This window comes from Micromonospora sp. WMMD987 (genome assembly GCF_029581435.1).
Classification (GTDB): domain Bacteria; phylum Actinomycetota; class Actinomycetes; order Mycobacteriales; family Micromonosporaceae; genus Micromonospora; species Micromonospora rifamycinica.
The window spans coordinates 6,837,485-6,895,155 of record NZ_CP120861.1; the positions used below are offsets into that span (position 1 = coordinate 6,837,485).

The window sequence follows — 57,671 nt, forward strand, 5'->3', positions numbered from 1 at the left end:
GCCTACGTGATCGGCCCGTCGCCCCAGGGCAGCTTCCCGACCTACTGCCAGTTCGAGGTCACCCGGGTGGTCTACGTCCAGCGCATCAACGCTGACGGCTCCTCGCAGCGCCAGGTCTCGATGTGGTTCAAGAACCTCAGCACGCTCTCCTGTGGAGGAACCGCCTACCTGCAGGCCGTCGCCGCCTGATCCGGCACCCGTCCCCGCGGCCATCGCGCGACAACCAGCGTTGTCGCGCGATGGCCGCGCCCTTTCCGTCGCGACCCTTCCGCCGGCCCGGGTCAGTTGCCGACGCCGAGGCTCGCCATGAAGGCCGTGGGATAGCGGTCACCGCGCGCGGCGCCCTTCGGCACGGCCGCCTCGATCGCGTCGAGATCGGCGGCCGACAGCTCCACGTCCAGCGCCGGCAACGCCTCGGCCAGCCGCTGCCGGGTACGCGCACCGACCAGCGCGACGATGGACGGGTCCTGCGCCGCCACCCAGGCGATCGCCAGCTGCGCCACCGTGCACCCCTTCGCGTCGGCGACCCGACGCAACGCCTCCACCAGGGCGAGGTTGTGCGACGCGTTCTCGGCGGAGAAGCGGGGAGCGTGGTTACGCGGGTCGTCCGCCCGCCCCGGCACCCAGTTCCCCGAGAGCAGCCCACGGCCCAGCACCCCGTACGCGGTCAGCCCGATGCCCAACTCCCGCAGCGTGGGCAGCACCTCGGCCTCGACCGCCCGCGACAGCAGCGAGTACTCGATCTGAAGATCAGCGATCGGGTGTACGGCGTGCGCCCGCCGGACGGTCTCCGCGTCGACCTCGGAGAGCCCGATATACCGGACGTAACCGGCGTCGATCATCTCCTTGATCGCGCCGATCGTGTCCTCGACCGGCACCGACCGGTCGAGCCGGGCCGGCCGGTAGATGTCCACGTGGTCGACGCCGAGCCGGGTCAGCGAGTAGTTCAGGAAGTTGCGCACCGAGTCCGGGCGGGAGTCCTGACCGGCGAAGCGCATGCCCGGCCCCACCTGCTGCCCGAACTTCACACTCAGCAGGTAGCTGTCCCGGTCGCGTCCGCGCAACGCCTCCGACAACAGCAGCTCGTTGTGCCCCATGCCGTAGAAGTCGCCGGTGTCGACCAGGGTGACCCCCGCGTCCAGCGCGGCCCGTACGGTGGCGACGCTCTCCCCGCGATCGGCCGGGCCGTACGTGCCCGACATGCTCATCGCCCCCAGCCCCACCGCGGAAACCGTGGGACCTGTACTGCCCAGTGTGCGTGTCTGCATCGAAACTCTCCCTCGTCGGTCGATTCCGGCTCCACCCTGCGCCGCTGTCCGGCCCGCCGGTAGCGGAGCGCTTGTCGTGGGAGCGCCACTCCCTGGCTCGGTGCCCGGCCCTGGGGCAGCATGGAGGCATGCAGCGTGAGCAGCTCGCCGACTTCCTGCGTCGCCGGCGCGGGGCCATCCGACCCGCCGAGGTCGGCATCGCCGACGGCCCCCGCCGCCGCACCGCCGGCCTGCGCCGCGAGGAGGTCGCCATGCTCGCCGGCATGTCCGTCGACTACGTCGTCCGCCTCGAGCAGGGGCGCAGCAGTCAGCCCTCCACCCAGTTGCTCGCCGCCCTGGCCCGGGCCCTGCGCCTGACCGACGACGAGCGGAACCACCTGTTCCACCTGGCCGGTCACCAGCCGCCGCCCGCCGCCGGCATCGCCCGCCTGGCCCGGGCCGGTCTGGTCCGCCTGCTCGACCTGGTGGGCGACACCCCCGCCATGGTCCTGTCCGATCTCGGCGAGGTCCTGGCGCAGAACCGCATGTCGATCCTGCTCACCGGCGACCACACCGGGCTGACCGGTGACCGCCGCTACGTCGCCTACCGCTACTTCACCGACCCGAGCGTCCGCGACCTCCACGGCCCCGGGGAATGGCGGCGGCACGCCCGCCAGCAGGTCGCCGACCTGCGCGCGGTGGCCGGCCGCCGGGCCGACGACCCGGTCGTGACCGGCCTGATCGACCGGTTGCTGGCGGCGAGCGACGACTTCCGACGGCTGTGGGCCGAGCACGAGGTGGCGGTACGCCGCGCCGACCGCAAGACGTTCCTGCACCCGCGCGTGGGCCGCGTCACGATGGACTGCGAGACCCTGGTCACCCCCGACCTCGGCCAGCAACTGCTGGTGCTGACCCCGGCCGACGCCGAGGCCCGGGAGAGACTCGAGCTGCTACGCGTACTGGGGGTCGAGGAGTTCCCGGCCAGCGTGCCGCACTGACCGGGCCGGTCGGTGGTCAGCGCACACCGGCCCCCCGCGGGATCCGCAGGGACCGGACCAGCTGCCGGTAGAGGGTGTCGGTGGCGAGGAGCTGCCGGTGCGTTCCGGTGGCCCGGATCGCGCCGGCCTCCATGACGACGATCAGGTCGGCGTCGATGACGGTGGAGAGCCGGTGGGCGATGGTGAGCACCACACCGGTCTGCACCTTCACGCGGACGGCGTGGTGGACCGCCGCTTCGGTGATGCCGTCGAGCTGGGCGGTCGCCTCGTCGAGCAGCAGCACCTCGGGGGTGTGCAGCAGGGCACGGGCCAGCGCGACGCGCTGGCGCTCGCCACCGGACAGCGTGGTGTTCGTCACGACCGTGTCCAGCCCGTCGACGAGGGTGCCGACCTTGTCATCCAGACGGACCTCCGCCAGGACGCGGTGCAGGTCGTCGTCGGTGGCGCCGGGCAGGGCCAGGGTGAGGTTGTCGCGGAGGGTGCCGGGCACCAGGGCGGGTTCCTGCTCGACGTACGCGAGTCTCTTGCGGATCTCGGTGCGCGGCAGGGACCGGTACGGGACGTCGTGCAGGTGGATGGTGCCCCCGGTGGGCTCGAGGAAGCGCAGGATGAGGGAGAAGAGGGTGGTCTTGCCGGCTCCGGAGGGGCCGACGATGGCGACGTGGCCTCGTCGCGGGATGTCGAGCGTGACGTCGTGGATCGCCGGCGGCAGGTCAGGGCCGTGGGCACCGCTCACGCCGACGAGCCGGAGCGCAGGGGTGGTGCCATTCCCAGGGATGATCGGCGGGACGGTGCCGGGCACGGGTACCAGGTCCTCTTCGACGGGCATGGTGTCGGTTTGACGGATGCGTTCGGCGGCCGCGATGCCCGCCTGCAGGGCGGTGGCATTGGTGGACAGTTCGGTGACCGGGCCGAGGAGACCGAAGGTGTAGAGCAGGAAGGCGACCAGAGCCGAGACCCCGAGGTGGCCCTGGTCGACACGGTAGGCGCCGACGGCGAGGGTGCTGATCAGCGCGACCTGGACGCCGACCCAGGCGACGGTCCAGGCGAGGACCTCGCGCCGGGAGGCGCGGATGCCGTGCTCGGCCGACGACGTGGCTTCGGCGGAGATCCGCGAGGCCAGGCGGGCCTCCGCGCGGCTCACCTTCACGCTCCTGATGGCCCGCAGGGTGCCTTCCAGGGCGGCACCGAGCCGGCCGACGTGCTCCTGTGCCCGCTCCTGTTCCCGGGCGATGCCGGGCATCATCAGCGCGAACAGCAGCGCGACGACGGTGATGGCGACCACCGTGGTGGCGAACAGCACCAGGTCCAGCACCGCCATCAACACCAGTGTGCCGACCAGCATGATGGTGCCGCTGATCAGGCCGACGAGTGAGCCGGCGGCCGCTTCGCGCAGCAGGACCGTGTCCGAGGTGAGGCGCGCGACGTGCTCCCCCGGCGATCTGCTGGTGATGCTGGGCACGGTGGCGCGGAGCAGGCGGTCGACCAGGGAAGTACGCGCTCGCAGCACGACGCGCTCGCCGAGCGTGCCCAGCATCGTCTGCTGCCAGGCCGTGACGGCGGCACCGACGACGAGCAGGATCAGCAGGGTCGTCACCGGAGCGGCCAGCGACGCCGACCCACCGAGCGAGTCCAGGATCCACTTGGTGACCAGCGGGTTCGCCAGCTCCAGCGATGCCGCCACCAGCGCGAGCGACAGGGCCACCGCCAGGGTGCGCCGGTGCGGCCGGACGAACGACCACAGGATGCGCAGTCGCGGCAGTCGGTTCCTCAAGCTTCCCGCGCCAAACATGCTCAAAATGAAACATCGCTGTACCAAAATTGGCCAACGATTTCCGTAAAGTTGTTACCTGTATCATGCTGGGATGGCGAAGGATGACAGGTCGACTGCGGAGTCCGGGGTCCGGTCCCGCACCCGACGTGCCATCCTCGACGCCGCCGTGACGCTGCTGATCCAGGAGCCGGCGGCCTCACTGGGCGACGTGGCCACTGCCGCCGGGGTGGCACGCACGACTGTCTACCGGTACTACCCGGAGCGGACCGACCTGCTGACCGCGATCGTGGCGGACGTTGAGGAGCAGCTCGAAGCGGCGGCTGGACGCGCCCGCCTGAACGACGGCCCGGCCGATGCCGCTCTGGAGCGGCTGTGCTCGGAGTACTTCGGTCTCGGTGACCGGCTCCGGCTGCTGGAGGCGCCCCACATGGCCGACCTGGTCGACTGGGAGCAGGAGCACGAGTACGACCGGGCCCTGCTCCGGCTGATCGAACGGGGCCAGTCGGACGGTGACTTCGACCGCGGCGTCGAACCCAAATGGGCTCAACACGTGATCTGGGCACTGCTGTACGCGGGTTGGCAACACGTCACCGAGGATCGGGCCGCCCAGCACCAGGCCCTGACCAAGGTCCTGCACACCGTGCGCCGGGCACTGGCACCCTGACCCGCCGGCCGGCTCGGAACCCGGAAAACGCATACGCCCCCGCAACGTCCGCACGTCTTGGATGCGGACATGGACCAGAGCGCAGCACTGTCAGCACACCACCCGTCGACCCGGCGAGGGGTGTGACCATGGTTTCCGACGACGCACGTGGTATCGACCGGCGACGGCTCGTCACCTGGGGCGGGATGGCCGCCGCCGGGATGGTGGCGGCGGGCGGCCCGCTGGTGGGTGCCGGGACCGGCCACGCCGCCCCGGCCCGCACCGGCCCGCCCGGCCGCGACCGCATCCCACCGGACACCCGACCCGGCGGGGCCTACGACCGGTACGTGGCGCGGTTGGCCGCCGAGGGCAGGTTCTCCGGTGTGGTGCTGCTGTCCCACCGGGGCCGGACGGTGCTGTCGCGCAGCTACGGCATGGCCGACCGGGAGCGGCGGATCCGCAACCACGAGGGCACCGCGTTCAACCTCTCCTCGGGCAGCCAGCCCTTCCTGTCGGTGGCGGTCCTGCGGTTGGTGCAGCAGGGGCGGGTGACGCTGTCCGACCCGGTGGGCACCCACCTGACGGGGCTCGCCGGACCGATCGCCGAGCAGGTGACCCTCCACCACCTGCTCACCAGCACCTCCGGGCTGGACGCCCCGATGCCGGACTGGCAGCGTGTCTTCCACAGCCGGGAGGAGGTGCACGGGTACCACGAGCAGTGGGTGCGGCAGGCGAACCTGGCGGGGGTGCCCGGCACCGGGTCCAACGGCCACCTTCCCGGCGGCGGCGTGGGCCTGGCCATGGCCGCGCAGGTCGTGGAGGCGGTGTCCGGCATGACGTTCTGGGACTACGTGCACGAGCACGTCTTCGGGCGCTGCGGGATGACCGGCTCGGCGTACTACTCGCGGGACCAGTGGCTCACCGACGGGCACCTCGCGCACCCGTACCTGCGGCAGGCCGACGGCAGCCTGGTGGACGCCGTCCGCAACCTGGACCAGGGCAGCCTGGATCCGAACATCCTGGGCCGCAACCCGGGCCGGGGCTTCATCGGGTACGCCTCGGGCGACGGTTTCGCCACCGCACCGGACCTGGTCCGGTTCGCCGAGGCACTGCGCGACGGCACGGTGCTCGACCGGCCCTACGCCGACCTGTTCGCCGGGGCCAAGCTCCCCGGCCCGGAGCCGACGGCCTACGAGGGCTACACGATGCCGGTGAGCATCGTCAACGGCCAGTGGGTGATCGGCCGGGGCGGCGGGGCCGGTGGCGTCGGCGCGAACTGGAGCATCTATCCCGACACCGGGTGGGTCGGCGTCGTCCTCGCCAACAGCGACGGCGTACCCATGCTGGACATCTGCCTGCGGGAGGCCGCGGCCGTCACCGGTGGTCCGGTCGGACCGCCCGGTGGCGGGGGCGGCGGCTGAGCGGTCCGGCGGGAGCGGGAGCGGGACCTGCCGGGTTCAGCGCGCCGGGCTCCGGAGGGCGGCGGGGCATGGAGAAACGCATACGCCGCCGCAACAACGCTGCGGCTTTGATGGGGGCATGAACGACCCTGTCTCCCCGTCCGCACCGCCGCGCCCGATTCGCACGGTCGCGCTCGCCAGCCTGGGTGTCCTCGGGCTGGCGGGCGCGGCGTTCGCCGTCCGACGGCCGCTCATGATGTCCGCTCCCCCGTGCCTGGCCGGACGGTGGCACGGCTGCTACGACACGTTCAACGGGGTGGTGCTGATGACGCTGGTGGGCCTGCCGCTGGCGGCCCTGGCGGTGTGGACGCTGGCCCACCTGCGTCGGGCGACCGGCGGCACCTCCGCGTGGCGGAGGTCGCTGACCGAGGTGGGCATGGTCTACGGGACGGTGCCGTTCGTGTGGATGGTCCTGATGCCGGGAGCGGCACCGGGCACCGGCCCCGGCCGGGTGAGCCTGGTCCCGCTGCGGGACCTGGCCACGATGGGGCCGGTCGGCATCGGCGGCAACCTGCTGGTCTTCGCGGCGCTGGGGTTCTTCGCCCCGGTGCGGTTCCCGGCGCTGGCCTCGGTGCCGCGGGTCCTGGCGCTCGGGGCGGGCTGCTCGGTCCTGGTGGAGACCGCACAGTGCGTCCTGCTGCTGGACCGGGTCTCCTCGGTCGACGACGTACTGGTCAACACCACCGGCGCCGTGCTGGCCGGGTTGGCGTCCCGCCACTGGTGGCGCACCGGGCCGGCGACGGCGTCGGGCCGGCGATCCGGACCCACCGGTACGACGCTCGTCCGACCATAGGCTGCCCGCATGCGCGTACTGATCGTGGAGGACGAGCCCTACCTGGCCGAGGCTGTCCGGGACGGCCTGCGGCTGGAGGCGATCGCCGCCGACATCGCCCCCGACGGCGACGCGGCCCTGGAGCTGCTCGGCGTCAACCACTACGACCTCGCGGTCCTCGACCGGGACATCCCCGGCCCCTCCGGCGACGAGGTCGCCCGGCGCATGGTCGCCTCCGGCAGTGGCATCCCGATCCTCATGCTCACCGCCGCCGACCGGATCGACGACAAGGCGTCCGGCTTTCAGCTCGGTGCCGACGACTACCTGACCAAACCGTTCGACCTGCGGGAACTCGTGCTCCGACTCAGGGCCCTCGACCGCAGACGCGGGTACGCCCGGCCGCCGGTCCGGGAGACCGCCGGCCTGCGGGTCGACCCCTTCCGCCGGGAGGTCCTGCGCGACGGCCGTCCGGTGGCGCTCACCCGCAAGCAGTTCGCCGTGCTGGAGGTCCTCGTCGCCGCCGAGGGCGGGGTCGTCAGTGCCGAGGAACTGCTCGAACGGGCCTGGGACCTCAACGCCAACCCGTTCACCAACGCCGTCCGTATCACCGTCTCCACCCTGCGCAAACGGCTCGGCGAACCATGGATCATCGGCACGGTGCCGGGTGTCGGCTACCGCATCGACACCGGGTCCGGCGACGGGGGCACGGGAGCGGAGCGTGGGTAGGGAGCCCGGTCCCAGCGTCCGCCTCAAACTGACCCTCAGCTACGCCGGGTTCGTCGTGCTGGCCGGTGGCCTGCTCCTCGCCACCGTGTGGGTGTTCCTGCTGCGGTACGTACCCGAGGTGATCGACGCCCCCGCCACGCCCGCACCGGCCCCCGGCGGCTCCCGGCTCCCCGCCCCCGTCATGCTCGTACCGAACCGCTCCGACCTGCTCCGCGCCTTCGCCCCGAGAGCGGTCGCGGTGCTGACCCTGCTGCTGTTCTTCGGCCTGCTGGGCGGCTGGTTCCTCGCCGGCCGGATGCTCGCGCCACTGACCCGCATCACCCGTGCCACCCGGATGGCCGCGCACGGGTCGCTGTCCCACCGGATTCGCCTGGAGGGACGCGACGACGAGTTCCGGGAACTCTCCGACGCGTTCGACTCGATGCTCGAACGACTCGAGTCCCACGTCGCCGAGCAGCAGAGGTTCGCCGCGAACGCGTCCCACGAACTGCGGACCCCGCTCGCGGTGTCCCGGGCGCTGCTCGACGTCGCCCGTCGGGATCCCGCCGCGGGACGGGGGGACCTCATCGACCGGCTGCACACCGTCAACCAGCGGGCGATCGACCTCACCGAGGCTCTGCTGCTGCTCAGCCGGGGCGACCGTGGTGTCTTCACCCGCGAGCGTGTCGACCTCTCGCTGCTCGCCGAGGAGGCGACCGAGACGCTGCTCCCGCTCGCCGAGCGACGTCGGACCACCCTGGACGTCTCCGGTGGGGCGGCCTGCACCAGCGGCTCCCCGGAGCTTCTGCTACGGATGGTGGCCAACCTCGTGCAGAACGCCATCGTCCACAACCTACCGGCCGGCGGCACCGTATCGGTCCACACCGGAGTACACGGCGACACGAGCGTGCTGCGGATCGGGAACACGGGCCACCGGCTCCCGCCCGAGCTGGTGCCGACCTTCACCGAGCCCTTCCAGCGCGGGACAAAACGCGTACGCACCGAGGAACACGCCGGCGTCGGCCTGGGCCTCGCCATCGTGCACAGCATCGTCCGCGCCCACGCCGGAACCCTCGACCTCGCCCCCGGCCCACGGGGAGGCCTCCTGGTCACGGTCCGACTGCCCGGCACGCCGTAGTGTCCTCCCCCGGCGGTCCGAACCCGGCACGAGACCCCCGGCCACCTTGCCCATTCATGCATGTACATCTATTCTTTGGCGGCCCGGCACCTGCCGGGGCAGACAGTCGACAGATCGTCGAATCGCTTCGACAACCCCGCGTGACGGTGGGCTCGAAGACGGGAGATCCTGGTGACATCCACACTCCGGAAGGTGCAGTTCGCCTTCCTCTCCGGTGTACTGGCGCTGGCCGGATCCGTCGTCGCGACGACGAGTTCCGCGTCGGCCGACAGCATGGCCCAGCTCAACGCCACCCAACTCGTCGCCGGCATGGGGGCGGGCTGGAACCTGGGCAACGCCCTGGAGGCCAACGCCAACGGGATCCCCAGCGAAACGGCATGGGGCAACCCGGTCGTGACGCAGGCCCTCATCGACCGGGTGAAGGCGGCGGGATTCTCGACGATCCGGATTCCGGTCTCCTACCTGGGGAACATCGGGTCCGCCCCGAACTACACGGTCAACGCCGCCTGGCTGAACCGGATCAAGGAAATCGTCGACTACGCCTACGGTCGTGGCCTGTACGTGCTGATCAACATGCACGGCGACGGTTACAAGACCATCAACGGCTCGTGGCTGATCTGCGACTCGTCCAACCAGACGACGATCCGGGACAAGTACCAGAAGGTCTGGCAGCAGATCGCCACCCGGTTCCAGAGCTACGGCGAACGCCTCGTCCTCGAATCCATGAACGAGGAGTTCGACGGGCAGTACGGCAATCCCACCCAGCCGTGCTACTCGAACATCAACGCCTACAACCAGATCTTCGTGGACACGGTCCGCCGGACCGGGGGGAACAACACCTCGCGCTGGCTGCTCGTCCCGGGCTGGAACACCAACATCGACTACACCGTCGGCAACTACGGCTTCGTGCTGCCGACCGACCAGTACCGGTCGTCGTCCGTTCCGGCCGCCGAGCAGCGGCTGATGATCTCCGTGCACTACTACGACCCCTGGGACTTCGCCGGTGAGGAGAACGGCACCATCACCCAGTGGGGACCGGCCGCCACCAATCCGTCCCGGAAGTCGACCTGGGGACAGCAGGACTTCATGGACGGGCAGCTGAAGAAGGTGCGCGACACCTTCGTCGCGCGCGGCTACCCGGTGTTCGTCGGTGAATACGGTTCGGTCGACAAGACGTCGGCCGACCCGACGAACAACAGGTACCGTGCGGACTACGCGCGCACCCTGGTGGCCACCGCCAGGAAGTACGGGGCGGCCACCGCCTACTGGGACAACGGCTACAACGGGGCGTACGGTTTCGGGCTGTTCAACCGCGCCAACGGCACCGTCACCCAGCAGGGCATCATCGACGCCATCATGAGCGCCGTCGGCACCACCCCGCCGACCACGCCACCGCCGACCACCACCGCACCGCCGCCGACCACCACCCCACCGCCGACCACGACCCCACCGCCGTCGGGCGGGCGGTCCTGCACGGCGTCGTACACCGTGACCGGTCAGTGGCAGGGCGGCTTCCAGGCCGAGGTACGGGTGACCGCGGGCGGCTCGGCGATCAGCGGCTGGACGGTGACCTGGACGTTCGCCAACGGCCAGCAGGTGACGCAGGCGTGGAGCGCGACGCTGACCAGCAGCGGCTCGACGGTCACCGCCCGCAACGTCAGCTACAACGGCGCGCTCGCCGCCGGTGGCAGTACCACCTTCGGCTTCCTGGCCTCGGCGGGCGGCACCAACGGCGTGCCGTCGCTGTCCTGCGCGGCGAGCTGAGCAGGCCCCGAACCGCAGGCGGCCGGAGCACGACCAGGGGCCTGACCGGCCGTAACGGCGGTCAGGCCCCTGGTCGGCCCACGGGTGCCGCCACGAGCCGGTCGGCGGGACGGGGCCGTCGGTGCGCGTCCCGGCCGGGGTCCGATCGGACCCCGGCCGGGACGAACCGGTCAGTCGACCTGTCCGGCGTGCCGCCGGCGGCGGGTCAGCAGGACGAGGACCACGCCGAGGAGCGCGAGCACCGCCCCGGCGGCCAGCGGGGTGGTGACGGCGTCACCGGTCACCGGCAGGTTCCGCGGCACGTAGCGGAAGGTGAACCCGTTGGAGGTACCACCGTCGGTGCTCACCACGACCGTGGTGTCGCCGGCCGCGCAGGACGGCGTGCGGAAGGTCAACGAGCGACCGTCCGGGGCCACGGTGACCTGGCTGGCCGGGATGACCGTTCCGCAGATGGTGACCGTGGTCCGGCCCGGCACGAACCCGGAACCGCCGACCGTCACGGTCGTACCCCCGCCGGTCGGCCCCTGGCCCGGGGTGACGGTGTCGATGCGCGGCGGGACGGGCTGGTAGGTGAACCCACCCGGCTCGGTGACGTCGTCACCCGGCAGCTGCACGGTCACGTCCACCGGGCCGGTCGGGCCGGGTGGGGTGACCACGGTCAGCGAGGTGCCGTCGGGGCTCACCACCAGGTTGGTGCCCGGTGTGCCGCCGAAGCTCACGCCGGTGGCCCCGGTGAGGCCGGTGCCGGTGATGGTCACCGTGGTGCCGCCGGTGGTCGGTCCGGTGTCCGGCACGATGGAGGTGATCGTCGGCGCGACGTACGTGAAGGACGGCGCCCCGGCGGTGCCCGCCGGGAACACCAGTCGCACCGTCGCCGGTCCGGCCGTGTTCGGCGGGGTCACCACGGTGATCGTGGTGCCGGCCGGATCGACGGTGAACCCGGTGCCGGGCACGCCGTCGAAGGTCACCCCGGTCGCCCCGGTGAAGCCGGTCCCGGTGATGGTCACCGTGGTGCCGCCCGAGGTCGGTCCGGTCGTCGGGGTCAGCCCGGTCACGTCGGCGGCGCTGCCGTCGGCGAGGTAGGTGTAGCCGAGCGGTGCCGCCGTACCGGCGTCGGTGGTCACCAGCACGACGGCCGGCCCGACCGCGCCGGGCGGGGTGACGGCCGTCAGCGAGGTGCCGCCCGGGGCGACCGTGACGCCGGTGGCGGGCACCCCGTCGAAGGTGACCGTCGTGTCACCGGGGACGAAGCCGGTGCCGGTGATCGTCACCGGCTGGCCGCCCGCCTGCGGACCCGTGTCCGGGGTGATCGACGCCGCGGTGGGTGGCGCCGCCACGTAGGTGAAGCCGTCCGGTGCGGTCGCGTCCGCGCCCGGGAGGAGCACGGTGACGTCCACCGGACCGACCTGCCCCGGCGGTGTGACCACGGTCAGCGAGGTGCCGCCCGGGTTCACGACGAGGTTGGTGCCCGGCGTGCCGTCGAAGGTCACTCCGGTCGCCCCGGTGAAGCCGGTGCCGGTGACCGTCACCGTCGTGCCACCGGCGGTCGGGCCGGTGGCCGGGACGATCGAGGTGATCGTCGGCGCGAGGTAGGTGAAGGTCGGCGCAGTCACCCGACCGGCCGGGAAGACCAGCTCGACCAGGGCCGGACCCGCCGGGTTCGGTGGGGTCACCACCGTGATCGTGGTGCCGGCCGGGTCGACGGTGAACCCGGTGCCGGGCAACCCGTCGAAGTCCACGCCGGCCGCACCGGTGAAGCCGGTGCCGGTGATCGTCACCGTCGTGCCGCCGACGGTGGGTCCGGAGGTCGGTGTGAGGTCGGTGACCGTGGCCGCGCTGCCGTCGGCCAGGTACGTGTAGCCCAGCGGCGCGCTCGCGCCGTTCACCGTGCTGACCACCACCTCGGCGGGGCCGACCGCGCCGGGTGGGGTGACCGCCGTCAGCGAGGCACCACCCGGCGCCACGGTGACGTCGGTCGCCGGCACGCCGTCGAAGGTGACCGTGGTGCCGCCCGGGACGAAGCCCGTGCCGGTGATCGTCACCGGCTGGCCGCCCGACTGCGGACCCTCGTCGGGGGTGATCGTCGCGGTGGTCGGTGCCGCCGGCGGACGTTCACAGCTGGCCTCGGCCACGATCACGGTTCCGACGGGAATGGTGGTCGGGATGCCGAGGATGTCGCCCGACAGGGTGAGGACGGCCCGCACCGCGATCGCGGTGGCGCCGGTGGCGGTGGTCGTCTCGACGCGGGTCAGCGCGGCGTTCAGGCTCGCGCCCACCAGCCCCGGCACCACCACCGCCGCGCTGGCCACGACGGCCGGCGTGTTCGCCGTCAGGGTCACCGCCGAGCCGAACAGCTCCAGCCCGACCAGTGTGGTGTCCGCACTCGTCGCGCCGACCTGCGGGCAGACCACGGTGGCGGTGGCCTCCGCGGCGTCCAGCACGTCGATGCCGAGCACGGTCAGGTTGAGGGCGTTGACGCTGGCGGACGCCGACGACGCGTCCGCCGCCCGGGTGGCGGTGACCTCCTGCACGGTGCCGCTGGCGGTCACGCCGAGCGCCCCCGGCACCGATACCGCCAGCAGCGTCTCGGTGTCGGTGCCCCCGGCGGCCGGCGCGGTGGCGCTGCCGATGGTGGCGTCGGCGGTGATCACCGCTATCCCGGCCACCTCGGCGGACAGGTCGATGACGACGCCACGGGCGGTCGCGTCGCCGGGTGCCGCCCGGGCCGGCGTCCCCACCCCCAGGACCGCCAGGCCGGCGACCACCGCCGCCGTGGACGCGCTCGTGATTCTTCGCAGGACAGGCCTCACCGGTTTCCCCCGTTTCAGATCGGATGACGGAACTGCCCGGTGTCAGGGCGGCCGTCAACGACTGAACGATCAGGAATCGGACAAGTTACTCATAAGGTATCTATCGTCACGGACGGTCAGCGCGATCCACCACCGCACCACCCTGCCCGGACCGCGCCCCGACCCCCGCCGTCCGGCCGGTCCGCCAGTTACCGGACATCGACCGACACCACCGCCCGGGGGACACCACGACCGGCGGGCGTCACGGGTCGCGCCGGACGACGATCCGTGGACCGACCGTCCGTACCCTGTGGACGGATGTCGAGTGGAGCCGGTCGTGGCGCTGGCCTGCGGCGTGATCCCGTCGCGCTGCAGGAGTAAGAAACTTTCGATTATAGTGGCGGCGGTCACGTCACTGTGGTGATGGGGAAAGGTGGCAATGGAACGGCCGGAGTGGGCACCAGCAGATGTCGACCTCAGTCGGCCGAGTGTGGCGCGAGCCTACGACTACTGGCTCGGCGGCTCGCACAACTTCGAGGTCGACCGGGAGTTCGCCCGCCAGGCCCTGGCGGCGGTGCCGGACCTCCGCCTGGTCGCGCGGGCCAACCGCGAGTTCCTGCACCGCGCGGTGCGGTTCATGCTCGACGAGGGGATCCGGCAGTTCCTCGACATCGGGTCCGGCATCCCGACGGTGGGCAACGTGCACGAGATCGCCCAGCAGGTGGACCCGGACACCCGGGTGGTCTACGTGGACATCGACCCGGTGGCGGTGACGCACAGCAGGCACATCCTCGCCGGGCAGCCGAACGCGATCGCCCTGCTGGAGGACCTGCGCCACCCGGAGGCCATCCTGGGCCACCCGGAGGTCCGCCGGCTGCTGGACCTCGACCGGCCGGTCGGCCTGCTGCTCGTCTCGGTCGTGCACGCGATCCCCGACCAGGACGACCCGTACGGGGTGATCAGGCGACTGTGGACGGCGCTGGCCCCCGGGAGCTGCGTGGCGATCAGCCACGTCACCGCCGACAGCCGGCCGGACGAGATGGGTGAGGGCACCCGGCTCAGCGGCCGGACGAACACCCCGGTCACCGCCCGCACCCGCGCGCAGGTGGAGGACTTCTTCGCCGACCTCGACCTGGTGGAACCGGGTGTGGTGTGGTCACCGCTGTGGCGTCCCGAGTCACCGGCCGAGGTCGGCGAGCACCCGGAGCGGATGAGCTTCTACGTCGGGGTCGGGCGTCGCAGGTGAGCGATCGGCCCGACGCCGGCGGGCTCGACGACCGGCACCGGCCGGGCGTCGAGCAGTTCGTCACGGCGTGGGCTGTGGCCCTGCACCGGGCGCACTACGTGCCGATCAGCGCCGAGCATCGGCACCGCATCGTGACCGGGCTGGCGGACCGCCTGGTCACGGCGGTCCTCGCCGAATCCGCCGAGCCGGGCCACGGCCACCGGATCGGCGCCGACCTGGTGGCGGCCGGCTTCGGGTCGCCGGAGGCGCTCGGCGGCACGATTGCGGTCATCGGCTCACGGTTCCTCGACGAGCTGGCCGTCGGGGCCGACCCGGTCCACGCCGCCCGGCTGAACAGCCTGCTGGCCGACCTCGCGGCGGGCTTCTCGGCGGCCGCGCACGACCGCACCCTCCGGGCCCAGGAAACGGTCCGGCTGGCCGCGCTGACCGCCCGCACCAAGGCCGAGGAGGCGCTGCGGGTCAGCGAGGCCAGGTTCCGTCGCTTCGCCACCCACGACACGTTGACCGGGCTGCCCAACCTGACCCTCTTCACCGAGCAGTTGGGACGCCTGTCCGCCGCCGAGGTGCCGGTCGACCGGGTGGGGGTCTGCTGCCTCGACGTCGACGACTTCGCGGCGGTCAACGACGTGCTCGGCCATCAGGTCGGCGACCTGCTGCTCCGCGAGATCGCCGACCGGCTCGGCGCGCTCACCGACCGACGGATCGACCTGGTGGCACGGCTGGACAGCGACCGGTTCGCGATCCTGGTCCGCGACACCACCTGCACCGAGGACACCATCAAGATCGCCGATCAGGCGCTCGCCGCGGTCGCCGCCCCGTACCGCGTCAACGGCACCGAGGTACCCCTGACGGCGAGCGCGGGAGTGGCCGAGGCCACCGTCGCCGACGGCGGCGCCGCGGCCCTGATGCGCGCCAGCGAGATCGCGCTGCACTGGGCCAAGGCGGACGGGAAGGCCACCCTGCGCCAGTTCGACCCCGACCGCAGCAACGCCGACGCCGCGCGTTACCGGCTGTCGGCGGCCATGCCGGCGGCGCTGCGGCGGGGCGAGTTCGTCGCCGCCTACCAACCCATCGCCGACCTGAGCACCGGCCGGCTGGCCGGGGTGGAGGCCCTGGCCCGCTGGCAGCATCCCCGGCTCGGCCTGCTCAGCGCGGCCCGCTTCATCGAGCTGGCCGAACGGACCGGTCTGGTGGTGCCGCTCGGCAGTCAACTGCTGGAGCAGGCCTGTCGGCAGGCCAGCCGGTGGCAGCGGGTCCAACCCGGCCTGTACGTGAGCGTGAACGTGTCGGTCCGCCAACTCCACCAGAACGGCCTGGCCGGCGCGGTGGCGCAGATCCTCGACCGGACGGGACTGCCACCGCACCTGCTCCAGCTGGAGGTCACCGAGCAGGCCGTGATCGACCTGAGCGGCGTGGTGACCGAGACCCTGGCGGCGCTGATGACGATCGGCGTCCGGATCGTCATCGACGACTTCGGCATCGGCTACGCGAACCTGGCCAACCTCCGTTCACTCCCCCTGCACGGCCTCAAACTCGACGCCAGCCTGACCCGCTCGTCCACGCAGCCGACCCGGTGGCCGGGTGCCCGCCGTCCCGGCACGGACGACGAGTTCCTCAGCACCGTCGTGTCGCTCGGGCACAAGCTCGGCCTGGTGGTGACCGCCGAGGGGATCGAGACCGCCCAACAGGCCCGCCAGTTGGCGTCGACCGGTTGCGACAACGGGCAGGGTTGGCACTTCGGGCGTCCGGTGCCGCCGCACGAGATCACCGCCGGCATCGTCGCGCGACAGCACCGCGAGACGACACCCCGCGACACCGGACTGCCGGTGGTTCCGCTCCGGCGGCCCTGACGCCGCCGTCAGCCGACGCCGAGACACCTGACGCCACTGTCAGCCGGCGCCGAGACAGACGAACGCCGCGGCGGTGGCCCGGCTGGTGCCGTCACCGGGGGCGACGAAGGCCTGCTGGGCGTCGGCGAGCGCCTGGGCCGGGCGGCTACCGGCCCGCATCCGTCGGTGCAGGTCCAGCATGAGCGCGGTGGTGGGCTCGGCCGGCACCGGCAGCACGGTGGCGATCAGGCACCGTGCGCCCAGGGCGAGCAGCACGGCGGTGAAGCCCATCACCTCGTCGCCGGGCCGGACCCCGGTCAGCCCCGAGTCGCACGCGGAGAGCACCACGCAGCCGGGCGGCCGGGAGACCCGTTCCCACTCGTACGCGAACAGCGGCCCGTCGGCCAGCTCCAGCGTGGAGAACTGTGGATTGTCGGCACGGAAGGTGCCGTGGGCGGCGATGTGGACCAGGCCGGCCCCGTCCAGCGCGGCGGTCAACGCGTCGGCCGTGGCGTCCGCGCCGGCGAGGAGGGTGGCCCCGGGCAGGACCTGCGCGAGCCGGCGTACCTCGGCCCGGCCGGCCGGCAGCCGCGGACCGCAGGCCAGCACCGAGGGACCGGCCGACGGTTGCCGGCCGTCCGCCCGGAGCCAGGCGGTGGCCGACGGGGCGACCGTCACGGGGCGTCCGGCGCAGGTCGGCAACCCCGACCACGGTACGGCGTGCAGGGCGCCCACCGGAACGATCACCAGGGGGCGGTCGCCGAGGTGCCGCCGCAACGGATCGAAGAGCTGCCGGTCCAGGGCGGCCGCGGCATGGTCGGCCCCGGCCCGCGCGGTGCTCGTGTCGCCGGTGGTGACCAGCCGGCGCAGGGCGAACCGCTGCCGGCGGGCCAGGTGCACCGCCTCGGTGAGCGGGCCGAGGTCGTGCAGGCTGGCCCGGCCGTCACGGACCAGCACCGCCCGGAGCCGGTCGCCGTGGGCGACCAGCTCGACCAGCACGCGGGAGCCGAGCCGTCCGGCTAGCACACCCACACCGGGCGGGGTCACCACGCCGACCCCGCCGGGCACCCGACGGGCCAGGTCCTGGATACGCCGTTCCAGCCGGGCCTGCCGGCTGCGCAGGGCGTGCGCCGGCCGACCGGCCAGCACCGCGTCCTCCAGCAGGCTGCTGACCAGTCGGAGTTCGGTGAGCGCCGCGAGCAGGTCGGGATCGTCCGGGGGCAGCGCCGGCCGCATCCGAAGGGTGTTCGCCCGCCAGCGTTCGGCCCAGGCCAGGGTCCGGGCCGGGGAGCCGGCGCGGATCGCGATGTCGAGGCCCTCGGCGGCCAGCTCCTGCCCGTACGCCCCGCTGTGCGCCCGCAGCTCCGTGGCGCCGAGCGACGTGCGGTGCCGGTCGAGCACGGCCAGCCCCCGGCGCAGCGCGCGCGCCGCGCCGGGATCGTCCCCGGTGAGCCGACGCGACCGGGCCAGGGCGTACCAACCCTGGGCGCGGCGCGGGGCGGTGCCCCGGCGGCGGGCCTGGGCGGCCCGGTCCAGCAGGGCCACGGCCCGGTCGACGCGACCCGTGGCGGCGGCCAGCAGACCGGCCTCGATCCGGGTGGTCAGCGCCGGACCGGGCCAGCCGGTGGCATCGAGCTGGCCGGCTGTGCGCACCATCGCGGTGAGCAGGCTCGCCGTCCGGGTGCCCCGGCGGAACTCCGCGCGCAGTTCGACGTGCTGCGCGAAGGCGGCCCAGGTGCGGCGGCCCTGCCGCCGGAAACGGACCCGGGCCTGGGCGGCGGCCGCGGACGCCGTGTCCAGGTCGCTGGCGAGCAGCGCGGCCCGGGCCCGGGCGAGCAGCGCCTCGGCGAGGTCCGAGGCCATTCCCCTGCGGTGCAGTTCCCGGACCGCGACGGCGGCCACCTCGACCGCCTCGTCGAGCAGCGGCACCGACAGCAGCAGCTCGAACCGGTCCAGCAGCAGCGCGGGACGGGGTACGGCGAGCCGCCGGTACTCCTCGTCGACGTCGGCGAAGCACCGCAGGGCCACCGCGATGTCGCCGCGCTGCCCGGCGGCGATGCCGCTGTTCCAACGGGCGTCCGCCGCCGCGAGGTCGAGCCCGAGCCGGTGGAAGACCGCCGCCGCCCGGGACAGGTCGTCGTCGGTGCCACCGGAGGAGCCCCGGTGCGCGTTGAGCAGTCCGCGGTTGTTGCGGGCACGTGCCTCCAGCAGCGGGTCGCCTTCGCGCTGGGCGATGTCGATGGCGATGCCGTAGTCGCGCACCGCCTCGGCGTAGCGTCCGCGGTAGTGCAGCACCACCCCCCGCTGCATCCGGGCGCGACCGGCGTCGGCACCGGTGAGCTGGGGCAGCGCGGCGGTCACGGCCCGCAGTGCGGCAGCGGTACGGCCGGCGTTGGCCAGCACGTACCCGAGGCTCATCCGGGCCAGCGCCCGGGTCCGGGGGGTGCCGGCGGCCCGGACCGCCCGGCGCAGGTGGCGCAGCGCGCCGGGCAGGTCGTTGAGTTCACGCAGGGCCAGGCCGATGGCCCGCTCGGCCGTGGAACGCTCGTCGTCGCCGGCGGTCTGGCTGGCCAGCACCTGTTGGGCGATGGTGATCGCCTCGGGTGGGTATCGCTGGACGGCGTCGAGCGCCGCCTGGGCCGCCGCGGCACCGGATCCGGTGCTGTCGGGCATGCCCTAGAGAGTCCACCACGGACAGCCGCGCGTCAACGTCGAGAATCCATCACGGGAATGTTGTCAATGGGTGTTCTGCGGGATTGCGCCAATTGACAACCGGCGATGGTACGGAATAATTGGCGGTCGGGGAATTCGCCGCGCCCGCCATCGGTGGGCACGCTTCTCTCTAGAGCATGGAGGATCCGTGCCGCCGTCCGACCACCCTACCGTGCCGGAGCCGGGCGGCCGGCTGTCCCGGCGGCGGGTCCTGGCGCTGTCGGCGCTGGCGGCGGCGGCCCCGTTCGGCGTCGTGCCGCGCCCGGCCCCGGCCCTCGGTGGCGATTCCGACGCCAGCGCCTACCAGCAGGCGTTCGAGGCGGCGCTGGCGGCCGACCAGAACGTCCGCCGGTACACCCCACCAGGGCGGGAGATCCTCTACCGGCCCCGCCAACTGCTCGCCGCCGACGCTGACGTCAAGCGGGTCACCACCTGGTTGCGCAACCAGAACCACCCGGTGACCGTCAGCGCCGGCTTCGCCGGTGTCACCCGGTTGTTGTTCGACCGGGAGACCGACATCCCCGGCCTGGTGACGAAACTGCGTGACCCGCGCCAGTGGCCCGGCCAACCGGTGCCGGCGGTCCAGCCGCACCACGTGCTGATCGGCCTGGGCAACATCATGGGAAACCCGGGCACGCCACCCCGCGCCGCCGCGGCGCTGCCGCCCCCCGACCCGACCCGGCTCGACCAGGGCGCGGGCGTCACCGTGGGAATCTGCGACACCGGCATCTGGCGGCAGGCCGGCGCCTGGCACCCCCAGTGGCTGGGCGGCGCATACCTGCCGCAGGCCGACGACGAGGACCCGCTCTACCTGCACACCGACGTGCTCGCCCCGCAGGGCGGGCACGGCACCTTCGTCGCCGGGCTGGTCCGCCAGGCCGCACCGGGGGTACGCGTCGACCCGGAGCAGGCGCTCAATCCGACCGGGGTGGGGGACGAGTCGACCGTGGTGGCCGCGCTGGGCCGGCTCGCGCCGCAGGTCTCCGTGTTCAACCTCTCGCTGGGTGGGTACACCCTGGACGACCAGCCCTCACTGCCGCTGGCCAACGCACTGGCCGCGCTACCGGCGACGAGCGCCGTGGTCGCGGCGGCGGGCAATGCGGGCACCAGCCGTCCGGTCTGGCCCGCCGCGCTGGACCGGGTGGTGGCGGTCGCGGCGGTCAGCCAGACGACCGGTGGGTTGGTGCCGGCGGTCGACAGCTGCTTCGGCCCCTGGGTGGACGCCTGTGCCATCGGTGAGCGCCACAGCACGTACGTTGAAGGTCAGCTGGCCCTGCCCGGCCGCCCCGTGCGGCAGTTCCACGGGTTCGCCGTCTGGGCCGGCACGTCGTTCGCCACCGGGCACGTCTCCGGGCGGCTGGCCGCCCTGATGACCGCCGGGGGGCTCAGTGCCGCCGAGGCCCGCACCGCCCTGCTCGCGGCTCCCCGCTGGCATCCCGACTACGGGGTGCTCGTCGGATGAGCCGCGTCAGCGGTCGGGCGGTGGCCCGGTGACCGACGCCAGCGTGACGAGCCTGATCGCCGCCGCCGCCGGTGGCGACGAGGCGGCCTGGGCCGAGCTGGTGCGCCGGTACACCCCGCTCGTGTACTCGGTCATCCGCGCCTACGACCTCGGTCGGGCTGACGCGGCCGACGTCAACCAGACCGTCTGGCTCCGGCTGGTCGAGCAGCTCGGCCGGGTCCGGGAACCCGAGGCGCTGCCGGGCTGGCTGGTCACCACGACCCGGCGCGAGTGCTACCGGGTGTCCCGGCTGAGCCGTCGGTCCCAGCCCGTCGACCCGTACGACGATTCGCTGGAGTCCTACCACGGCTTCTCCCGGGAGCTGGCCACGATCGCTCCCGCCCCGGACGACGAGTTGCTGCGCGCGGAACGGCGGCAGGTGTTGCGGGCGGGCTTCGTGCAGCTGCCGCCCCGCTGCCAGGCGCTGCTGGCGCTGCTGACGGCCGATCCGCCGGTGAGCTACCGGGAGGTCGCCGCCCGGTTGGGCATCCCGCTCGGCAGCATCGGCCCCACGCAGGCCCGTTGCCTGCGTAGGCTGCGGGAATGCCCGGCGATCGTCGAGTTCCTCGGAGCGTCAGTCATCGGTACGAACGGGGGTGAGCCGGATGGAGCCGTGGCCGCCGGTCGATGACGAGGCACTGACGACGGAGCTGGGCGCTGCGCTGTGGGACACCGGTCCGGTCTCGGAGGCGTACCTGAGCGCGGCGTTGGCGGCGTTCACCTGGCGTACGGTGGATTCCGAGCTGGCCGTCGCCGAGCTGACGTTCGACTCCGCGGTGGACGCCGAACTGGTCGGCATGACCCGGTCCGCCGCGTCGACCCGGACGCTCTCCTTCCGCAGCGGGTCGGTGGAGGTGGAGATCGAGGTGAGCGACGCCGGGATCGTCGGGCAGCTCTCCCCCTCCAGCGGTGGACGGGTGAGCGCCCGGACCGCCGCCGGCACCTACGACGAGGCGCCGGTGGACGCGGTGGGTTTCTTTTCGCTGGGCGTGCCGCCGCCGGGTCCGGTCCAGTTGTGCGCCCGCACCGTCGGGTACGCGGTCTCCACCGCCTGGGTCTGTCTGCGCTGACCGTCGCTGCCGGGTCGGTCGCGTGGCCGGTCCGCCCCGGCCCTGAGGACGCGGGTGGGGCGCGGACCGGTCGGCCCACGCCCCACCCGGGTACTGACGATCGCGCTAGCCCCGCTGCTCGGACTCCAGCAGGTACTGCACCCCACCGAGGTCGGCCCGTTCCGTCCCGTCGGCGTCCGGCCCGAACTGGGTCACGTTGAGCGCGGCACCCCTGGCGAGGTCGGTGTCGGCCGAGAAGGCCAGGGAGAACTCGAGGCGCTCACCAGGCTTCAACGCCAGCCCGCTGATGCTGGCCCGTGCCGGCTCCACGATCTCCAGCTCGGTCTTGCCGACCTGACGGATCCCCGTGCCGACCTTGCCGGTGGCCTGCCAGCGCTCGAACAGGGTCGGGCCGAGGTCGACGAAGACCCGGGCCCCCTGCACCTGCGCCGCCGCCTGGGTGAAGACCAGGTCGTTCTTGGTCTCCACGGCGGTCACGTTGCCGATGGCGAACGGCCGGACCACCCGTGGCCCGCCCGAGACGACCCGGACCGAGTCGACGTTGCGCCAGGCGATGTTGTTGTTGTACTGCGTGTTGACGCTGGTGCTCGGACCCTCGAAGGTCATCGGGTCGGTGGGCGACACCCAGCGTGCCAGCAGGCAGAAGTGGCCCGGTCCGGGCACCCCGGTCCACGGGATGGTCACCGTGGTCACGCCCGGGTAGACGGGCACGCTGACCGCGCCGATCTGGGTCCAGTGCGTCGGCCAGGTGGCACCGCCGCCCGGGGTCGTCCGGTAGACCCGCAGGACCCCGTTGTCGATGCCCGAGCCGTACGGGCCGTTGTTGCGCACCTTCAGGAAGAGGTAGTTGGTGACCCCGACCCTCGGGTTCTGGCTGACCGAGCACTCCACCGCCGTCGGGCAGACCTTGATGTCGGGGCTGGCCCACAGCGGACTGTACGAGTGCGGCTGGATGCCGGTGTCGGCGGCGACGTCCTTGAGGTAGACGTCGGTACGGGCCGCCGCGGCGGCCCTCTCCTGCGGTGCCTGCCGGGGTGCCGCACCGGCCGCGGTGACCGCCAGCAGGCCGGCCAGCGCCGCGCCCGTGAGGACGGCCAGCGTGGAGCGGCGGATCCGTGTTCCTCTTGTGCCCATGACAGGTGCTCTCCCATCGACGGGGGACGCCGAGTCCGGCGGGTTTCCATACCGTGTCGGCGCGATGACGTAGAGCAAGAGCCGGGGCTGCTCCGGGAAATACCGCAGCCGGGGCTGCCCGCAGATGACGCCAGGACCGGCAAAAGAGACACACTTCGATGACTTGGGCCGGGTCCACCGCGACCGGCACCTTTCACGGCCCCGTCCGGGTGCGACTGGAGATCCACCACACGTCACCTCCCGTCCGGACCGACGGATGGGAGTGCGTCGTGGAGGCCAGCCAGCACACGGTCAGTGGCATGGTGTCGGTGGAATCCCCCCTGGCCCACCGGGATGCGGACCCGACCCGCCGAGATCCGGATCCGGCCCGCGGGGGAGATCCCCCTGCCGACCGAGGAGTGAGACACGTTGGCGTGTATCAATGTTTTAACGCATCGTTGAGCCATGGTTGGCGTCCCCTCGTCCCCGCCGTTCCGTCGCGTGCTGCCCGGCCTGGTGGCCGCCGTCGTCTCGTCGATCGCGGTGCTCGGTGTCGGGCCGACCGCCGTTCCGGCCGCCGGTGCGGGCACCACGGCACCCGGTCGGGTGGCGGAGGTCGGGCACCCCGTGCCCGCAGCCGTCGCGGCACCCGTCCCGGGTCAGACCGGGGCCACGCCACCGGCCCCGACCGCACCGCCCACCACGCCGAACACCTCGCCCTTCCCGCCGGGGGCACCCACGAACGTCACCGCCAGTCAGGTGCGGACGGGATCGGTCACCCTCACCTGGACCGCCGCGACGCCCGGCTGCTGCGCCATCGTCGGCTACGACATCACGTACTACATGGCCTTCGACGACGTCGTCATGTCGGCCAGCGTCGGGAACGTCACCACCACCACGATCAGCAACTACATCGCCGCGGGCCGGCAGTACTCGTTCCGGGTCTCCGCCCGGGACAGCGTCGGCCACCGTTCCACCTCGTCGGACGCGCTGACCGTGGTCACCCCGGTGACCGACACCGGGCCGGACACCACCCCACCGTCCGCCCCGCAGAACCTCACCATCGGCGACGTGACCGACTCGACCGCGACGCTCACCTGGTCGCCGTCGACCGACGACGTCGGCGTACGCGGCTACAACGTCTACCGCTTCGACGGCTGGTTCACCTCGGTCGTGGTCGCCACCGTGCCGGTGACCACGTACACCGTCACGCTCCCGACGTCAACGCCGCTGCGCAACCTGTTCTACGTGCGGGCCCGGGACGCGGCGGGCAACGTGTCGATCGCCTCCAACACCGTCACCGCGCCGACGACGCCCACGACACCCACCCCGCCCACCCCGCCGCCGTCCACCTGCCGGGTGACCTACCAGAACCAGTCCGAGTGGCAGGGCGGGTTCGTCGCCGTCGTCACGGTCCAGAACGTCGCGGCCACGCCGGTCGACGGCTGGACGCTCACCTTCGGCTTCGGGGGCGACCAGCAGGTCACCTCCGCCTGGAACGCCACGGTCGACCAGAGCGGTGCCACGGTGACGGCCGGCAACCTCGACTGGAACCGCGTCCTCGCGGCGAACGGCTCAGCGAGCTTCGGCATGCAGGGGAGATGGACCGCCAGCAACGCGCCACCGACCGGTTTCGTGCTCAACGGCCGACCCTGCACCGTCGGCTGAGAGCGCACCGCCGGGCGGAACCGACGAGCCCCGGGTCACGTCCGGACCGGCAGCCGGGTACGCGGGTCGCCCTGCTGCACCGCCTCGACGACGGCGAAGACGACGCCGAGCACGGTCAGCAGCAACAGGGAGACCACGGACGGCAGCGGCACGGTCAGCGGCGCGAGCACGGCGACCACCCCCGCGCCGATGAGCCGGTGCCGGCTGACGGTCCGGAAGACCCGCAGCCAGAACAACTGGTTGCCGACCAGGTACAACGCCACGCCGAGGAACAGCGTGTAGTGGCCCAGCAGGGCGCTGTGCCGGTCCTGGGAGGCAGCCAGGGTCTGATGGAGGCCGTAGGCGACCAGCACGATCCCGGCCACCATCGGCAGGTGCAGGTAGGTGTAGGCGTCCCGGGCGACGCCTACCCGGTGGTCTCCCATGGCGGCCGCGAGCGCGATCCTGGCCGCGTCGATGCCGGTGAAGTAGCTCCACCACAGGGTGCCGAGGGCCACCACGGTCGCGACGACGACGACCAGCGTGGGAGCGGAGATCGGCTCGTCGTCGATGGAGACGCCGATGGAGAGGACCGCCTCGCCGAAGGCGATCAGGATGACCAGGGCGTGCCGGTCGGCCCAGTGCCGGACCACACGGATCTGCCACAGCCGCTCACCGGCCCGGTAACCGCCGACGTACTGCACGACCAGTGCGACGGCCCAGAGCAGCGTCATGGCCGGATGGCGGCTCACCCGTTCGGGGCCGGCCACCTCGATGACGGCGATCGCCGCCAGGATCACCAGGGTGACCACGGTGGCGGCGGTGGCGGCGAAGCGGTCGCGGCCGCCCCGCAGTTGGGGATTCTCGTGGACGATCTGCCTGAAGATCAGACCCTGCATCAGCAGGATGAAGAAGTAGAACCCGATGACCAGCAGTGGTCCGGGCAGGCTGCCCGGGAGCGGGACGAACGCCTGAGGGATCGCCAGCCCGATCAGCAGCACCGCCGTCATGATCCCCGCGGTGCTCAGCCGCAGCACCGTACTGTCGCGCCGGACCGCGTTGGCCAGCCAGGTGTACGACGTCCAGGCCCACCAGAGCAGCGCCAGCAGGATCATGCCCTGGGCCAGCCCGAGCAGCGTCGGAAAGCGGTTCATCACCGCGGTGACCTCGATGAAGGCGTACACGAACACGAGGTCGACGAAGAGTTCCCGGGGGTCGACCGACCCGACGTGGAGGTGGTCCGACTCGACCGCCTCGTGGAGTTGGCGGTGTCGCCGCCGGAAGGCGGTGTTGTCCAGCGCCACCATCGCGCAGGCGGCGACGACCAGCACCACCAGTGCCTGCGCCTCGGAGATGTGGGCGACCACCGGGAGCAGGACCAGCAGCATCGCCACCCCGACCAGTGGACCCCGGCCTAGCAGCCGGACCGCCCGCCACTCCACCGCGACGAGCGCTCCGAGGTAGAGCAGCACGCCGCCGTACAGGATGGTGGTGCCGGCCGAGGGCCACGGGTGCCCGCTCTGCGATGATTCGTGCGTGTTGAGGTGCTTGAGCCCCAGCGCGAAGAAGATCAACCCACCGATCATGGGCAGGTGCAGCCCGCTGTAGACGTCGCGCCCGACCCGGGCCCGGTCCTTCCCGGCGCTGGCGTTCAACGCACGCTCGATGATCACCTTGGCCAGGTCGAAGTAGCTCCACCACAGCGCGAAGACCACGATGATGCCCAGCACGGCCCCGACGGCCAGTTGGAGGGTCACCGGGCGGTCCACCCCGAGCCCTTCGCTGGCACCGATCGAGATGATCGTCTCGCCGAGCGCGATGAGCACGACCAGGGCGTGCCGTTCGGCCAGATGCCACGGCGAGACGACCCGCCAGCCGCCCCTGCTGGCCACCACGAGGATGAGAGAGTCGATCAAAAGGGCGCCCGCGAACAGCGCCACCTGCACCAGGGCGGCGTCGACCGTCGCCGGGAGCAGGGGCGGCACCACGGCGGAGGCGAGCAGCACCAGCCCGCCGGCGATGAAGATCAACCACGCGACGACCACCGACCGCCGACCACCCTCGCCCCGGTGACTGACGAACGTGAGGACGACCATGGCGGTCGCCCGGATCAGCAGATACCCACAGATCAGCACCAGTGGGCCGGGCAGACCGCCCGGCCGGTCGGTGAACGCCTCGGGAATCGCGACCCCGATCACCAGCAGGGCAGCGGCGATGCCGAGCATGACCGGGGGCATGATCCCCCGGTCGAGGTGCACCACGTTGCCGAGCCAGACACACGGCGTCCAGCAGTGCCAGAGCAGGAGGATCACGAGCACGCCCTGGAGCAGCCCGAGCGGGCTGAAATGCTCGCCCATCAGCGTGGTGACGGCCAGGAACGCGAACACGAAGAGCAGGTCGACGAAAAGCTCGACCCAGCTCACATCGCCGATGGCCCCGGGGTCACGGGCCACCAGACGCCGCCCCCCGGCGGTCGGGTGGGGCGCGGGATCGTCCCTCCGCACCCGCTAAGCCTCGCAAACCGGACACGGCTTGTCCCGCCAACCTCGATTAGCGCCGCGGAACACGCCGGCCGGGCGTCGACACCGCCCCGAGCTGCTCCCGGTGGTGCCGGGGCCACCCCGGAGGTCCCCGCGGGGGCACGGCACCGGATGGGGCGGCGTGTCGCACGGCACCGGCTGGCTGGCGGGGGCGGCCGGGCATTCACGGACGCCCCCATAAAACTCCCGTGCCGGTGCCTCCCGGTGGTCCGGGAGGCACCGGCACGGCCCGAGTCGTCGGGTCGGGTTCCGGGCGGACCAGCGGGACGACCCGCCCGGCCCGGGCCTGCCGTCAGGCGACGGGCGTGAGGGTGAACCGCTGGTTGGTCTGCCCGTGGCAGTCGTAGAGCTGGACCTGCGCGCCGTTGGCCGTGCTCCAGACGTCCAGGCACCGCCCGGACTGCACGCTGCTGATGGTGCCGTTGGCGTTGACGTTCCACTGCTGGTTCGACTGACTGTGGCAGCCGTAGATCTGGACCGCCGCGCCGTTGCCGGAGCCCGCCGCGTCCAGACACATGTCGCCGTACACCCGTAGCTGCTTGGTCGAGGTGTACGTCCACTGCTGGTTGGCCTGCCGGTTGCAGTCCCAGAGCTGGACCCGGGTGCCGTTGGCGCGGGAGGCGTTGGGCACGTCCAGGCACCGACCGGACTGCGCACCGACGACCAGGCTGGCGGTGCCGGGCGGGCCGGTGGTCGGCGGCGTGGTCGGGGTGCCGGTGGGGGTCGGCGGCGGGGTGTCCGACGGGGTCGGCGGCGGGGTGGTCGGCGTGGTCGGCAGCAGCGGGCACGTGCTGCGGTAGCTGACCACGCCGCTGTTGTCCGCCAGCGGGCAGAGGAACTGGCTGTACCGGGCGTCGTTGTCGACGAACATCTTGAGGAACGGCAGCATGGTCCGGATCAGCACCGGGTTCGACCGGCCGACCATGAATCCGTGGTCGGCGCCCGCGACCTCCAGGTAGGCGCTCTCGGTGGAGGCCGGGAGGCTGTTGTACAGGCCGGTGGCGTAGGACGGGGTGACCACCGTGTCCGCCTGCCCGGCGAAGACCATCGTGGGCACCCGGTCGTTGGCCAGGTTCGACGACGGCGAGTACGGCGCGATGCCGACCACGGCCTTCAACGACGAGCGCCGGATGGCGGCGCTCAGCGCCCCACCGCCGCCCATGGAGTGACCGGCGACCGACAGCCGGTTGGGGTCGACCCGGTCACGTACCGGGCTCTGCTGGGTCAGGTAGTCCAGCGCGGCGAGCAACTGGGTGCCCCGGGCGGTGTCGAAGTCGTTGCGGCTGTTGGTCTCGATGCCGATCACGACGAAGCCGTGAGAGGCCAGCCACGGACCCATCCAGGCCAGCTCGACGGAGAACAGCGCGGTGTACCCCGGCGAGATCGCGATGGCGCCGAAGGTGCCCTGGCTGGTGTCGGTCGGGTAGTAGATCCGGCCGCCGTTGAAGCCGTACCCGGTCGGGACGGCGACCGAGGTGTTGGCGAAGGGGCCGTTCACGGCTGCGACGCTGCTCCGGGTGGGGTCCGGCCCCCGCTGGTACGGGTTGTCGGCAGCCGACGCCGATCCGGTCGCCACCGTCATGGTGAGCAGGCCGACGGCGGCGGCGATCCCGGCCGCGGCCAGCTTGACCAGCCGTCCCCGCAGGCCGGGGAACACCCGGCCGGCGTGGGTGCGCCCCGGGGGCGGAGGGTGGTATGCCTGTCCTCGCACTGTCGGTACCTCCTGGTGGTGGGTGGTGGGTGGGTCCGGACGCTCCGGCCCGGTGTCGGGTCCGCCCGCGGGTGTCGTCCGGTCGGGGCCGGGTCGGCGGGACCGGCCGGGATAGGCGGGGCATCGGTCGTCGCCGGAGTTCAGGGCGCGGCCCGGCCGGCGAGCGGGTCGCTCCCGGGCCTGGCCGGCGGCGTCCACGCGTGCTCCGGGCCGGTGGCCGGGCACGGACCCGTGCGGGTCGTCCCGACGGGCATGAGACGCCTCCAGGGTCGACAAGATCGTGTTAACGTTCACACTCATCGATGTATTACTACACTGACAGACCGGCCCGGGGTTTTCAACCGGTAGTTTCGGGCAGTCGGCCCGATAGTTTCGACCAGCCGCCCGCCGTCGACCGGCCGGAAGCGCCGGGACCACCACGGTGAAACCCAACCAGTGTGGTTCACATCGATATGTCCCTCGCCATTCGGGACAATGCCGCGACAACCGCCGGCAGGACGACGGAATCGGCCCGGAGCAACAGATTCAGGCACCCGTCCGGAAGCCCCCCGAGCAGCGATCCGACCTACTGTCCGGGCCGTCCCGGGAAATGTTCCGACACCGGCCCGGAACCGTCCCGGGCGGTTCTCCGGGGTCGCCGGGGTGTCCGGGCGCATGTATCGTCGCCGATATGACGAACGACACGCGCGAGAACGCGCTCCCGCAGGACATCCAGGAGGATCTGGCGGAGCTGGACTTCGCCCCGATCAGCAACGAGGAGGCCATCAAGGTGGCGGACCGGACGTACCTGTTCGGCGTCCACGTCGACGCGGTCCGGGGCTGACGACCACGCACCCGATCACGGGGGATCCGGCGGGTGTCCCACTCGCCGGAGTCTCCACGTCCACGACGGGAGACGCAGGCTGATCACCGATTCCGGCAGTGGTCTGGCCTATTCGTGCGATCCGGTCACGGGGCGACCCGGGCTCTCGGGTCGGTTCCAGTTCGGCGTGACGGGCGCCCACCTGCTCCGGCACGGGGGCAGGGACCTCGCCGCGACCGCCGCCGGACAGCCGTGGGGCGCGGAGCTCGCCGCGGTGGTGGAGTCCTCCCGGCGCGATGCCGGCCAACCGGTACGCGTCGAGTTCACCGTCCGGGCGCACCGGCTCAGGGTCGTCGCCGTGACCCCGCTCGTACTCCGTGGCGCCGCGCTGCTGTCCCACGTCACGGCGCTGCTCGACGACGGGACGCTCACCGGACGGGACGCCCTCGGCATGATCGGCGCGGCGGACCTGGCCCGGGTGCTGGCACCCGCCGGCCGGGTCACCGGCCTCCCGGTGCTCTGCCACGGCCGGGGTGTCGCGCCGGGCGTGGCCGGCGGCGTCGCCGTCTTCAGCGCCGACGCCGCGGTGGCCGCCCGCCGGGGCGGTGCCGACCCCGTGCTGATCCTTCCCGTCACCAGGCCGCAGGACCTGCCCGGCCTGCTCGCCGCCGCCGCCGTGGTCACCGAACAGGGCGGCGACACCTCGCACGCGGCCGTGGTCACCCGGGGACTCGGCCGGGTCTGCGTGACCGCGCTACGCGACGCCCGGGTCGACCCGGACGAACCCTGCCTGCTCCCCGACGGCGGGGAGCCGGTCCGGCCCGGTGACCGGGTGACCGTCGACGGCTCCACCGGCACCGTCCACCGGGGTGACCCGCCGACCACGCCGACCGGCCGCACCGACCACACCGGACCGGCGGTCAGCAGAATCCTCGCCGTGGCGGACCGGCACGCCCGCCTCGCCGTCCGGGTCAACGCCGACTCGCCCGCCGACGCGGAAGCCGGCAGGCGGGCGGGCGCCACCGGCATCGGGCTCTGCCGGATCGAGCACATGCTGCTCGGTGCACGGCAGCCGCTCCTGGCGAGGGTGCTGACCGGCACCGGCAGCGCCGAGACGTCCGAGGCCCTCGACCGCCTGCGGGACGTGCTGCGGGACGACTTCGTCGCCATGCTGCGGGCCATGGACGGGCTGCCGGTGGCGATCCGGCTGCTCGACCCGCCCCGGCACGAGTTCCTCCCCGACCTGACCCGGCTCGAGATCGCCGCCGCCGAGGCGCGGGTCGGCGGCGGGACCGGACCCGACCCGGTGACGCTCGCCGCCGCCCGTCGGTTACACGAGACCAACCCGATGCTCGGCGTCCGGGGAATCCGGTTGGGCGTCCTCGATCCACGGCTGCTGGCGGCGCAACTGACCGCGCTGGTCGAGGCGGCCCGGCTGGTCCGGCGGGACGGTGGCGACCCCCGGCCCGAACTGCTGGTGCCGATGGTGACCGTGCCGGCCGAACTGGACCTGGTCCGCGACCGGCTGGCCGAGGCGTACGAGCGGTGCGGCGCAACCGGCACGGAAAGCATGCCGGTCGGGGCGATGATCGAGACACCGCGCGCCGCGCTCGTCGCCGGTGAGCTGGCGCGGCGGGCCGACTTCCTCTCCATCGGCAGCAACGACCTGACCGCGCTCGGCTGGGGGCTGTGCCGGGACGACGCCGAGCGGGAGCTGCTCCCCCGCTACCGGGATCTCGGCCTGGTCGACGAGTCGCCGACGGTCCGCTGGGACGACGACGGGGTCGGCGAGCTCGTCCGGCACGCTGTCACCGCCGCTTGTAGGGTGAGGCCGGACATCGGCGTCGGTATCTGCGGCGAGCACGCGCTCGACCCGGCGGCCGTCCGGCTGCTGGTCGGGCTGGGAGCGCACTACGTGTCGTGCTCCCCCGCCCGCCTGCCCGTGGCCCGGCTGACCGTCGGGCAGGTGACGGTCGCCATGGAGCGAGGGACGGAGGGGCGATGAGCGCACCGGCGGTCGAGGTGACCGGCGTGGGACGGGTCTTCGGCCGGGGCCGGGACCAGGTGACCGCGTTGCGGGACGTCTCCTTCCAGGTCGCCGAGGGGCAGATCCTGGGGCTCCTGGGCAGCAACGGTGCCGGGAAGACGACCCTGACCAAGATCCTGGCCACCCTGCTGGAGCCCAGCACGGGCAGCGCCCGGATCTTCGGCCACGACGTCCGGCGGGAGCTGCGCACGGTACGACGGCTGACCGGGGTGGTGTTCGGCGGCGACCGGGGTTTCTACGGGGCGCTGTCCGGGCGGGAGAACCTGCGCTACTTCGCGATGCTCGCCGGGGTCGGGCGGGGGACCATCCGCGACAAGGTGGACGGTGCCCTGGCCGACGTCGGGCTCGCCGAGGCCGCCCGCCGCCCGGTGGAGACCTACTCGAAGGGCATGCGCCAGCGACTGCACATCGCGCTGGGGCTGGTCGCGGAGCCGCGTCTGCTGCTGCTCGACGAGCCGACGGTCGGCCTGGACCCGGTCGAGGCCGAACGGTTGCGCGGGACCGTCGCGCGGTTGCGCGACACCGGGGTGTCGATCCTGCTGACCAGCCACTACCTGCTCGACATCGAGCGGTTGGCGGACCGGGTGCTGATCCTGTCCCGGGGAACGGTGACGATGGACACCACGGCGGCCGAGTTCGCCCGTTCGGCGGGGTTCGCCGCCACGGTCACGGTCCGGGGGCGCGGGCCGGTGCCGCAGCATCTCGCCACGTCCGGGACGGCGCTCGACGACGTCGAGGAGCAGGGCGGGGTCTGGACCGTACGCCTGCGGGTGCCGGAATGGGGCAGCGGGACCTTCGACCGGCTCGGTGCCGCGCTCACCGGCCTCGACGTGCTGGCGGTGGACGTCGCCCCGGTACGCCTGGAGGACGTCTACGCCACCGTCATGGACCGCCTGTCGGCCGACGGGTCCACCCCGACGGGTGCGCGGTGAACGAGCGCCTGGTCACCGCCGCCTGGGTGGTCTGGACGGCGCTGCGCGCCGAGCAGCAGGGCATGCGTACCCGGCCGATGGTGGTCGTCGTCTCGGTCGTGCAGCCGGTAGCCCTGCTGGCCATCGTGGCCGGTACCCGCCGGCTCACCGCCGACCGGGCGAGTGTGGTCGTCTCCGCCGTGGTGCTGACCGCGATCTGGAGCGCCACGGTGTGGACGGCCGGTGGCGTGCTGCGGCGCGAACGCGGCTACGGCACCCTGGCCCGCAGCGTCACCAGCCAGTTCTCCCCCAGCCTGGTGCTCTTCGGCCGGAGCCTCGGCGCGACGCTCACCAGCACCGCCGGGATCCTCGCCAGCGCGGCCGTGGTGATCGTGCTGCTCCGGCTGCGGGTCGCCGTGCCGCATCCACTGTGGCTGCTGGTCGCGCTGCTCGTCGTCGTCGCCTCCGGCACCGCGCTGGGCATGCTGCTCGCCTGTCTGTTCCTGGTCACCCGGCACGGGTTGGCCTGGTCCGGCGCGTTGATCTATCCGGTCTTCATCCTGGGTGGGCTGCTGATCCCCCCGGACGCGCTGCCGCAGTGGCTGCGCTGGGTGCCGACGCTGCTCAGCCTGCACTGGGTCCACGAGTTCGTGGTCGGCCTCAGCTCCGGCGCGGTGCGCACCGCGCCGCTGACGGTGGCGGTGGCGCTGACCGTGGTCTACCTGGTCGCGGCGGTCGCCTGCCTGCGCGTCGCCGTCGATGCCGGCCGCCGGAGGGGAACCCTTGAGCTCGTCTAGCCTTTCCGACGCCCCGCTGTCGTGGCGACTCGGCGAAGCCGTCCGCTTCGGCTGGCGCGAGTTCCTCGCCATGAACCCGCCGGGTGTGCTCGGCGGCAGCATCCTGCCCCGCGTGGTGTTGCAGACGCTCTTCTTCACCCTGCTCGGCGGCGTCGTCGCGGGCAGCCGGCACCAGGAGTTCGCCTACGTCGGCGGGCTGGTGCTGGCGCTCGCGATGACCAACATCCTGTACGTCTCCCAGGTGCCGGTGGCCGACAAGGACTCCGCCACGTTCTGGCGGCTGCGCACCGGACGACTGCACCCGACGGTCCTCTTCGTCGCCCGGTCGCTGCCGTACCCGCTCGCCGGTTTCGGCGTGACCCTCGTCGCCGCCGTCGTGGTGGCCCCCGTCGCCGGGGTCGGTGAGCTGGCGCTGCGGCTCGCCCCGATGGCGTTCGTCTACCTGCTGGTCTCCTTCACCGCGACCGCGGCGGGCCTGGCCGCCGCCGCCTTCGTCGTGGGTCGGCGGGCCGAGACGCTGGCCAGCAACCTGATGGGCTACCTGGTGATGCTGTGCAGCGGGGCGTTCCTGCCGCCGGGGCGGGTGCCGGTGCTGGACGTCGTCGGAGCGTTCCTGCCGGGTCGGCACGGGCTCGCCGCGATGCACTCCTGGCTGCGCGGCGACCCGTGGCTGTCGCAGGTGGTGGCCGAGGCCGTCGTGGGGGTCGGCTGGCTGGGCGCGACCGCCGTCGTCGTCGCCGTGCAGATCCGCCGGGCGCACCGGCACGGGCACGACGACTTCGCCTGAGCAACGGCAGGCACGATGACTTGGCCTGAGCGGCGGCACAGGCACGACGAACGTCGCCTGAGCAACGGCACAGGCATGACGACTTGGCCTGAGCGGCGGCACCGGGCCGGGTCACCTCAGGCGGGCGTCGCGTCGATCGTCACCCGGAGCAGCCGGACCGGCTCGGACGCCCCGGCGATCGCCGTCACCACGGCCCGCGAGCCGTCGTCGGCCACCGCACCGAACTGCACGAACCCGCCGTCCAGGTGCCGCGCCGCCGCCAGGGTGACGAAGAACCGGGAGCCGGCGCTGTCCCGGCCGTTGTTCGCCATCGCCACCAGGAACGGCCGGTCGAAGACCTGGTCGGCCTGCACCTCGTCGGGGATCCGGTAGCCCGGACCACCCTGGCCGGTGCCGGAGCGGTCACCGGCCTCGATCACGAACCCCGGCACCCGGCGGTGGAACAGGACGCCGTCGTAGAACGGGTCGTCGCGTCGCCCGCCGGTGACCGGATCCCGCCAGCTCCGCGCCCCACGGGCGAGCGCGACGAAGTTGTCGACGGTGTGCGGCACCACCGTCGGCCACAGGTCCAGCCGCACGTCGCCCAGCCCGGTGTGCAGGACGGCGGTCGCGGTGGCGTACCGGCGCGGCACCGCCGGCCACGGCCGACGGAACTGCCAGGTCCGGGCGCGGACGGCCGCGGTGGCGTCCGCGGGCGACGCGGCCAGCCGTTCGGCCTCCTCGGCGGATCCGCAGCCGAGGAAGCCCGGCGGCGGGGCACCGAGGGTGAGCCGGCCGGTACGCGGCCGGGCCGGCGGCGGCAGGTCGACCGCCCGGTCGTCACCCAGCCACTGCGGGGAGTACCCGCGCTCGATCGTGTACCGGTGGCGCTGCCAACGGCGGCGCACCTCGGCGGACGCGTGCCGGGCCAGGGTCGCCAGGTCACCGGCGGCCTGTGCTTCGAGCACCGGCAACAGGTGCTCGGCCTCGAAGTACTTGTCGAAGAGGCAGCCGTTGTTGTGTTGCAGGGTGAAGCACTGGTCGATGAAGACCCGGGCGGGCAGCTCACCGGCGGCGTACCGCCGGAGCATCGCGGCGATCGGCGCCCACGCCTCGCCGCCGTACTCGACACCCGGCCCGGCGAACGCGTCCACCGCGAGGTCCAGGGCGGGGATCTCGCCGAGGTCACGGCGGGTCCGCCACCACGCCACCCGGCTGTCACCACGGTTGACCCGGGCCAGGAAACCGGCGAGGTCCGGGGCGAGCACGTCGGGACGGGCGCACTCGTAGTGGCCGAGTTCGGTGCCGATGATGAGGTCGAGCTGACCGGCGAAGTCGGCGCTGAGTTCGGGAGCCCAACGGGCCAGCCGCTCGGCCGCCGCCGCGTCGCCCTGCGCCGCCAACCACTCCAGCAGGTAGAAGTCGGCTGCCAGGGACGCGCCGTCGATGTTCTCCGTGTACCACCGGGGGGCGTACGCGGCGGCCTCCGCGGCGATAGCGGCCAGCGCCGCCTCCCGGTCCCGGTGGCCGTCCAGGTAGGGCGTCCAGTGGCGGCGGACCAGGTCGTAGAGGCGGGGGAACCGCCACGCCGTGCCGAGCACCTCCACGCACGGGCGGTGTTCCGGGTCCGTGGTCCGGACGAGGTACCCGGCGGTCAGCTCCACCACCGTCTTGGTCAGCAGCAACCGCAACTGCCGCTGGTACGGCCCGGTGCCGGGCAGCAGCGCCCGCAACCGGCCCAGCAGGTGGCCCGGACCGTGCTCGCTGCGCAACAGCGCCCAGCCCAGCTGGGTCAGCGTCGCGTCCGCCAGGGTCGCGCCGACGTACCGCCGGAAGTCCAGGTAAGCGCCGGCCACCCGGGAACCGTCGAGGAGCAGCCCCACCGAGGGCGGGTACGGCGCGAACGGCACCAGGTGGACCGGTAGCTCCAGTGTCTCCCCGGCGACCCCCATGGCCGAGGCCAGTGCCCCGCCCACCGTGGAAAGGCAGAGCCGCTGGTCGAGGTCGACCTCGGCGAGGGCACGGCGTTCGGCGAAGGCGGCGATCGCCGGCGCGAGCCGGGGCCGGGCCGCGTCCATGGCGGCCAGCACCGTCCGGGTCGCCGCGTCGGTGGCCGCCGGCCCGTCCGGTGCGACCAGGGCGGCCGGCGGGATCGGCACGCCGTCCGCCCGCCACCCCCGCAGCCCGTCCCGCAACGCGGCGACCGCCGGCTCGACCGGCCGGGGCAGCAGGCACACCTCCCACGAGCAGCGACCGGCCAGCTCGCGGTGCAGGGCCAGGAAGAGGTCGAGGGTGTCGCTGCGGGCGTAGGTCACCTTCATGCCGTCACCCCGTGGATCAGACCTGCGGCCGCCAGTCCGGCGACGAGCACGGGCACCCGTCCGGGTGCCGACCGACGGGCGACGGCGTGCACCGGGCGCAGCCGTTCCACGTCGTCCCGCACCGTCGACTCGTCGACACCGTCACACAGCGCCCAGACCAGCGCCGCCTCGTGGCTCAACCGGACCCGGCGGCTCTCCGGGGAGGTGAGCACCACCCCGTCGCGGTAGGCGCGCACGGACAGCTCCGGCACTCGCCGCAACGGCCCGTCGCCGCCGCGCCAGCGCGGCTGGTGGACCATCGGCACCCCGTGCCAGCCGAGGGTGGCCGTGGCGGCGAGGCAGGTCTGGGCGAACCCGCGCAGGTCGGACAGGCGCACCGGGTCCGGGCCGGCGGCCGACGGGTCGGCGCGCAGCAGGTGACGGAAGTGGTCGTGGGGGAAGCCGGCCGGCGCCGACCGGTCGAGCTGCCGCCAGACCCACTTCTCACCGGGGAACAGGTCGCCGCAGGCCGCGGCGAGGGCCTTGCCGGCGGTACGCAGCAGCAGCCGGGCCGTCATCACCGCGCTGTCGTCGTCCTCGGGCGTGTCGACCAACCCGGCCAGGTCCTCCTGCCCGTAGTGGGCCAGGTCGAGCCATCGGGTGATCATCAGCTGGCGGAGGGTGGCCCCGTGCCCACCGAGGGTCTCCCGGAGGGCGTCCGCTCCACCGTCCCGCACGACCTCCCCGAGGTGCAGCCGCAGCGCGGTGGTGACGTCCCGCCGGGCGACCACGTCCGCGCCGTCGTCGCTGCGCAGGGTCGCCCCCACCACCCGCCGGACCGCCGTCTCCAGCAGCCGGGTGGACAGCCGGTGCACGTCGATGCGTACCGGGCCGGCGAAGACCTGCTCCCGACCCGCCTCGACGTCCGGCCCGACGAGGTAGACGTCCACGTCGGAGGTCCGGTTGCCCAGCCCCACGGTCATGCTGCCGGTGAGGAAGACGCTCGTCACCCCCGGCCGGGCCGCCAGCCGCGCGGCCACCTCGCGGGCCAGCGCGAGCCGTTCGGACGCCGTCACCACCATCCGGGGTTCTCCGGGATCGCCAGGGAGAGGTAGTGGCCGTCCTCGGACACCATCACACCGGAGCGGCAGCACCGGTCCAGCAGGGCGCCGACCTCGGCGGTGGTGACCCGGTGCCCGGCGGCCACCAGCCCGGTCCGTACCCGGTCGGCCGAGTGCGGCCGGTCCCCGCACAGCTCGTACGCCTCGGCCTGCCAGCCGGACAGGACGGCCCGGCGGGGCTGCTCGCCACGGGTGTCGACCAGCACCAGCCGCCCCGGCAACCGCTGGTAGATCAGGGACGGCCGGTCCCGCGCCCAGCGCCGCCGCCACCGTCGGGTCGCGGCGGACAGCGCCTCGAACGCCTCGTCGCTGCCGGTCCCCTCCGCCTTGTAGTCGAAGAAGTAGGCGATCCGCGAGTGGTCGAGGGAGTCCGGGTAGATGTGCCGGTAGCTCGACCGTGGCCGGACGTCCGAGATCGGGAACGAGGGATCGGTGAAGTACGGGCTGAAACGTTCCAGCCACAACCGGCCGCACCCGTCCGGCGGGTGCAGGTGGTACAGCAGCGGGATCAGCTCGACCTGCTCGCGGTAGTTCTCGTCGGTCTCGCCGGGGAACCCGGTCAGCAGGTTCCAGGCCACCCGGATCCCGTGGTAGCGGGCCCACTTCAACAGGCGGACGTTCAGCAGCATGGTGGAGCCCTTGCGCATCAGCTTGAGCACGTGGCTGCTGAGGCTCTCGATGCCCGGCTGGATGGTCAGGATCCCCGCCCGGCGCAACACCGCCAGCTGCTCCCGGGTGAGGTTCGCCTTGACCTCGAAGAAGACGTGGATGTCCCAGCGGCGGTCGGCGAGCGCGGTGCAGAACGACGAGAGGTACGACATGTCGAGGATGTTGTCGACCGCTTCGACGTGCACCGCCGGGTAGGCGCTGAGCAGCGCGGACAGCTCCGACATGGCGCGGTCGGGGCTCTTGGAGCGGTAGCCCATGCCGAGTGCGTTCAGCCCGCAGAACGTGCAGTGGTGCTTCTGCCCCCACCAGCAGCCGCGGGCGAACTCGACGGGCAGCTTGACCGGTTCGTCGCCGAGGACCGTCGCCCGGTCGAGCCGCTCCAGCGCCGCGAAGTAGTCGGCGTAGTCGGGGAAGGGCAGCCGGTCCAGGTCCTGGGTACGGGGCGCGTCGCGGACCGGCGCGGGGCCGCCAGGATCAGCGGGGCCGCCAGGATCAGCGGGGCCGGCGGGGCCGGCAGGATCGGCGGGGCCGGCAGGGTCGGCGGCACCGAGCACGCCGGGCACCTGGCAGCGGGCCGTGGCGGGATGCCCGGCGGCGGCCAGCTGCGCCAGCAGGCGGGGGAACGCCACGTCGCCCTCACCGGTCACCACGTAGTCGAGCCAGGGCAGGGTGGCCGCGTACTCGACGCCCATCACCCCGTCGAAGTTCGCGCCGCCGTACACCTGCACCAGGTCGGGGTGCTCCGCGCGCAGCATCCGGCCCAGCCCCAGCGACGCCGTGTTCTGCAGGAAGGTGGAGGTGAACCCGACGACGTCGTACCCGGCCCAGTCGATACGACGCACGCACTCCCGCAACCACCGCGGGATCACCGCCCGGCGCAGCGCGGTCAGCTCGTCGAGGTGCCCGCCGGTCAGCTCGGCCCACTGCTTCTCGACCTCGGGAAAATCCTGGTAGTAGGCCGACTCGGGCAGCACCTCGCCGAAGGCGGCGTACGAGAAGAGCCATTCGCCGATCAGGTGCAGCCGCTCGCTGGGGAGCCCCGCCAGCCCGCCGTACGTCCGCGCCCCGAGTTCGGCGGCGAAGTCGAGGTTGAGGTAGTGCACGTCGCACCGGTGCCCGGCGGCACGGACCACGGACTGGAGCAACCCGCACTGGATGGACGGCGCGTCGACCCGCGCCCACGGCATGTTGACCAGCGCGACCCGCAGTGACCGGGCCGGTGGCGGCTCGGGCTCCGGATGGTCCGACGTCCCCGGCGTCGCCGCCACCAGCGGCAGCAGTTCCATCGCCATACACACCAGCCCCCGCCGTCGGCATGAACGCGAGAGGCAATCCTATCGATCAATCGGACGGACACCACCCCGGTCCGCCGGCCCTCCCCGGATGCGGGAGCCCGTCGCATCAGGGAGGGCCGGCCGACCTTCCACCCGGGCCGTTCCGGTGGCCCGGGTGGACCCACCCGCGGTCAGCCGGTGGTGCAGGAACGGATCTGGGGCCTGGCGCCGCTGTTGCCGTTCATCATCGTGGTGAAGCCGAAGGTGTTGCCGCTGCCGTTGGCACGCATCGTCATCACGTAGCCGCTGCCGTCCCAGCTGGGGGTGCCGTTCCAGGTGGTGGTGATCCGCTGCGGCGCGGTCACCGCCACCACCACGGTCCAGTTGGCGGCCCCCTGGACCGTCACCGACGTGTTGTACCGGTCGCCCCAGACGTTGGGGAACGTCGCCGTCGCGGTGCACCCTCCGCCGGGCGGCGGGGTGGTCGGCGTGCCGGGCGGGGTGGTCGGCGTGCCGGTGGTCGGCGGGGTGCCGTCGGGGGCCACCGCCCGGCCGGTGCTCGGCGAGATCATGCCGGGGCAGAGGTTGCGGCTGCTCAGGTTGGCCATGATCTGCGGAATCGCGTCGCGGGTGTTCTGGATGCCGTCGTGCATCAGGATCACCTGGCCGGCCTGGAGACGGCCGGCGTTGGAGACGATCTGGCCCACGCTGGCACCGTTCCAGTCCTGGGAGTCGACGTCCCAGATCACCTGGCGCAGGCCGAGCGACGAGGCGACCGACTGGAGGGTGGAGTTGGTCTCCCCGTAGGGCGGGCGGAACAGCTGCGGCCGGACACCGGTGGCCGACTGGATCGCCGCGTTGGTCTGGGACAGGTCCGACTGCATCTGGCTCTGACCCATCGAGGTCATGTGCGCGTGGTTCCAGCTGTGGTTGGCGACCCACATGCCGGCGTCGACCTGGGCCCGCGCGGCGGACGGGTTGCCCTGCACGTTCTGCCCGACGTTGAACATGGTCGCCCGGACGTTGTTGTTGCGCAGCACGGACAGCAGCGCGCCGGTGCTGCCGGTCGGCCCGTCGTCGAAGGTGAGGCCGACGTAGCCGTTGCAGGCGGCGGCGCTGGACGGGGTGGCGGCGACCGTGAGCCCGACGGCGCCCAGTGCCACGGCGGTGGCGAGGGCGGCCAACCGGACGGCGCGGCGCGATGCTCGGGGAACGGACGGGCGGCGGGTGCCACCGATTCTGGCGATCATGCGCAGGTCCTCCTTGGGACGGTGACACCTGACGACGCGCACATCCATCGAGATGCATTGATGGCGCTGTGAAATCGGAGTATTGCAGCGACGTTTCGAGAACGTCAACGACTTTCGGAAAGTTTCGGAGCCGAATTATCGAGACCGGGGTGACCGGGCAGCGAGTCGGGCCGTCCGTCAGATACCGCCGGCAGGTGCACGAGGAGAGGACACGGCCATGGACGAGAGTCGGCAGCCGGCGAAGATCCAGGAGACACTCACCAACATCACCCAGGGGCGGCCTTCGCAGGACCTGGTGTTCGACCCGCGGACCGGTCAGCTCAGCGTGAGCAGCAACCCGAGCCCGGACGACGTCGTCGCCACCAACACCGCGGCGGACGGGTACTTCGGATGAACGGGCACCCGACGGCGTTCCTCTACCAGGAGCACGTCAACGAGCTGTTCCGGCGGTTCCAGCAGACCGGGGACACCGAAGCCGACGCACTCGGCATGGCCATCGACGGCGGCGAGGTCTTCCACGTCTATCTGGACCAGCCCCGCATCCACTTCTCCGGGCAGCCCTGCCGGGCCACCGTCCGGCTGCACCGCGGACCGGCCGTCCGGGACACGGCGATGCCCGCCGGGGCCCGGCTGGTCGTCGACATCGGAGTCAGTGGGGACGACGTCACCACCCACGGCCGGATCGTCCTCGACGCCGGCGGAACGCAGGACATCGACGTGAAGTTCGTCCCCGTCCAGGGGGAGATGTACGTACGCGCGAAGGGGCTCATCCCGACCGCGGCGCTCGCCCGGAAGTCGGTCGCCGTGGTGGGGCTGGGAAGCGGCGGATCCGCCATCGCCGTCGCCCTCGCCCAGTCCGGGATCGGGCGCATGGTGCTGGTGGACCGCGACCGGATCGAGGTCGGCAACGTCGCGCGGCACGCCTGCGGGGTCGGGGACCTCGGCCGGCGCAAGACCAACGCGGTCCGCGACCTGGTGCTCGGCAAGAATCCCGACCTGGACGTGGTCACCGCCGACCTCGACGTGGTCGAGGACGTGCCGGCACTCCAACAGGCGGTGCACGGCGTCGACCTGCTGGTGGCGGCGACGGACAGCGACCGCAGCCGGTTCATGCTCAACCAGTACGCGCTGGACCTGCGGATACCGACCGTCTTCGGCCGGGTGCTCAGCCGCGCCTCGGGCGGCGAGGTGCTCCGGGTCCGTCCGTTCGACGGCCCCTGCCTCGCCTGCGTCTACACCACGCAGTTCCTCGCCCAGCGGCCCCGGGAGTACTCACGGATGAGCGAGGCGCGCGAGGAGGCCCAGGCGTACGTCGACCCGGGCGACCTCGAGCAGCAGATCCAGGTCGGGCTGGCCTCGGACATCGCACCGGTCGCCAACCTCATGGTCAAGCTGGCACTCGTCGAGCTGTCCCGTGGGGCCGGCGGGGGTCTCGACAGCCTCGACGAGGATCTGCGGGCGGACTTCTACGTCTGGGCGAACCGTCGGGAAGGCGTCTACGCCGGCTGGCCGCGGATGGGGTTCGAGTTCACCAAACCGGCCGTCCTGCGGTGGTACGGCGCGAACGTCGGCCGGCGGGCCGACTGCGGCGCGTGCCAGGTACCGGACCCCGCGTCGGTCCCCGACGCGGCCGGCTTCTTCGGCTAGCGGAAAGGCGGCGAGGAATTGGGACGCACACGCACCTCCGTACCGCGTCAGGCGGCCGTCGACACCGACTTCCGGGTGACGATCTACGAAGCCGACCTCGACCACGTCGCGGCCTGGGTGCTCGACCACCCGAACATCGAGACCGGCGGCAACCTCTTCGGTTTCTGGACGCACACCGGGTCACCGGCGATCCAGGTGGTGCTCGGGCCGGGACAGCGCGCCCGACACCAGAGCGCGGCGTTCTTCCAGGACGTCGACTACCTCCGCGACAGCGGCGGGCGACTCCAGCACGACCACGGGCTGCAACACATCGGCGACTGGCACTCGCACCACCGGATCGGCCTCGAACGCCCCAGCGGCGGCGATGCGGCCACGGTCCACCGGACGCTGGGGACAACCGGCTTCCCGCGCTTCCTGACCTGCATCGCCACCCTCCGCGACGCGGACGACGTCCCGCCGGGGGAGGGCGTGCGGCGCCCCGACGGGCACGGCGACCGCTCCACCCGTCGTGGCGGCGAGGTGGTGGTGCTGCACGCCTACCTGTTCGAGGCCGGCCGTGCCGAGCCGCGCCGGGGGCGCTGGTCGGTGCTACCCGGGCGGAGTCCGATCTCGACGACCGCCGAGCAGGCGGGGGCGACCCGGCCGACCCCGCGCCGGGCGGGGTCGTGGTGGGTGGTGCCGGGCACGACCCGCGCCCCGGTCCGGCACGCGGAGCCGACGGCCTGGTACTCCACCGGGTGGGGGCGGGACTTCCTGCTCCGGCTGGACGAACTCGGCCGGCGGGCGTACTCGTCGACGGCGATCACCGTCAACGCCGACAGCGGTGAGCTGGCGTACCGCTTCGCCACCGACGGCGGACGGTACGCGGTGGCCTTTCCCGACGGCTTCCCGGACCGGCGGGCGGAACTCGTGTTCCCCGACGGTGGGCGCGAGCCGGTCGATCCGGACCGGCCGGACCGGCCGGAGGACCTCCTCCGGGAGGTACGCGACCTGACCGGCGGGGGCGTGATCGAGGACGGTTCCCCGGCCGGCACCCCGCACCCGAACCCGACCAGTGAGGAGAGGACCGATGTCATGGACCCCGCTCCAGCGGCAGCGGCTGGCACAGGAGAGGCTGATCCTGGGGCACTACTTCCCGACCCTGACGTGGTTCAACCCGACTGATCCGGAGTCGACCTTCGTCGAGGGGCCGGTCACCACGAACTCCGGGCGGTACTACTCACTGCGAATCCACGTCCCGGCGGCCTTTCCGAACAGGTGCCCCGACATGGTCGTCACGGCACCGTATCCGCTGACCGACCACGCCGGCCGGTGGATCACCGAGGCGAGCGCGTCGATGCACACCCTCGGTCTGCGGGACGACCGCACCAGGATCTGCCACTTCAAGGAAAGCCTGTGGGTACCGAACAACACGCTCTATCTGGTCGCGTTGAAGGGACGGATCTGGCTCGAGGCGTACGAGGGTCACCTGCGGACGGGACGCCCGCTCGACAGCTTCCTGCCCCACATGTGACCGACGCGCAGGTCAGACTGTCGTCCAGGCACGGAGCTTCTCGGGGTTGAGGATCGTCCAGATACGGGTGATCCGGTCACCCGCGACGTCGAACGCCAGCACCGCCCCGACGCCGCCGCCCAGCTGCGCCACCAGACCGGGCCGACCGTTGACCGTGCGCTCCAGGATCGTGACACCGGCGGCCGGGCCGGCCCGACCGGCGAAGAACCGGGCGATCCGCTCGGCGCCCTCGACCGGACGGAGTTCGGCCCGGACCAGCCCGCCACCGTCACCGGTCGCGGTGGCGTCGGGGGCCAGCAGGCCGACGAGCGCGTCGATGTCGGTGGCCTCCCACGCCTGCTTGAAGGCCCGCACGATAGTGGCCTGACGGGCGACCGGCACGGGGGAGGCCGTGGACGCCCGGACCCGGCGGCGGGCCGACGAGGCCAGCTGGCGGCACGCCGCCGGGGTACGCCCGACGACCTCGGCCACCTCGGCGAAGGAGTAGCGGAAGACGTCGTGCAGGATGAACGCGACCCGCTCGGCCGGGGTGGTCGACTCCAGCACGACGAGGAAGGCCATGCTGATCGACTCGTCGAGGGTCACCCGGTCGACCGGGTCGACCGGGGTGGCACCGGCCCGGTCGTCGGGCCAGTCCGCGCGGTCGGGCAGCGGCTCCGGAATCCACTCCCCCACGTAGCGTTCCCGCCGCGCCCGGGCCGAGCCGAGCAGGTCGAGGCAGATCCGACCGGCGACCCTGGTCAGCCAGGCACCGGGGGACCGGATCGCCGCCCGCTGCGCCGGGGGCAGGGCGTACCAGCGGGCGTACGTCTCCTGCACGACGTCCTCGGCGTCGGCGAGGGAACCGAGCAGCCGGTACGCCAGACCGAGGAGCCGGCCCCGCTCGCTCATGAGTCCGCTGAGGGCCGGATCGGGCCAGTCGAGCCCCGTCCCGGTGGGGTTGGTCATGCTGCCGCCGGCTCCCTCGGTCGCTGCCTGCCCACCGGTGCGACGGTCGACGCCGGGCTGCGGACCGGACGCGCCGCCTGACATTCCGGAGGGCTGCTTCGTCGTACCAGTGAACCGAACACTATCCCAGCAACCTGCGAGGAGAACCCCCTCATGAACCTCGCCCTGTGGATCATTGCCGGGCTGCTGGCCGTGATCTTCCTGGCCAGTGGCGTCATGAAACTGCTCCAGTCCAAGGAGAAGCTGGTCGCCTCCGGCTACGCGGTCCTCGACGACTTCAGCCCGGGTGTCATCAAGGCCATCGGGGTCCTGGAGATCCTGGCCGCGGTGGGGCTGATCCTGCCCGCCGTGCTCGACATCGCCCCGGTGCTGGTGCCGCTGGCAGCGGTCGGTCTGGTGCTGCTGATGGCCGGCGCGGCCATCGCCTGCCTCCGCCGCAAGGACGCCAAGACCGCCGTGGTGAACGTCGTCCTGCTGGTTCTGGCCGCAGTCGTCGCCTGGGGTCGCTTCGGCCCGCACTCCTTCACCAGTTGATCCACGACCACACCGAACGAGCATCCGACCGGGAGAAAACGATCATGGAACCAGTCAACCTCACGATCGTCTACTACAGTGCCACCGGCACCGTGCACACCCTGGCCAAGGCCGCGGCCGAGGGCGCGGAGAAGGCCGGCGCGAACGTACGCCTGCGCAAGGTGGCCGAGACGGCCCCGGCCGAGGCGATCAACGCCAAGGAGGAGTGGGCGCAACACATCCGGGACACCGCCGACGTCGAGGTGGTCAGCGGCGACGACCTGGACTGGGCCGACGCGGCCCTGTTCGGCACCCCGACCCGGTTCGGCAACGTGTCCAGCCAGCTCAAGGCGTTCATCGACACCCTCGGCCCGCTGTGGTTCCACGGCAAGCTCTCCAACAAGGTCTACTCGGCCTTCACCGCCTCCAACACCCCCCACGGCGGGCAGGAGTCGACCCTCCTGGCACTGTCGAACACCTTCTACCACTGGGGCGGGATCATCGTGCCGCCCGGCTACACCGACCCCATCCAGTTCCAGTCGGGCAACCCCTACGGCACCTCGCACGTGGTCGGCAGCGGCCCGCCCGGTGACGTCACCCTCCAGGCGGCCCGCTACCAGGCACGCCGCGTGGTCGACACCGCCGCCGCGCTGAAGGCCGGTCGCCCCGCCTGACCCGGCCCCGGACGGCACCACGACGACGGGTGCCCCCGCGTCCCGCCGGCCGGGATCCGTGCGATCCCGGCCGGACCGGGCGGGGGCACCCGTCGTCGTGTCGGGCACCGGTTCCGACGCGGGCCCACCCGCTCCGACCGGTCACCTCCCGGTGGTCCGGCCGGCCCGGTCGACCTCGCGCCGCCGGTGGCCGGTCAGCCGGCAGCCCGGGTCGACCCCGTGCCGCCGGTGGCCGGTCAGCCGGCGAGGCGGACCGGGAGGGCGGCCAGACCCCGGGTGAGCAGGCCCGGCCGCCACTCGACGGCGTCGGCGTCCACCGCCAGGCGGGCCTGCGGGAAACGGGTCAGGAAGTTCCCGATGGCGACCTGGGCCTCCAGCCGGGCCAGCGGCGCCCCCATACAGAAGTGGATGCCGTAGCCGAACGAGAGGTGCGGGTTGCGCTCGCGGTCCATCAGGAACCCGTCGGCGTCGGGGAACGCGGTGCCGTCCCGGTTGGCCGCGTGCAGGGACAGCATCACCAGGTCCCCGGCGGCCACCTCGGCCCCGAACAGGTCCATCGCCTCGGTGGCCGTACGCAGCGAGGCACCGGTCACCGGGCTCTCGTACCGCAGGAACTCCTCGATGGCCCGGGGCAGTTCCTCGGGATGCGCCCGGATGCGGTCGGCCAGTTCCGGATTCCGCAACAGCAGGTAGATGCCGTTGCCGATCAGGTTCGTCGTGGTCTCGTGGCCGGCGACGATGAACAGGAACGCGGTCGAGATCAGCTCGTCCTCGGTGAGCCGGTCGGCCTGGTCCCGCGCCGCGATCAGCGCCGACAACAGCGCGTCGTCCGGCTCGGCCCGGCGACGGGCGATCAACCCCTGGAGGTGCTCCACGAAGTCGGTGACCGCCTGGACCGGGAAGACCGGCGCACCCAGGCCGGCGGCGAACGCGTCCGCCCACTCCCGGTAGTCCGCCCGGTCCTCGACCGCCACCCCGAGCAGCTCGCAGATCACCTGGATGGGCAGCGGCGAGGCGTACCCGGTGATGAGGTCGGCCTCGGCGCCCCCGGCCGCCAGCCGGTCCAGCAGGTCACCGGTGAGCTGCCCGACCCGGGGACGCAGCGCCTCGATCCGCCGGGGCACGAACGCCTTGGCGATCAGCTTGCGCAGCCGGGTGTGGTCGGGCGGATCGAGGCGCAGCATCGAGGTGTTCATCGCGGACCGCACCTGCGGGGTCAGTGCCCCCTGGTCGAACCAGTCGTTGCGGTCGTGGTTGGACAGGCGCGGATCGCTCAACGCCTCCCGCACCTCGGTGTGCCGGGTGACCAGCCAGACCGGCACCCCGTTGGGCAGCCGTACCCGCTGGACCGGGCCGGCGGTGTGCATCGACGCGGCGATGTCCCGCGCCGTGCCCGTGAACTCCAGAACAGCCGGAGAGTCGCTCATCGGCCTCCTCCTTCTCACATTGCGAATCGGTGCGGCTCCCCGGCGGACGGAGCCCTCAGGCGCGGGTCTCGCCGGAGTCGGACAGGAGCATCTGGTCCAGCATCCGGGGCTGCCAGTTGTAGTACGACTGGACCTTGTAGTTCTCCTCGCCGGTCGACGACACCCCCGCGTAGTACACGAACCTGCTGTCGGCGGCGTTGTTCGGCAGCCCCGTGAGGAACTGCTCGATCTTCGGTTCGAGCGGGACCGGCAGGGACGCCGAGTCCGACGCCATCACGGCGAAGCAGAAGCGTTCGACCGCCGAGGACTCCCAGCCCAGGCTGACGTAGAGGCCGAAGGCCTGCCGGCCGAGCCGGAGCATCTGCTCACCCGGATCGGGCAGGCCGAGTTCGCGGGTCATCGACAGGATGCCCGCCGGTTCGAGGCACTCGTCGGGCAGCCCGCCGAAGTACACGTTCACCGTCCGGTGCCGGTAGTCGATGCCGAACGTGTTCACCTTGTCGCCGAGGCCGCGCCGGGCGAAGAGGTCGGCGTTGTCGGCCAGGCTCCGGGGCATCGAGGGCAGTTCGGCGAGGGTGGACAACGACTGCATGCCGTCCGGCGGGAAGAAGAGGTAGATTTTCTTGAAACCGCCGGCCACCCCGAAGTCGATGCCGTAGCTGGCGATCGGGCAACGCCGGCTGATCTCGGCCAGGAGCGTGCCGGCCGGGTGGTCCGTCTTCTCGGTGAGCCCGTTCGACAGCGCCACCTCGTACGGGTCGACGTCGCTGCCGACGGTGAAGCGCCAGTCGAGGTCGCCCCGGTAGCGCGCCCCGGTCGCCACCCGCAGCGCGATGACGGCCTTGGGCAGGGAGTCCGCGTACGCGTTCAGGATGGGCATGACCCGTTCCCGGGAACAGGGCACCTCCAACAGTCGCGCCGATTCCTCGATGGCCGAATAGAGTTGTGCCGACTCGGCAGGCTCGGACATTCATCCTCCAGGTGTCCAGATCAGCGCTCGGACGGGCGGGCCGACCCGTCGGCGCGGCGACGGAAGCGTCGGTGGTGGGCTCCCGCTAGCGGGCGAGGACCACCGTGGTGGGCGACGGGGTGGGGTGGAACGTGACGTCCTCGAAGCCGGCCTTGGTGAGCCACTCCCGGTAGTCGACGCGCCGCCAGGTCCCGCCGCGCTTGCTCTTGAGCAGCATCTCCGCGGCGAAGATCAGCGCGAAGGACGGGCCGCTGCGGTCGTCGTCGACGACGTAGTCACAGACGACCAGCGTGCCGCCCGGCTTGAGGGCGGCGCGCACCTTCGCGAAGAGGGCGGTGTTGTCCTCCGGCCCCTCCTGGTGGGCCACGTGGGAGTACACCACGACGTCGTAGGCGGCGGTCGGCACCTCGGTGTGGTGGAAGTCGCCGTCGACGCAGGTGAACCTGTCGGCCACGCCCCGCTCGGCGACCAGCCGCCGGGCGATCGCGTTGATCGGTCCCCAGTCGAGCTGGGTGGACCGGGCGGCCGGGTTCAGTGCGAGCCAGGCGGCCGAGAAGATCCCCGAGCCGCCGCCCAGGTCCAGGATCGAGATCTCACCGGCGTCCGCCAGCCCCAGCAGGTCGGCGACGAGCGCCGTGACCGGGGTGGACTGCGCGGCGATGGCCGTGACCACCTTCTCCCAGTGGGGGTTGTCGGCGACCTCCACCGTGGCGTTCCTGATCGGACCGCCCGCGCGGACCACCTCCGGCAGGTCCGCCATGCCGCCCATGTGGGTCATCTTGAGCTTGGCGAACTCGCTCAGGCTGGTGGGTCGCCCCTCGACCAGGTAGGTGCTCGACTCGGCGGTGTTGCGGTACCGGCCGTCGTGCAGCTCGACCAGGCCGAGGCCGACGAGCCCGTCGAGGAGGGTCTGCGCGCCCCGCTCGGAGATGTCGGCCCGGACCGCCAGCTCACCAGCGGTGCCCGCGCCGGCCTCCAGATGGGTGAAGAGCGAGTGGCCCGCCGCCGTGCCGAGGATGCCGGTCGCCCAGTAGCCGTTGGCGATGTGCATGATGCGGTCGGGAGTGGGTTGGTGGGTGCTCATGCCGGTCACGCGGTCTTCGTCGCGAACATGATGAACCGCTTCGGGATGGCGTCCGGCGGGATGTCGGCGGGGTCCTTGCCGACCACCCGGGTCAGCGCGAACCCGGACTCCTCCAGCCAGCTCCGGTACGTCGACACCTTCTGCAACCCGCCCTGTGCGGTGGCGCAGCCGAGCAGGAAGGTCGGGAAGAAGTCGATCTGGGAGTCGTCGGGGTCGGTGATGTCCTCGGGATAGACCGGGGCCAGGATGACGAGCTGACCGCCCACCTCCAGCGCGCCGTTGGCGCTCTTGAGGATCTTGAGAACGTCGTCCCTGTCGTACATGTCGAGGTAGTGCTTGATCAGCACTAGGTCGAAGCCCGCGGGGACGTCGGTGAAGATGTCGCCGCCGACGAACGAGCAGTGCTCCTCGACGCCGTGCTCCCGGAAGTTGCGCAGCGACTCCTCCTCCTTCTCGGGCGCGTCGAAGTTCGTCACGTGCAGCCCCGGTGACGCCTTCATCCGGTAGGTCATGATCGACCCGAGGCCGTTCCCACCGAGCAGGTCGAGCACCCGCGCGCCGGCCGGGATGTCCAGGTTCTGGAAGAACCAGCCGTAGACGTTGCCGGTCTCCAGCTGCGCCAGCCGACCCCACGAGTTGCGGATGTCCTCGTGCACGGCCGCGGCGTCGAAGAGCGTGCCGTCGAAGTCGTAGAACTTCCTGAGCCCGACCAGGGTGCCGGTCCGCACGCTCTCGGTCAGGTAGAACATCTGCCGGAGCATGGCCACCTTGATCATGCCCATGAAGGCGAGCACCCGCTCGAGATCCGCCTCCGCGACGCCACCCAGCGCGGCCAGCGAGTAGGCGCCGGAACCCTCGTCGTACGCGACGAAGCCCTCCTTCACCATCAACTGCAACAACTGCTCCACCGCATCCGGCTTCACCCCGACGGCGTCACCGAGCTTCACCGCCGTCAGACCCGGATTGTCCCGCAGCCGGTCGATCAGACCGAGTTCGAAACAGGACAGCAGATTCATGAACCGCGTCGGTCCCACCATGTACTCGCGAAACCGGGCGAGAGTGGCTTCTGGCGTCATTGCACTAGATCCCTTCGGGTTGGTTCTGTCGGTCACGTCGACGCGGCGGACCGCACCGGCGGGCACCCCGGCCGGCGGCGGCACCCGGTGGCGGGGCCGTCCGACGGGGGCGACCCGGGCGACGGGGTCGGCCGTCAGCCGGGGAGGTCAGGCGGTCTTCGTGGCGGACAGGATGGCCTGCACGGGGATGACGTCCGGCGGCACCTCGGCGGAGTCCTTGGTGACCGCCCTGGTGACGGTGAACCCGCACTCCTCCAGCCAGCTCCGGTACGTCGACAGCTTCTGCGGCCCGCCCTGGCCCATCGTGCAGCCGAGGAAGAAACTCGGGAAGAAGTCGACGTTGTAGTTGTCCGAGTCGGTGATGTCCTCGGGGTACACCGGCACCAGGATGTTGACCTGACCGCCGACGTTCAGCGACCGGTGCACGCCCGTGAGGATCCGGAACACCTCCCCCTTGTCGAACATGTCCAGGAAGTGCTTGATCAGGACGACATCGAAGCCCTCGGGGATGCTCGCGAAGACGTCACCGCCGACGAACGAGCAGTGCTCCTCGACGCCGTGCTCGCGGAAGTTCCGCAGGCACTCCTCCTCCTTCTGGGGCAGGTCGAACGTCGTCACCCGCAGACCCGGCGAGGTCTTCATCTGGTAGGTGTGGATCGCACCGAGGCCGGTGTTCCCCGCCAGGTCGAGCACCCGCGCGCCGGAGGGGACGTCGATGTTCGCGAAGAACCAGGGATCGATGTTGGCGGTCACCCGGTTCATCAGCGTCAGCCAGGAGTCGCGCAGGTCCTGGTGCTCGGCGACCGCGCCGTACAGGTTGCCGTCGAATCCGTACAGCTCCTTGAGCCCGATGACCTGGCCGGTCCGTACGCTCTCGGTGAGGTAGTAGACCTGCCGGAGCGCGACCACCTTGATCAGGTTCATGTAGGCGAGCGCCCGCTTCAGGTCGGCCTCGGCGACGTCCCCCAGCGCGGCCAGCGCGTAGGCGCCGGAGCCCTCGTCGTACGCGACGAAGCCCTCCTTCACCATCAACTGCAACAACTGCTCCACCGCATCCGGCTTCACCCCGACGGCGTCACCGAGCTTCACCGCCGTCAGACCCGGATTGTCCCGCAGCCGGTCGATCAGACCGAGTTCGAAACAGGACAGCAGATTCATGAACCGCGTCGGTCCCACCATGTACTCGCGAAACCGGGCGAGAGTGGCTTCTGGCGTCATGTACTGATCCCTTCGAGTTCTTTTGCTCCACGCGATGCGACAGGTGACACCGGCACCCACCACGGGGTGCCCACCGACGTTCGACGGTGCGGAGGGGTCAACGCAGGCGGCCGGGATCACCGGTCCGGTCTGGCGACGCCCGGCCGGTGGCCGGACCACCGGCGGCCCACCGGCACCCGCCGGGGCCTCCCCCGGTCACCGTCCCGCAGGCGCGTCGCGGTCCACGACGGCACCGGCGGGACGGCGCCGCCCGCCCCGCCCCGCCCCGTCCGGGGGTGACCCGGAGAACCGACACCGGCCCGACCCGGCCGTTTCCCGGCCGCGAACCGCCGGCCCGACGGGCACCCCGGCGACGCGACAGCGTCCACGTCGAACGGTGACCAGCTATGGTGCGCCCTCCCGTGCTCCGTATCCCGTCGAGCATCGGCCACCGGGCTTGGCCGGGACTGGCCGACGGGTTGGCGTTGGCTTGGCGGTCGTCCACCCGACCAGGGGCCGCCGTCACGCCCCGGCCGCCTCGCCCGTCACCAACTCCACCGCAGACCCGTCCCCGGCGACGTCGGGCGGGAGGTCGGTCCGGGCACGGAGCTGGCGGACCCGGATCGTCAGGGCCGGCGGCAGGTCGGGCAACGCCAGCAGCTCGGTGACCGCCCGGTGACGCCGGTCGCGGTGGCCGACCCCGTCGAGCGCCGAAACCCGCAGCAGCAGGACCCGGGCCAGCACCACGGGGTCGTCCACGAACCGGGCCAGCGCCAGCGCCTCGTCCGACAGGGCGACCCGGCGGGCCTGGTCACCGTCGGACGGGCAGGCCTCGGCCAGGCAGGAGAGCAGCAGGGCACGCTGCGCCCGGCCGGTCACCCGGGACAGTGCGCGCTCCAGCACCTCGACGAGCCGACGGCCGGCCTCGCCGTCGGCGGCCTGACGCCAGCGCGGCTCACCGACCGCCGCCACCGCCGCGGCGGCCGGTCGGGAGGTGTCCACGCCGTCGTCCACCAGGGACTCCTCGATGGCCTGGAGGAACGCGGGCAACCCGTCGCGCGGGTTGCCCGCGCGGTACAGACTGACGCCCAGGCCCAGCAGCAGGGGGTACCGGTCGGTGTCCTCCCGCTGGGCCAGGTCGGCGGCGGCCAGAGCCTGCCGCCAGAGAGCCGCGGCCTCCCCGAACGCCCCGCGGGCGTCGGCCGCCCGGGCCGCGGTGGCGGCGTGGGCGACGGCGTGGGCGGCGGCGGAGGGGTCGAGTTCGGCAGCCAGCAGCCAGTGCCGGGCGATCTCGGCCGTCCGGTCCGGGTCGCCGGCCCAGGCACAGGCGGCCGCCACTCCGATCCGTCGGTGCAGCCGGACCCGGCGCAGTCGGCCGGTCGTCTCGTAGAGTGCCTCGGCGGCCAGGGCGTGGGTGAACCGGAACCACCCCAGCCGCTGCTGGTCCTCGACGATCAGGCCCGCCGCGCCGGCGGTGTCCATGATCTCCAGTGCCGCCTCGATCTCGACCGAGGCCGCCTCGGCGACCACCTCGATGTCGAAGTGCCGACCGGCGACGGCGGCGACCGACAACACGTCCACCACCGGCTGCGGCAGGCAGGCGACACGTCGGAGCACCACCTCACGAACCGGCATCGGGACCGGCACCGTGTGCGGTTGGGCGAGCCGCTGTTCGGTGGTCAACAGCTTGATCAGCTCCCGCAGGAAGAACGGGTTGCCCTCGGTGCGCTGCCGGAGCGCCTCGGCGGTCGGCCCGCCGATCTCGTGGCGCAGGATGGCGCTCGCCAGGGACCGGGTCTCCTGGGTGGTCAACCCGTCCAGCTCGATCCGCGTCATCTCCGAGCGGGCCAGCGCGGCCAACGTGTCGGCCAGGGTCGCCGCCTCGCCGGACCGGTAGGAGACCGCGAGCAGGAGACGGTTCGCCGGCACCGACTCGGCCAGGTGCGCCAGCAGCCGCAGCGAGCTGGGATCGGCCCGGTGCAGATGGTCGAGCACGACCACCAGCGGTGCGGCCTGGGCCGCGTCCGTCAGGTAGTGGACGATCGCCTCGAACCGGCGCAGGGTGGCCGTGGCCGCCTCGGTGCCGTCCACCATCTGCTGGAGGTCGCCGTTGAGCAGCTCGGCCACCGGCTCGGGCACGGGGTGCTGCGGGAAGCAGGTGCCGGCCGCGCGCAGGATCTGCTCCCACAGCCACAGCGGTGGCGCGGTGACGTGTTCCGGGCAGCTCCCCCAGAGCACCGGCGCCCCCGCCAGCGTGGCGAACCGGCGGAGCAGGCTGGTCTTGCCGATCCCCGGCTCGCCGGAGACGGTCACCACCCGGCCCCGGACGGCCGTCCCGGACATCGCCTCGAGTAGTTGCCGGAGAGCCACCTCCCGGCCCACGAAGACCTCGCCGTCCGCCGCCGGGAGCGGGGCCGGCGGCAGCGCTCCGGTCGTGCGTCCCCGCACCGTGGCGGCGGGCCGGTCGGGTACGGCCTGCGCGGCGGCCGGCGGGGCCGGACGCCACTCCAGCGCGGGCACCTGGTTCAGGATCTCGCGTTCGAGGTGTTGCAACGCCGGCCGGGGATCGATGCCCAACTCCTCGGCCAACCGCCGCTGGATCGCCCGCAGCACACCCAGGGCGTCGGCCTGCCGACCCGCCCGGTACAACGCGAGGCTCAACAGCTCGCAGCCGTACTCCCGCAGCGGATAGGCATGGACGAAGGCGTCCAGCTCGGCGACCGCCACCTCGTGGGCGCCGACCGCCAGGAGCGCCGCGCAGCGCGCCTCGACCACCGACAGGCGCAGTTCCTCCAGTCGCGCCACCTCCGGCACGACGCACGGCGCGCTGGCCACCTCCGCGTACGCCTGGCCGCGCCAGAGCGCCAGCGCGACCTCGAACTCCCGCAACGCCTGCTGGGCGTCACCCCGGTCCCAGGCCTGCCAGCCCGCCGTGGCGTGCCCGCTGAACCGCTGGACGTCGACGTCGATGACCCGTTTGTCCAGCAGATAGCCGGGCGGACAGGTCCGCAGCACGGTGGCCGGGGTCCGGGGCGCCCGGTCCGGTTCCAGCACCCGGCGCAGGTTGGCCACGTACGCCTGGAGTGAGGCCATCGCCGACGGCGGCGGGTGCTCGGCCCACAACGCTTCCAGGATCACCTCGACCGCCACCGGCTGACCGGCCCGACTCACCAGCAACGCGAGCAACGCGCGCTGCTTGGGTGCGCCCAGGTCGACCAACCGCCCCGCCACCACCGCTTCCAGCGGTCCCAGGGCGCGGAACTCGGCCAGCACCCGGCCGGTGCCCCGGGCCTTCGCGGCCTCCCACCGCAGGGAGTCCGACACGGTACGACTCGAAGCCCCGGCGACTGCTACGTTGATCATGCGGCGGCACTTCCGCCGCGCACCGCGAAAGAACTGTTACGACAGACGTCCCGTGCGGTGGTCCCGGCTGTTATATGGTCCCGCCTGCCCGCTTCGTGGGCCTGGGCCGCAGGCCGCATGACGTGCCCCTTCCCCCCGTGGCTACCAAGGCTGCGCTCATGTTGCCGGGCGAAACGCTACCGCCGACCGGAGGTGGTGGCAATAAAGAACCGTGACCCCGACAATCGACGCAGGTCGTCGACGGTATCGCCGCCCGGCGTCCCGCGCAGCGGACACCCGTTCACATCACCAAAAGACGCCCGGCGATGTTTTCCCCGGGGCGACAGAGCCGGGTCACCACTGCCCGACGGATGATGCGCGGCCACTTCGGCGCAGCCTTATCGGCGGTCACGGGCTATCGGCCCGGTGACGTCCGTACCGCCTGACACATTTCCGATCATTGTTTTCCGGACGCGGTCGAACCGAACAGCGGACAGCATTCGATCGACGCCGGGGACCATCTCGACGTCACCACCGGCCGACGCCACGTCCGGTGCGCCGCAGCGGCCCCGCCCCCGGCATCGCCGTCGCGGACAGCCGCCCTCCCCCGGGAGCGACGCCCGGGTCCACGATCCGACCGCCGAACCGGGACGACCCGCACGGAACGACGCTTCGGGCCGTCAGCAGGGCGGCGAGCGCCACCGCCTGAACTGTCCGCCCGTCCGGCGCTCGCGGTTGCGGGACCGAACCGGTGCTCAGACCAATCCTGAGTCACCACGCTTGTCATCGGCTTGGTGTCAACTTGGCGCCGACTTGATGGCGACTTCTTTCCGGAACGGCCCGCCGCACACCAACCAACGGAATCGACAGACAGCGATACTTGTATCGCCATTGTTTCCTGGTCGGATGAGGGCGCCACGAGCACCGGAAGAAGGTGTACGAACAGGTCCCGGCACTGTCGACGTCCGCAATGCAAACCTCTTGACACCCCTGGCCGGACTCACGGAGACTGCTGTCAACAGGCGACGGTACGCAGTTCCGCCGACCGTGCAACGCGAGAGCGCGGCGACGACGCGTCACCTCCATTCCCCGCTTCTCACGACCGGCAGTCCGGTCGACACCCACGGCGAGATCGCGGACGTAAATGTGTCGACGACAGATACGTGGACACCGGGCAGAAAAGCGAGACGCACCAGACCACTGGTCGCCGATCACCGACACCGGCTGGAGACCCGCTCATGCGCCAGGCAGAAGAGACGCCCGAGAGTGGCCGCCACCACGGCGGCGGAAGGGTCGTGCTCGCCGAACCACGGAGTTTCTGCGCCGGGGTGCGCCGGGCCATCGAGATCGTCGACGAGGCCCTCCGCCGGTACCCGCCGCCGGTCTACGTCCGGAAGCAGATCGTGCACAACCACTACGTGGTCCGCGACTTCGAACGGCGTGGCGTGGTGTTCGTGGACTCCGAGGACGAGGTGCCCACGGGCGCCGTCTGCGTCTTCTCCGCCCACGGGGTGTCCCCGATGGTCCGCGAACGCGCCGCCCACCGGCAACTGGACGTCATCGACGCGACCTGCCCGCTGGTGGCCAAGGTGCACCAGGAGACCCGCCGCTACGCCCGCGACGAGCGCACCATCCTGCTCATCGGACACGCCGACCACGAGGAGGTGGAGGGCACCTACGGCGAGGCACCCGACCGCACCATCGTGGTGGCCGACGTCGCGGACGTGGCCCGGCTGGAGCTGCCCCGCGACGAACCGGTGGCCTACCTGACCCAGACCACCCTCTCCCTCGACGAGACCGCCGAGGTCATCGCCGCGCTCCAGGAACGCTTCGACGACCTCCAGGGGCCGGGCAGCGACGACATCTGCTACGCCAGCCAGAACCGGCAGAACGCGGTCAAGCAGATCGCCGCGGTCGCCGACGTCGTCCTCGTCGTCGGCTCGACCAACTCCAGCAACTCGGTACGGATGGTGGAGGTCGCCGCCCGGACCGGCACCCCGGCCCACCTGCTGCCCGACGTCACCCACCTGGACCCCGGCTGGCTGGCCGGCGCCCGGTCGGTCGGGCTCAGCTCCGGCGCCAGCGTGCCCGAGCTGCTCGTCGAGCAGGTGGTCGACCGACTGGCCGGGCTCGGCTTCGACCAGATCGAGGTCGTCCGCACCGCGACCGAGAACATCACCTTCGCTCTCCCCGGCAGCCTCGCTACGCCGCGCGGGGGCACCGACGCCGGGGCGACCGCAGCCCGTGGGCAGGGATGAACCCGCTGGCCGCCGGGGGAGGCCAAGACCTCGCCAAGCCGCCGCCAAGCCGGTGGACAGTCCTGGTCAAGCAGGGTGCCCGATGCTAGGCGGCACAGGCGCATCCAGCAGCGGGAAGAGGCCGCTACGTCGATCCACACCGTCGGTGCACCGGCTCCGGTGACCGGCTCCCCGGTCGCCGGACGACCGGCCGAATCCGCCGGGTCGCACGGCAGGGGCGGCCCGAGCCGATCGGCTCCGCACCGGCCGGTGCTCCCGCGACGCGCGGTACGCAGGTCCCCGCACGCACCGGCCCGAACCCACGGCTCACCCAGCCGTCAGCAACCCCCGAGGAGGCGGTTCAGATGAAGGGCTCCGCGATCCACAGCTCGATCCGCAAGGGCGGTCTGCACCTTGGTCTCGTGCCGCAGCTGGCCGCGGCCCAGA

At 72.4% G+C, this 57,671-nt stretch carries 45 protein-coding genes (2 of these 45 running past the window's edge); 27 read left to right on the plus strand and 18 right to left on the minus strand.

Annotated features, from left to right (window positions below):
* On the plus strand, positions 1-189 hold the end of the coding sequence (locus O7612_RS29230) for a hypothetical protein (RefSeq protein ID WP_282269183.1). 789 nt of this gene lie to the left of the window's left edge; 189 of the gene's 978 nt are visible here — the last part of the coding sequence; its start codon lies off the left edge, out of view; its stop codon occupies positions 187-189.
* Between the two features lie 92 nt (positions 190-281).
* On the opposite strand, the gene O7612_RS29235 is transcribed toward O7612_RS29230, so the two are convergent.
* Complete coding sequence (locus O7612_RS29235) at positions 282-1,268, minus strand: aldo/keto reductase (RefSeq protein WP_282269185.1); 987 nt, start codon at positions 1,266-1,268, stop codon at positions 282-284.
* A 128-nt stretch (positions 1,269-1,396) separates the two neighbouring features.
* On the opposite strand from O7612_RS29235, the gene O7612_RS29240 reads away from it, so the two are divergent.
* On the plus strand, positions 1,397-2,245 hold the full coding sequence (locus tag O7612_RS29240) for a helix-turn-helix transcriptional regulator (RefSeq protein WP_282269187.1): 849 nt from the start codon (positions 1,397-1,399) through the stop codon (positions 2,243-2,245).
* A 16-nt stretch (positions 2,246-2,261) separates the two neighbouring features.
* On the opposite strand, the gene O7612_RS29245 is transcribed toward O7612_RS29240, so the two are convergent.
* Positions 2,262-4,019: an ABC transporter ATP-binding protein gene (locus tag O7612_RS29245; protein WP_282269189.1), complete on the minus strand. Its 1,758-nt coding sequence runs from the start codon at positions 4,017-4,019 to the stop codon at positions 2,262-2,264.
* Positions 4,020-4,110: 91 nt separating this feature from the next.
* On the opposite strand from O7612_RS29245, the gene O7612_RS29250 reads away from it, so the two are divergent.
* The 6 genes from O7612_RS29250 (at position 4,111) to O7612_RS29275 (ending at position 10,501) form a co-directional block, all read left to right on the plus strand.
* Positions 4,111-4,683, plus strand: a complete 573-nt coding sequence (locus O7612_RS29250; protein WP_282269190.1) for a TetR/AcrR family transcriptional regulator — start codon at positions 4,111-4,113, stop codon at positions 4,681-4,683.
* Between the two features lie 128 nt (positions 4,684-4,811).
* Positions 4,812-6,083: a serine hydrolase domain-containing protein gene (locus tag O7612_RS29255; protein WP_282269192.1), complete on the plus strand. Its 1,272-nt coding sequence runs from the start codon at positions 4,812-4,814 to the stop codon at positions 6,081-6,083.
* Positions 6,084-6,201: 118 nt separating this feature from the next.
* Positions 6,202-6,915 (plus strand): VanZ family protein, encoded by a 714-nt coding sequence (locus O7612_RS29260; protein WP_282269194.1) that lies wholly within the window; start codon positions 6,202-6,204, stop codon positions 6,913-6,915.
* Between the two features lie 9 nt (positions 6,916-6,924).
* Positions 6,925-7,620: a response regulator transcription factor gene (locus tag O7612_RS29265; RefSeq protein ID WP_282269196.1), complete on the plus strand. Its 696-nt coding sequence runs from the start codon at positions 6,925-6,927 to the stop codon at positions 7,618-7,620.
* Complete coding sequence (locus O7612_RS29270; protein WP_282269198.1) at positions 7,613-8,737, plus strand: HAMP domain-containing sensor histidine kinase; 1,125 nt, start codon at positions 7,613-7,615, stop codon at positions 8,735-8,737. Before O7612_RS29265 ends, O7612_RS29270 begins: the two co-directional genes overlap by 8 nt.
* Positions 8,738-8,908: 171 nt before the next feature.
* Complete coding sequence (locus O7612_RS29275) at positions 8,909-10,501, plus strand: cellulase family glycosylhydrolase (protein ID WP_282269200.1); 1,593 nt, start codon at positions 8,909-8,911, stop codon at positions 10,499-10,501.
* A 170-nt stretch (positions 10,502-10,671) separates the two neighbouring features.
* Here the strand turns inward: O7612_RS29275 and O7612_RS29280 are convergent, their stop codons facing one another.
* Positions 10,672-13,311 carry an IPT/TIG domain-containing protein gene (locus O7612_RS29280; protein ID WP_282269202.1) on the minus strand — a complete coding sequence of 880 codons (2,640 nt, stop codon included), beginning with the start codon at positions 13,309-13,311 and terminating at the stop codon, positions 10,672-10,674.
* Positions 13,312-13,729: 418 nt separating this feature from the next.
* On the opposite strand from O7612_RS29280, the gene O7612_RS29285 reads away from it, so the two are divergent.
* Complete coding sequence (locus O7612_RS29285) at positions 13,730-14,536, plus strand: SAM-dependent methyltransferase (RefSeq protein WP_282269204.1); 807 nt, start codon at positions 13,730-13,732, stop codon at positions 14,534-14,536.
* The gene (locus tag O7612_RS29290) at positions 14,533-16,386 is read left to right on the plus strand and encodes a bifunctional diguanylate cyclase/phosphodiesterase (protein WP_282269206.1); all 1,854 of its coding nucleotides are present in this window, start codon (positions 14,533-14,535) and stop codon (positions 16,384-16,386) included. The genes O7612_RS29285 and O7612_RS29290 overlap by 4 nt, the downstream gene beginning before the upstream one ends.
* A gap of 39 nt (positions 16,387-16,425) precedes the next feature.
* Here the strand turns inward: O7612_RS29290 and O7612_RS29295 are convergent, their stop codons facing one another.
* Entirely contained in the window at positions 16,426-19,038 is a 2,613-nt protein-coding gene (locus tag O7612_RS29295) for a CHAT domain-containing protein (protein ID WP_282269207.1), read from the minus strand.
* Between the two features lie 187 nt (positions 19,039-19,225).
* Between O7612_RS29295 and O7612_RS29300 the strand changes: the two genes are divergently transcribed.
* Genes O7612_RS29300 through O7612_RS29310 form a run of 3 tightly spaced genes read left to right on the plus strand, consistent with a single transcriptional unit; the run spans position 19,226 to position 21,648 of the window.
* Positions 19,226-20,539 (plus strand): S8 family serine peptidase, encoded by a 1,314-nt coding sequence (locus tag O7612_RS29300; RefSeq protein WP_282269209.1) that lies wholly within the window; start codon positions 19,226-19,228, stop codon positions 20,537-20,539.
* A 28-nt stretch (positions 20,540-20,567) separates the two neighbouring features.
* Complete coding sequence (locus O7612_RS29305; RefSeq protein WP_282269211.1) at positions 20,568-21,209, plus strand: sigma-70 family RNA polymerase sigma factor; 642 nt, start codon at positions 20,568-20,570, stop codon at positions 21,207-21,209.
* Positions 21,184-21,648, plus strand: coding sequence for a hypothetical protein (locus tag O7612_RS29310; protein ID WP_282269213.1), 465 nt, complete (start codon positions 21,184-21,186; stop codon positions 21,646-21,648). Before O7612_RS29305 ends, O7612_RS29310 begins: the two co-directional genes overlap by 26 nt.
* A gap of 105 nt (positions 21,649-21,753) precedes the next feature.
* Here O7612_RS29310 and O7612_RS29315 read toward each other — a convergent pair whose 3' ends face one another.
* A complete protein-coding gene (locus tag O7612_RS29315; RefSeq protein ID WP_282269215.1) occupies positions 21,754-22,782 on the minus strand; it encodes a hypothetical protein in 1,029 nt (342 codons plus the stop codon).
* Positions 22,783-23,226: 444 nt separating this feature from the next.
* On the opposite strand from O7612_RS29315, the gene O7612_RS29320 reads away from it, so the two are divergent.
* Positions 23,227-24,429 carry a cellulose binding domain-containing protein gene (locus O7612_RS29320; RefSeq protein ID WP_282269217.1) on the plus strand — a complete coding sequence of 401 codons (1,203 nt, stop codon included), beginning with the start codon at positions 23,227-23,229 and terminating at the stop codon, positions 24,427-24,429.
* A gap of 35 nt (positions 24,430-24,464) precedes the next feature.
* Here the strand turns inward: O7612_RS29320 and O7612_RS29325 are convergent, their stop codons facing one another.
* Positions 24,465-26,912 carry a low temperature requirement protein A gene (locus tag O7612_RS29325; RefSeq protein WP_282269219.1) on the minus strand — a complete coding sequence of 816 codons (2,448 nt, stop codon included), beginning with the start codon at positions 26,910-26,912 and terminating at the stop codon, positions 24,465-24,467.
* Positions 26,913-27,240: 328 nt separating this feature from the next.
* The gene (locus O7612_RS29330) at positions 27,241-28,659 is read right to left on the minus strand and encodes a ricin-type beta-trefoil lectin domain protein (RefSeq protein WP_282269221.1); all 1,419 of its coding nucleotides are present in this window, start codon (positions 28,657-28,659) and stop codon (positions 27,241-27,243) included.
* 670 nt (positions 28,660-29,329) lie between these two features.
* On the opposite strand from O7612_RS29330, the gene O7612_RS29335 reads away from it, so the two are divergent.
* The 5 genes from O7612_RS29335 to O7612_RS29355 all read left to right on the plus strand — a co-directional run bounded on the left by O7612_RS29335 (position 29,330) and on the right by O7612_RS29355 (position 34,003).
* The gene (locus tag O7612_RS29335) at positions 29,330-29,482 is read left to right on the plus strand and encodes a hypothetical protein (protein WP_282269223.1); all 153 of its coding nucleotides are present in this window, start codon (positions 29,330-29,332) and stop codon (positions 29,480-29,482) included.
* 166 nt (positions 29,483-29,648) lie between these two features.
* The gene (locus O7612_RS29340) at positions 29,649-31,466 is read left to right on the plus strand and encodes a putative PEP-binding protein (RefSeq protein WP_282269225.1); all 1,818 of its coding nucleotides are present in this window, start codon (positions 29,649-29,651) and stop codon (positions 31,464-31,466) included.
* On the plus strand, positions 31,463-32,440 hold the full coding sequence (locus O7612_RS29345; RefSeq protein ID WP_282269227.1) for an ABC transporter ATP-binding protein: 978 nt from the start codon (positions 31,463-31,465) through the stop codon (positions 32,438-32,440). The genes O7612_RS29340 and O7612_RS29345 overlap by 4 nt, the downstream gene beginning before the upstream one ends.
* Entirely contained in the window at positions 32,437-33,216 is a 780-nt protein-coding gene (locus tag O7612_RS29350) for an ABC transporter permease (protein ID WP_282269229.1), read from the plus strand. The genes O7612_RS29345 and O7612_RS29350 overlap by 4 nt, the downstream gene beginning before the upstream one ends.
* Complete coding sequence (locus O7612_RS29355) at positions 33,203-34,003, plus strand: ABC transporter permease (protein WP_282269231.1); 801 nt, start codon at positions 33,203-33,205, stop codon at positions 34,001-34,003. Before O7612_RS29350 ends, O7612_RS29355 begins: the two co-directional genes overlap by 14 nt.
* A gap of 116 nt (positions 34,004-34,119) precedes the next feature.
* Here O7612_RS29355 and O7612_RS29360 read toward each other — a convergent pair whose 3' ends face one another.
* From O7612_RS29360 to O7612_RS29375, 4 genes are all read right to left on the minus strand, one after another.
* The gene (locus O7612_RS29360; protein ID WP_282269233.1) at positions 34,120-36,303 is read right to left on the minus strand and encodes a peptidylprolyl isomerase; all 2,184 of its coding nucleotides are present in this window, start codon (positions 36,301-36,303) and stop codon (positions 34,120-34,122) included.
* A complete protein-coding gene (locus tag O7612_RS29365; protein ID WP_282269235.1) occupies positions 36,300-37,364 on the minus strand; it encodes a nucleotidyltransferase domain-containing protein in 1,065 nt (354 codons plus the stop codon). The genes O7612_RS29360 and O7612_RS29365 overlap by 4 nt, the downstream gene beginning before the upstream one ends.
* A complete protein-coding gene (locus O7612_RS29370) occupies positions 37,355-39,364 on the minus strand; it encodes a RiPP maturation radical SAM C-methyltransferase (RefSeq protein WP_282269237.1) in 2,010 nt (669 codons plus the stop codon). The genes O7612_RS29365 and O7612_RS29370 overlap by 10 nt, the downstream gene beginning before the upstream one ends.
* A gap of 173 nt (positions 39,365-39,537) precedes the next feature.
* On the minus strand, positions 39,538-40,596 hold the full coding sequence (locus O7612_RS29375; RefSeq protein WP_282269239.1) for a polysaccharide deacetylase family protein: 1,059 nt from the start codon (positions 40,594-40,596) through the stop codon (positions 39,538-39,540).
* A 217-nt stretch (positions 40,597-40,813) separates the two neighbouring features.
* On the opposite strand from O7612_RS29375, the gene O7612_RS29380 reads away from it, so the two are divergent.
* From O7612_RS29380 to O7612_RS29395, 4 genes are all read left to right on the plus strand, one after another.
* The gene (locus O7612_RS29380; RefSeq protein ID WP_282269241.1) at positions 40,814-40,990 is read left to right on the plus strand and encodes a hypothetical protein; all 177 of its coding nucleotides are present in this window, start codon (positions 40,814-40,816) and stop codon (positions 40,988-40,990) included.
* Positions 40,987-42,243, plus strand: coding sequence for a ThiF family adenylyltransferase (locus O7612_RS29385; RefSeq protein ID WP_282269243.1), 1,257 nt, complete (start codon positions 40,987-40,989; stop codon positions 42,241-42,243). Before O7612_RS29380 ends, O7612_RS29385 begins: the two co-directional genes overlap by 4 nt.
* Positions 42,244-42,318: 75 nt before the next feature.
* Positions 42,319-43,407, plus strand: coding sequence for a hypothetical protein (locus tag O7612_RS29390; RefSeq protein WP_282269245.1), 1,089 nt, complete (start codon positions 42,319-42,321; stop codon positions 43,405-43,407).
* Positions 43,408-43,510: 103 nt separating this feature from the next.
* The gene (locus tag O7612_RS29395) at positions 43,511-43,756 is read left to right on the plus strand and encodes a hypothetical protein (protein WP_282269247.1); all 246 of its coding nucleotides are present in this window, start codon (positions 43,511-43,513) and stop codon (positions 43,754-43,756) included.
* A 12-nt stretch (positions 43,757-43,768) separates the two neighbouring features.
* Here the strand turns inward: O7612_RS29395 and sigJ are convergent, their stop codons facing one another.
* Entirely contained in the window at positions 43,769-44,704 is a 936-nt protein-coding gene (gene sigJ, locus O7612_RS29400; RefSeq protein ID WP_282269249.1) for an RNA polymerase sigma factor SigJ, read from the minus strand.
* Between the two features lie 153 nt (positions 44,705-44,857).
* Here sigJ and O7612_RS29405 point away from each other — a divergent pair, with 153 nt between their 5' ends.
* Together O7612_RS29405 and wrbA are read left to right on the plus strand one after the other, a co-directional pair.
* On the plus strand, positions 44,858-45,238 hold the full coding sequence (locus O7612_RS29405) for a DoxX family protein (protein WP_282269251.1): 381 nt from the start codon (positions 44,858-44,860) through the stop codon (positions 45,236-45,238).
* A 44-nt stretch (positions 45,239-45,282) separates the two neighbouring features.
* Complete coding sequence (gene wrbA / locus O7612_RS29410) at positions 45,283-45,891, plus strand: NAD(P)H:quinone oxidoreductase (protein WP_282269253.1); 609 nt, start codon at positions 45,283-45,285, stop codon at positions 45,889-45,891.
* Between the two features lie 236 nt (positions 45,892-46,127).
* On the opposite strand, the gene O7612_RS29415 is transcribed toward wrbA, so the two are convergent.
* From O7612_RS29415 to O7612_RS29440, 6 genes are all read right to left on the minus strand, one after another.
* Positions 46,128-47,318, minus strand: coding sequence for a cytochrome P450 (locus O7612_RS29415; RefSeq protein ID WP_282269255.1), 1,191 nt, complete (start codon positions 47,316-47,318; stop codon positions 46,128-46,130).
* Between the two features lie 55 nt (positions 47,319-47,373).
* Positions 47,374-48,288, minus strand: coding sequence for an aromatic prenyltransferase (locus O7612_RS29420; protein ID WP_282269257.1), 915 nt, complete (start codon positions 48,286-48,288; stop codon positions 47,374-47,376).
* 85 nt (positions 48,289-48,373) lie between these two features.
* Positions 48,374-49,372: a methyltransferase gene (locus tag O7612_RS29425; protein ID WP_282269259.1), complete on the minus strand. Its 999-nt coding sequence runs from the start codon at positions 49,370-49,372 to the stop codon at positions 48,374-48,376.
* 5 nt (positions 49,373-49,377) lie between these two features.
* Entirely contained in the window at positions 49,378-50,388 is a 1,011-nt protein-coding gene (locus tag O7612_RS29430) for a methyltransferase (protein ID WP_282269261.1), read from the minus strand.
* 207 nt (positions 50,389-50,595) lie between these two features.
* Positions 50,596-51,666 carry a methyltransferase gene (locus O7612_RS29435; RefSeq protein WP_282269263.1) on the minus strand — a complete coding sequence of 357 codons (1,071 nt, stop codon included), beginning with the start codon at positions 51,664-51,666 and terminating at the stop codon, positions 50,596-50,598.
* A 501-nt stretch (positions 51,667-52,167) separates the two neighbouring features.
* The gene (locus tag O7612_RS29440; protein WP_282269265.1) at positions 52,168-54,969 is read right to left on the minus strand and encodes an AfsR/SARP family transcriptional regulator; all 2,802 of its coding nucleotides are present in this window, start codon (positions 54,967-54,969) and stop codon (positions 52,168-52,170) included.
* A 1,256-nt stretch (positions 54,970-56,225) separates the two neighbouring features.
* Between O7612_RS29440 and O7612_RS29445 the strand changes: the two genes are divergently transcribed.
* Together O7612_RS29445 and O7612_RS29450 are read left to right on the plus strand one after the other, a co-directional pair.
* Complete coding sequence (locus O7612_RS29445) at positions 56,226-57,245, plus strand: 4-hydroxy-3-methylbut-2-enyl diphosphate reductase (RefSeq protein WP_282269267.1); 1,020 nt, start codon at positions 56,226-56,228, stop codon at positions 57,243-57,245.
* 344 nt (positions 57,246-57,589) lie between these two features.
* The coding region annotated (locus O7612_RS29450) for an AMP-binding protein (RefSeq protein ID WP_282269269.1) crosses the window boundary (this coding region is incomplete at its 3' end): on the plus strand, positions 57,590-57,671 show 82 of its 509 nt. The annotated region continues 427 nt past the right edge of the window.

Excerpts from the sequence above, each read along its gene's own strand:
- O7612_RS29250 (WP_282269190.1), top strand. The coding sequence starts at position 4,111 with ATGGCGAAGGATGACAGGTCGACTGCGGAGTCCGGGGTCCGGTCCCGC.
- O7612_RS29420 (WP_282269257.1), bottom strand. The coding sequence starts at position 48,288 with ATGTCCGAGCCTGCCGAGTCGGCACAACTCTATTCGGCCATCGAGGAA.
- O7612_RS29395 (WP_282269247.1), top strand. The coding sequence starts at position 43,511 with ATGGTCGTCACGGCACCGTATCCGCTGACCGACCACGCCGGCCGGTGG.
- O7612_RS29260 (WP_282269194.1), top strand. The coding sequence starts at position 6,202 with ATGAACGACCCTGTCTCCCCGTCCGCACCGCCGCGCCCGATTCGCACG.
- O7612_RS29435 (WP_282269263.1), bottom strand. The coding sequence starts at position 51,666 with ATGACGCCAGAAGCCACTCTCGCCCGGTTTCGCGAGTACATGGTGGGA.
- O7612_RS29445 (WP_282269267.1), top strand. The coding sequence starts at position 56,226 with ATGCGCCAGGCAGAAGAGACGCCCGAGAGTGGCCGCCACCACGGCGGC.
- O7612_RS29285 (WP_282269204.1), top strand. The coding sequence starts at position 13,730 with ATGGAACGGCCGGAGTGGGCACCAGCAGATGTCGACCTCAGTCGGCCG.
- O7612_RS29375 (WP_282269239.1), bottom strand. The coding sequence starts at position 40,596 with ATGATCGCCAGAATCGGTGGCACCCGCCGCCCGTCCGTTCCCCGAGCA.
- O7612_RS29405 (WP_282269251.1), top strand. The coding sequence starts at position 44,858 with ATGAACCTCGCCCTGTGGATCATTGCCGGGCTGCTGGCCGTGATCTTC.
- O7612_RS29335 (WP_282269223.1), top strand. The coding sequence starts at position 29,330 with ATGACGAACGACACGCGCGAGAACGCGCTCCCGCAGGACATCCAGGAG.
- O7612_RS29320 (WP_282269217.1), top strand. The coding sequence starts at position 23,227 with ATGGTTGGCGTCCCCTCGTCCCCGCCGTTCCGTCGCGTGCTGCCCGGC.
- O7612_RS29415 (WP_282269255.1), bottom strand. The coding sequence starts at position 47,318 with ATGAGCGACTCTCCGGCTGTTCTGGAGTTCACGGGCACGGCGCGGGAC.
- O7612_RS29295 (WP_282269207.1), bottom strand. The coding sequence starts at position 19,038 with ATGCCCGACAGCACCGGATCCGGTGCCGCGGCGGCCCAGGCGGCGCTC.
- O7612_RS29315 (WP_282269215.1), bottom strand. The coding sequence starts at position 22,782 with ATGGGCACAAGAGGAACACGGATCCGCCGCTCCACGCTGGCCGTCCTC.
- O7612_RS29425 (WP_282269259.1), bottom strand. The coding sequence starts at position 49,372 with ATGAGCACCCACCAACCCACTCCCGACCGCATCATGCACATCGCCAAC.
- O7612_RS29235 (WP_282269185.1), bottom strand. The coding sequence starts at position 1,268 with ATGCAGACACGCACACTGGGCAGTACAGGTCCCACGGTTTCCGCGGTG.
- O7612_RS29310 (WP_282269213.1), top strand. The coding sequence starts at position 21,184 with ATGGAGCCGTGGCCGCCGGTCGATGACGAGGCACTGACGACGGAGCTG.
- O7612_RS29255 (WP_282269192.1), top strand. The coding sequence starts at position 4,812 with ATGGTTTCCGACGACGCACGTGGTATCGACCGGCGACGGCTCGTCACC.
- O7612_RS29345 (WP_282269227.1), top strand. The coding sequence starts at position 31,463 with ATGAGCGCACCGGCGGTCGAGGTGACCGGCGTGGGACGGGTCTTCGGC.
- O7612_RS29380 (WP_282269241.1), top strand. The coding sequence starts at position 40,814 with ATGGACGAGAGTCGGCAGCCGGCGAAGATCCAGGAGACACTCACCAAC.
- O7612_RS29360 (WP_282269233.1), bottom strand. The coding sequence starts at position 36,303 with ATGAAGGTGACCTACGCCCGCAGCGACACCCTCGACCTCTTCCTGGCC.
- O7612_RS29365 (WP_282269235.1), bottom strand. The coding sequence starts at position 37,364 with ATGGTGGTGACGGCGTCCGAACGGCTCGCGCTGGCCCGCGAGGTGGCC.
- O7612_RS29240 (WP_282269187.1), top strand. The coding sequence starts at position 1,397 with ATGCAGCGTGAGCAGCTCGCCGACTTCCTGCGTCGCCGGCGCGGGGCC.
- O7612_RS29385 (WP_282269243.1), top strand. The coding sequence starts at position 40,987 with ATGAACGGGCACCCGACGGCGTTCCTCTACCAGGAGCACGTCAACGAG.
- sigJ (WP_282269249.1), bottom strand. The coding sequence starts at position 44,704 with ATGACCAACCCCACCGGGACGGGGCTCGACTGGCCCGATCCGGCCCTC.
- wrbA (WP_282269253.1), top strand. The coding sequence starts at position 45,283 with ATGGAACCAGTCAACCTCACGATCGTCTACTACAGTGCCACCGGCACC.
- O7612_RS29370 (WP_282269237.1), bottom strand. The coding sequence starts at position 39,364 with ATGGCGATGGAACTGCTGCCGCTGGTGGCGGCGACGCCGGGGACGTCG.
- O7612_RS29430 (WP_282269261.1), bottom strand. The coding sequence starts at position 50,388 with ATGAATCTGCTGTCCTGTTTCGAACTCGGTCTGATCGACCGGCTGCGG.
- O7612_RS29265 (WP_282269196.1), top strand. The coding sequence starts at position 6,925 with ATGCGCGTACTGATCGTGGAGGACGAGCCCTACCTGGCCGAGGCTGTC.